At 34.4% G+C, this 57,671-nt stretch carries 47 protein-coding genes and 1 other RNA gene (1 of these 48 only partly in view); 21 read left to right on the forward strand and 27 right to left on the reverse strand.

The window, feature by feature from the left end; genetic code table 11:
* Window positions 1–3,015: choice-of-anchor L domain-containing protein (locus AC1RRQ_RS21285; protein WP_493024976.1), on the reverse strand; the 3,015-nt coding region annotated here is incomplete at its 3' end.
* A 500-nt stretch (window positions 3,016–3,515) separates the two neighbouring features.
* Between AC1RRQ_RS21285 and AC1RRQ_RS21290 the strand changes: the two genes are divergently transcribed.
* The 6 genes from AC1RRQ_RS21290 (at window position 3,516) to AC1RRQ_RS21315 (ending at window position 9,019) form a co-directional block, all read left to right on the forward strand.
* On the forward strand, window positions 3,516–4,001 hold the full coding sequence (locus tag AC1RRQ_RS21290; protein WP_493024977.1) for a SixA phosphatase family protein: 486 nt from the start codon (window positions 3,516–3,518) through the stop codon (window positions 3,999–4,001).
* 5 nt (window positions 4,002–4,006) lie between these two features.
* On the forward strand, window positions 4,007–6,085 hold the full coding sequence (gene ppk1 / locus AC1RRQ_RS21295; RefSeq protein ID WP_493024978.1) for a polyphosphate kinase 1: 2,079 nt from the start codon (window positions 4,007–4,009) through the stop codon (window positions 6,083–6,085).
* A 35-nt stretch (window positions 6,086–6,120) separates the two neighbouring features.
* Window positions 6,121–7,011, forward strand: a complete 891-nt coding sequence (locus tag AC1RRQ_RS21300; RefSeq protein WP_071638707.1) for a Ppx/GppA phosphatase family protein — start codon at window positions 6,121–6,123, stop codon at window positions 7,009–7,011.
* A gap of 110 nt (window positions 7,012–7,121) precedes the next feature.
* Entirely contained in the window at window positions 7,122–7,703 is a 582-nt protein-coding gene (locus AC1RRQ_RS21305; RefSeq protein ID WP_493024979.1) for a TMEM175 family protein, read from the forward strand.
* A gap of 12 nt (window positions 7,704–7,715) precedes the next feature.
* Entirely contained in the window at window positions 7,716–8,282 is a 567-nt protein-coding gene (locus AC1RRQ_RS21310) for a Crp/Fnr family transcriptional regulator (protein ID WP_493024980.1), read from the forward strand.
* A 158-nt stretch (window positions 8,283–8,440) separates the two neighbouring features.
* The gene (locus AC1RRQ_RS21315) at window positions 8,441–9,019 is read left to right on the forward strand and encodes an NAD(P)H-dependent oxidoreductase (protein WP_493024981.1); all 579 of its coding nucleotides are present in this window, start codon (window positions 8,441–8,443) and stop codon (window positions 9,017–9,019) included.
* 94 nt (window positions 9,020–9,113) lie between these two features.
* Here the strand turns inward: AC1RRQ_RS21315 and AC1RRQ_RS21320 are convergent, their stop codons facing one another.
* Window positions 9,114–9,536, reverse strand: a complete 423-nt coding sequence (locus AC1RRQ_RS21320) for a DUF8439 domain-containing protein (RefSeq protein ID WP_493024982.1) — start codon at window positions 9,534–9,536, stop codon at window positions 9,114–9,116.
* A gap of 10 nt (window positions 9,537–9,546) precedes the next feature.
* Here AC1RRQ_RS21320 and AC1RRQ_RS21325 point away from each other — a divergent pair, with 10 nt between their 5' ends.
* A complete protein-coding gene (locus tag AC1RRQ_RS21325) occupies window positions 9,547–9,696 on the forward strand; it encodes a hypothetical protein (protein WP_493024983.1) in 150 nt (49 codons plus the stop codon).
* 115 nt (window positions 9,697–9,811) lie between these two features.
* Here the strand turns inward: AC1RRQ_RS21325 and dnaX are convergent, their stop codons facing one another.
* Window positions 9,812–10,897, reverse strand: a complete 1,086-nt coding sequence (gene dnaX, locus AC1RRQ_RS21330) for a DNA polymerase III subunit gamma/tau (RefSeq protein WP_493024984.1) — start codon at window positions 10,895–10,897, stop codon at window positions 9,812–9,814.
* A gap of 359 nt (window positions 10,898–11,256) precedes the next feature.
* Between dnaX and AC1RRQ_RS21335 the strand changes: the two genes are divergently transcribed.
* From AC1RRQ_RS21335 to AC1RRQ_RS21345, 3 genes are all read left to right on the forward strand, one after another.
* Window positions 11,257–11,757 carry a hypothetical protein gene (locus AC1RRQ_RS21335; RefSeq protein WP_493024985.1) on the forward strand — a complete coding sequence of 167 codons (501 nt, stop codon included), beginning with the start codon at window positions 11,257–11,259 and terminating at the stop codon, window positions 11,755–11,757.
* A gap of 249 nt (window positions 11,758–12,006) precedes the next feature.
* Window positions 12,007–12,483, forward strand: coding sequence for a BON domain-containing protein (locus AC1RRQ_RS21340; RefSeq protein WP_493024986.1), 477 nt, complete (start codon window positions 12,007–12,009; stop codon window positions 12,481–12,483).
* Between the two features lie 8 nt (window positions 12,484–12,491).
* The gene (locus AC1RRQ_RS21345; RefSeq protein ID WP_493024987.1) at window positions 12,492–12,863 is read left to right on the forward strand and encodes a LysM peptidoglycan-binding domain-containing protein; all 372 of its coding nucleotides are present in this window, start codon (window positions 12,492–12,494) and stop codon (window positions 12,861–12,863) included.
* 387 nt (window positions 12,864–13,250) lie between these two features.
* On the opposite strand, the gene AC1RRQ_RS21350 is transcribed toward AC1RRQ_RS21345, so the two are convergent.
* Window positions 13,251–13,544: an SH3 domain-containing protein gene (locus AC1RRQ_RS21350; protein ID WP_071638698.1), complete on the reverse strand. Its 294-nt coding sequence runs from the start codon at window positions 13,542–13,544 to the stop codon at window positions 13,251–13,253.
* A gap of 124 nt (window positions 13,545–13,668) precedes the next feature.
* Between AC1RRQ_RS21350 and rnpB the strand changes: the two genes are divergently transcribed.
* The 3 genes from rnpB (at window position 13,669) to AC1RRQ_RS21365 (ending at window position 16,341) form a co-directional block, all read left to right on the forward strand.
* Window positions 13,669–13,998: RNase P RNA component class A (gene rnpB, locus AC1RRQ_RS21355), an RNA gene on the forward strand.
* Window positions 13,999–14,030: 32 nt separating this feature from the next.
* Window positions 14,031–15,281: a cation:dicarboxylate symporter family transporter gene (locus AC1RRQ_RS21360; protein WP_493024988.1), complete on the forward strand. Its 1,251-nt coding sequence runs from the start codon at window positions 14,031–14,033 to the stop codon at window positions 15,279–15,281.
* A gap of 142 nt (window positions 15,282–15,423) precedes the next feature.
* The gene (locus AC1RRQ_RS21365) at window positions 15,424–16,341 is read left to right on the forward strand and encodes a ketopantoate reductase family protein (RefSeq protein ID WP_493024989.1); all 918 of its coding nucleotides are present in this window, start codon (window positions 15,424–15,426) and stop codon (window positions 16,339–16,341) included.
* A 61-nt stretch (window positions 16,342–16,402) separates the two neighbouring features.
* On the opposite strand, the gene AC1RRQ_RS21370 is transcribed toward AC1RRQ_RS21365, so the two are convergent.
* The 3 genes from AC1RRQ_RS21370 to AC1RRQ_RS21380 form a co-directional block, all read right to left on the reverse strand.
* The gene (locus AC1RRQ_RS21370; protein ID WP_493024990.1) at window positions 16,403–16,597 is read right to left on the reverse strand and encodes a hypothetical protein; all 195 of its coding nucleotides are present in this window, start codon (window positions 16,595–16,597) and stop codon (window positions 16,403–16,405) included.
* Between the two features lie 91 nt (window positions 16,598–16,688).
* Window positions 16,689–17,375, reverse strand: a complete 687-nt coding sequence (locus AC1RRQ_RS21375) for a response regulator transcription factor (RefSeq protein WP_493024991.1) — start codon at window positions 17,373–17,375, stop codon at window positions 16,689–16,691.
* A gap of 10 nt (window positions 17,376–17,385) precedes the next feature.
* On the reverse strand, window positions 17,386–18,744 hold the full coding sequence (locus tag AC1RRQ_RS21380) for a sensor histidine kinase (protein WP_493024992.1): 1,359 nt from the start codon (window positions 18,742–18,744) through the stop codon (window positions 17,386–17,388).
* A gap of 352 nt (window positions 18,745–19,096) precedes the next feature.
* Between AC1RRQ_RS21380 and AC1RRQ_RS21385 the strand changes: the two genes are divergently transcribed.
* The gene (locus tag AC1RRQ_RS21385) at window positions 19,097–21,214 is read left to right on the forward strand and encodes a TonB-dependent receptor domain-containing protein (protein WP_493024994.1); all 2,118 of its coding nucleotides are present in this window, start codon (window positions 19,097–19,099) and stop codon (window positions 21,212–21,214) included.
* 82 nt (window positions 21,215–21,296) lie between these two features.
* Here the strand turns inward: AC1RRQ_RS21385 and AC1RRQ_RS21390 are convergent, their stop codons facing one another.
* Window positions 21,297–21,902 (reverse strand): RsmD family RNA methyltransferase, encoded by a 606-nt coding sequence (locus AC1RRQ_RS21390; protein ID WP_493024995.1) that lies wholly within the window; start codon window positions 21,900–21,902, stop codon window positions 21,297–21,299.
* Window positions 21,899–22,720 carry a DUF3822 family protein gene (locus tag AC1RRQ_RS21395; RefSeq protein ID WP_493024996.1) on the reverse strand — a complete coding sequence of 274 codons (822 nt, stop codon included), beginning with the start codon at window positions 22,718–22,720 and terminating at the stop codon, window positions 21,899–21,901. The genes AC1RRQ_RS21390 and AC1RRQ_RS21395 overlap by 4 nt, the downstream gene beginning before the upstream one ends.
* 297 nt (window positions 22,721–23,017) lie before the next feature.
* On the opposite strand from AC1RRQ_RS21395, the gene AC1RRQ_RS21400 reads away from it, so the two are divergent.
* Window positions 23,018–24,427, forward strand: a complete 1,410-nt coding sequence (locus AC1RRQ_RS21400; RefSeq protein WP_493024998.1) for an ATP-dependent DNA helicase — start codon at window positions 23,018–23,020, stop codon at window positions 24,425–24,427.
* A 97-nt stretch (window positions 24,428–24,524) separates the two neighbouring features.
* Window positions 24,525–25,355 carry a 4,5-DOPA-extradiol-dioxygenase gene (gene ygiD, locus AC1RRQ_RS21405; protein ID WP_493025000.1) on the forward strand — a complete coding sequence of 277 codons (831 nt, stop codon included), beginning with the start codon at window positions 24,525–24,527 and terminating at the stop codon, window positions 25,353–25,355.
* Window positions 25,356–25,525: 170 nt separating this feature from the next.
* On the opposite strand, the gene AC1RRQ_RS21410 is transcribed toward ygiD, so the two are convergent.
* Window positions 25,526–26,857, reverse strand: a complete 1,332-nt coding sequence (locus tag AC1RRQ_RS21410; RefSeq protein ID WP_493025001.1) for an outer membrane protein assembly factor BamB family protein — start codon at window positions 26,855–26,857, stop codon at window positions 25,526–25,528.
* Between the two features lie 133 nt (window positions 26,858–26,990).
* The gene (locus AC1RRQ_RS21415) at window positions 26,991–30,071 is read right to left on the reverse strand and encodes an amino acid adenylation domain-containing protein (RefSeq protein WP_493025002.1); all 3,081 of its coding nucleotides are present in this window, start codon (window positions 30,069–30,071) and stop codon (window positions 26,991–26,993) included.
* Window positions 30,072–30,369: 298 nt separating this feature from the next.
* On the opposite strand from AC1RRQ_RS21415, the gene kdsB reads away from it, so the two are divergent.
* Window positions 30,370–31,104, forward strand: a complete 735-nt coding sequence (kdsB, locus tag AC1RRQ_RS21420; protein ID WP_493025003.1) for a 3-deoxy-manno-octulosonate cytidylyltransferase — start codon at window positions 30,370–30,372, stop codon at window positions 31,102–31,104.
* A gap of 213 nt (window positions 31,105–31,317) precedes the next feature.
* Here the strand turns inward: kdsB and AC1RRQ_RS21425 are convergent, their stop codons facing one another.
* The 10 genes from AC1RRQ_RS21425 to AC1RRQ_RS21470 form a co-directional block, all read right to left on the reverse strand.
* On the reverse strand, window positions 31,318–33,732 hold the full coding sequence (locus AC1RRQ_RS21425; RefSeq protein WP_493025004.1) for an alpha-ketoacid dehydrogenase subunit alpha/beta: 2,415 nt from the start codon (window positions 33,730–33,732) through the stop codon (window positions 31,318–31,320).
* A gap of 189 nt (window positions 33,733–33,921) precedes the next feature.
* A complete protein-coding gene (locus AC1RRQ_RS21430; RefSeq protein ID WP_493025061.1) occupies window positions 33,922–36,669 on the reverse strand; it encodes a gluzincin family metallopeptidase in 2,748 nt (915 codons plus the stop codon).
* Between the two features lie 302 nt (window positions 36,670–36,971).
* Window positions 36,972–37,700: an LOG family protein gene (locus AC1RRQ_RS21435; RefSeq protein WP_068845660.1), complete on the reverse strand. Its 729-nt coding sequence runs from the start codon at window positions 37,698–37,700 to the stop codon at window positions 36,972–36,974.
* A gap of 414 nt (window positions 37,701–38,114) precedes the next feature.
* Window positions 38,115–38,420: a type II toxin-antitoxin system RelE/ParE family toxin gene (locus tag AC1RRQ_RS21440; RefSeq protein ID WP_493025005.1), complete on the reverse strand. Its 306-nt coding sequence runs from the start codon at window positions 38,418–38,420 to the stop codon at window positions 38,115–38,117.
* A 9-nt stretch (window positions 38,421–38,429) separates the two neighbouring features.
* The gene (locus tag AC1RRQ_RS21445) at window positions 38,430–38,657 is read right to left on the reverse strand and encodes an addiction module protein (RefSeq protein ID WP_493025006.1); all 228 of its coding nucleotides are present in this window, start codon (window positions 38,655–38,657) and stop codon (window positions 38,430–38,432) included.
* Between the two features lie 45 nt (window positions 38,658–38,702).
* Complete coding sequence (gene uvrA / locus AC1RRQ_RS21450; protein WP_493025007.1) at window positions 38,703–41,534, reverse strand: excinuclease ABC subunit UvrA; 2,832 nt, start codon at window positions 41,532–41,534, stop codon at window positions 38,703–38,705.
* A gap of 100 nt (window positions 41,535–41,634) precedes the next feature.
* On the reverse strand, window positions 41,635–42,588 hold the full coding sequence (locus AC1RRQ_RS21455) for a Fic family protein (protein ID WP_493025008.1): 954 nt from the start codon (window positions 42,586–42,588) through the stop codon (window positions 41,635–41,637).
* Between the two features lie 63 nt (window positions 42,589–42,651).
* A complete protein-coding gene (locus tag AC1RRQ_RS21460) occupies window positions 42,652–44,436 on the reverse strand; it encodes a chloride channel protein (protein ID WP_493025009.1) in 1,785 nt (594 codons plus the stop codon).
* Between the two features lie 84 nt (window positions 44,437–44,520).
* Complete coding sequence (ggt, locus tag AC1RRQ_RS21465) at window positions 44,521–46,203, reverse strand: gamma-glutamyltransferase (protein ID WP_493025010.1); 1,683 nt, start codon at window positions 46,201–46,203, stop codon at window positions 44,521–44,523.
* Window positions 46,204–46,238: 35 nt separating this feature from the next.
* Window positions 46,239–46,823, reverse strand: a complete 585-nt coding sequence (locus tag AC1RRQ_RS21470; protein WP_493025012.1) for an acyl carrier protein phosphodiesterase — start codon at window positions 46,821–46,823, stop codon at window positions 46,239–46,241.
* Between the two features lie 291 nt (window positions 46,824–47,114).
* On the opposite strand from AC1RRQ_RS21470, the gene glmM reads away from it, so the two are divergent.
* Window positions 47,115–48,503 carry a phosphoglucosamine mutase gene (gene glmM / locus AC1RRQ_RS21475; RefSeq protein ID WP_493025013.1) on the forward strand — a complete coding sequence of 463 codons (1,389 nt, stop codon included), beginning with the start codon at window positions 47,115–47,117 and terminating at the stop codon, window positions 48,501–48,503.
* Between the two features lie 202 nt (window positions 48,504–48,705).
* Here the strand turns inward: glmM and AC1RRQ_RS21480 are convergent, their stop codons facing one another.
* Together AC1RRQ_RS21480 and AC1RRQ_RS21485 are read right to left on the reverse strand one after the other, a co-directional pair.
* Window positions 48,706–50,190, reverse strand: coding sequence for a glycosyl hydrolase (locus AC1RRQ_RS21480; protein ID WP_493025015.1), 1,485 nt, complete (start codon window positions 50,188–50,190; stop codon window positions 48,706–48,708).
* 203 nt (window positions 50,191–50,393) lie between these two features.
* Window positions 50,394–51,266, reverse strand: a complete 873-nt coding sequence (locus AC1RRQ_RS21485) for a lysophospholipid acyltransferase family protein (protein ID WP_493025016.1) — start codon at window positions 51,264–51,266, stop codon at window positions 50,394–50,396.
* 113 nt (window positions 51,267–51,379) lie between these two features.
* Between AC1RRQ_RS21485 and AC1RRQ_RS21490 the strand changes: the two genes are divergently transcribed.
* From AC1RRQ_RS21490 to AC1RRQ_RS21500, 3 genes are all read left to right on the forward strand, one after another.
* Entirely contained in the window at window positions 51,380–52,018 is a 639-nt protein-coding gene (locus AC1RRQ_RS21490; RefSeq protein WP_493025017.1) for a rhomboid family intramembrane serine protease, read from the forward strand.
* 52 nt (window positions 52,019–52,070) lie between these two features.
* Window positions 52,071–52,760 carry an SIMPL domain-containing protein gene (locus tag AC1RRQ_RS21495; protein WP_493025018.1) on the forward strand — a complete coding sequence of 230 codons (690 nt, stop codon included), beginning with the start codon at window positions 52,071–52,073 and terminating at the stop codon, window positions 52,758–52,760.
* Window positions 52,761–53,031: 271 nt separating this feature from the next.
* Entirely contained in the window at window positions 53,032–54,078 is a 1,047-nt protein-coding gene (locus AC1RRQ_RS21500) for a hypothetical protein (protein ID WP_493025019.1), read from the forward strand.
* 50 nt (window positions 54,079–54,128) lie between these two features.
* Here the strand turns inward: AC1RRQ_RS21500 and AC1RRQ_RS21505 are convergent, their stop codons facing one another.
* The 4 genes in view from AC1RRQ_RS21505 to AC1RRQ_RS21520 are tightly spaced (at most 37 nt apart) and all read right to left on the reverse strand, a layout consistent with a single transcriptional unit that may run on beyond the window.
* Window positions 54,129–55,895 carry an STN and carboxypeptidase regulatory-like domain-containing protein gene (locus AC1RRQ_RS21505; protein WP_493025020.1) on the reverse strand — a complete coding sequence of 589 codons (1,767 nt, stop codon included), beginning with the start codon at window positions 55,893–55,895 and terminating at the stop codon, window positions 54,129–54,131.
* Between the two features lie 11 nt (window positions 55,896–55,906).
* Window positions 55,907–56,890: a FecR family protein gene (locus tag AC1RRQ_RS21510; RefSeq protein ID WP_493025021.1), complete on the reverse strand. Its 984-nt coding sequence runs from the start codon at window positions 56,888–56,890 to the stop codon at window positions 55,907–55,909.
* A complete protein-coding gene (locus AC1RRQ_RS21515; protein ID WP_493025022.1) occupies window positions 56,887–57,492 on the reverse strand; it encodes an RNA polymerase sigma-70 factor in 606 nt (201 codons plus the stop codon). Before AC1RRQ_RS21515 ends, AC1RRQ_RS21510 begins: the two co-directional genes overlap by 4 nt.
* Before the next feature lie 37 nt (window positions 57,493–57,529).
* A protein-coding gene (locus AC1RRQ_RS21520; protein WP_493025024.1) for a hypothetical protein crosses the window boundary here: on the reverse strand, window positions 57,530–57,671 show its end. 143 nt of this gene lie beyond the right edge of the window; only the last 142 of its 285 coding nucleotides appear in the window; the start codon falls outside the window, past its right edge — the gene reads right to left on this strand; its stop codon occupies window positions 57,530–57,532.

Here is a 57,671-nt window from a genome sequence, read left to right on the forward strand (position 1 = left end):
AATTGTAACCGAGTTGGACTGGCTTGAACAGCTATCAGTAACCGTTAGTGTATAAGTTCCCGCAGGCAGATTCGAAACCGAAGCTGTAGTTCCCACTGAAACATTCGATGCGTTTTTCCAGGAATACGTTACTGTTCCTACTGTATTTGTTACAGCTCCCGCAGTTACTGTTCCGGTGCTTGCGCCAAAACAAGTTACATTAGTTTTAGACGAAGCAGCTAGGGCCAGAGCCGCACTCGGCTGCGCAATTGTAACCGAGTTGGACTGGCTTGAACAGCTATCAGTAACCGTTAGTGTATAAGTTCCCGCAGGCAGATTCGAAACTGAAGCTGTATTTCCAACAGAAACATTCGATGCGTTTTTCCAGGAATACGTTACTGTCCCTACCGCATTTGTTACGGTTCCGGCAGATACCGTTCCAGTGCTTGTCCCAAAGCAGGTAATATCTGTTTTAGAAGAAGATGCCAAAGCTAAAGCGGCACTCGGTTGTGCAATTGTAACGGAATTAGTTTGTGAAGAACAATTATCAGTAACTGTCAAAGTATAAGTTCCCGCAGGCAGATTCGAAACTGAAGCTGTATTTCCCACTGAAACATTAGATGCGTTTTTCCAGGAATACGTTACTGTTCCCACGGCATTTGTTACGGCTCCAGCTGTTACCGTTCCAGTGCTTGCACCAAAACAAGTAATGTCTGTTTTAGAAGATGCTGCTAAAGCTAAAGCGGCACTTGGTTGCGTAATTGTAACCGAATTAGTTTGTGAAGAACAATTATCAGTAACCGTTAGAGTATAAGTTCCCGCAGGCAGATTCGAAACCGAAGCTGTAGTTCCCACTGAAACATTCGATGCGTTTTTCCAGGAATACGTTACTGTTCCCACTGAATTTGTTACGGCTCCAGCTGTTACTGTTCCTGTGCTTGCGCCAAAACAAATTACATTAGTTTTAGATGAAGCAGCTAGCGCCAGAGCCGCACTCGGCTGCGTAATCGTAACCGAGTTGGACTGGCTTGAACAGCTATCAGTAACCGTTAGTGTATAAGTTCCCGCAGGCAGATTCGAAACCGAAGCTGTAGTTCCCACAGAAACATTTGAAGCGTTTTTCCAGGAATAGGTTACTGTTCCCACAGCATTTGTTACAGCTCCCGCAGTTACTGTTCCAGTACTTGCACCAAAACAAGTAATGTCTGTTTTAGACGAAGCGGCTAAAGCTAAAGCTGCCGCTGGCTGTGTGATAGTAAAAGTCTTAGTAAGTGTACAAAGATTAGCATCTTTAATAGTAACAATATAAGTTCCAACAGTCAGGTTTGTGGCAGTTGGCGTTGTTTGTACCGGTGTAGTATTCCAAGAATACGTATATGCGCCCGTACCACCAGATGCTGTTACTGTGGCTGAACCTGTTGCACCTCCAAAACAATTAATATTGGTTTGTGAAGTCGTGGCAGATAAAACAGTCGTTGGTTCTGTTATTACAACTTGTTTCGTATTGCTGCAGCCTTTTGAATCCGTAACGGTTACGGTATAAGTTCCGGCAGCTAAATTACTTGCCGTTGCAGTAGTTTGAACCGGAGTTGTATTCCACGAATAGGTATACGGAGCAGTTCCGCCAGAAGCTGTTACCGCAGCAGATCCTGTTGCAGTACCTTTGCATTTTACATCTAAGTGCGATGCCGTTGTTTCTGTAATTACAATATTAGTCTGGCTTACTACAACTGGTTTTATATCATAACATCCAGATTGAGTATTAAGCCCTTTTATGTAATATGTTCCAACAGTTGCGGCAGTTGGCGTGTTGTACGGAATTGTTGCCGCAGCATCTTGCCAATAGCTAAACGTTAATCCAGAAGTACTTCCGGCAGTAATGGCAGGTAAAGTAATATTGGTTGTTCCGTTAGCACATATTGGGGCCGGATTTGTAATGACCAGCGTATTTGTTGCAAAACTTTTTGCTTTTAAAAATACACCCGCATCCCATTTCTGGTCATACGCATCGGCAATTGCCATTTTAATTTTATAGTTTTTTCCCGGAGTAACAGCATAAGTTGCAGTTAAAACAACAGTAGCTCCGTCAAATTCCATTGTTGCAGAACCCAAAGGATTATTAGAGTAATACGCCACATTATGATCTGGAAAAGAAACATTATCCACATTTGTTCCTGCTGAGTGAATATTGTTGATCGTTACCGCATCACCATTTGGCAGCTGGGCAAGATTTATGGCGTTGTTGGTGTAAGGTCCGGTTATTCCAAATCCGCTTAAAAAGAATCCAAAAGCGTCATTGTAGTTGGTATGAACATATTCCAGATATTCTTCAGACGCAAAAACAAATTTAAATTCAACCAGATTTCCATCCGGAATAAAATCAAATTCCAATATCGAAGCGTCATGCATCGTTTTTCCTGAAATTGTGGTTAAATCCGGATCACTTGCCTCTTCTACCATTTCGTCTGTTTTATTCGTGTAGGTGTTAGGACCCATGGCAGAGCTGATTCTTCCAGTAGATAAAAGCAAACCTTCATCAATAGGAAAATTAGATGTTGCTTTGCTGTAATAACCCAATTGTCGGTTTCCAGCAGTCGAAGACCAAGTGTGGTTATTCCACGTCCAGGTATTGTTCGTATTTTTTTTGTAATATCCAAAACGGACATTGTTAATAGTTAAACAGCCCGATGTTAAAACATTTCGAACCAATTGATCGGCTGTGTAGCCGTTGTAACCTGCAGATGGATTAGCAACATCAATCGAACCAGCCGCTGCTGCAAGAGCACTTGCTGTTTCAGTCTTTGATGTTGTTTTCGATGTTACTTTGCCAGCTGGTAAAGTATTTCCAACTCGCACAGGAACTTCCTGTGCCGATACTGTAGAACAATAGAACGAAAAATTTAAAGCTAGAATCAAAATAAATTTTAATCTAATTTTAAGAAACACTTCATTCGGATTGTTTTTGTGAAATAGGAAAATATACTTACAACCTTTAATCAATTTCCCTACTTCTTTTAGAGTAGATTTAGTTCTCATATATTAGGATTTTGTTTTTGAAGTATTTGTTATATTTTAACAGAATCAAAATTATATTAGAGTTTTTCTATTTAAATTTTTTTATCTGTAACTAACCTAAAAACTCGTTTAAGTGCTCTTTTTTTGTCAAAAATTGACTCAAAAAAAAATTTTTTTGACTGATTTGGACAAAATTTAATATCGAATTTTCTTTCTTTTTTAATGAAAATGAGCTAGTTTTTATTTATTTAAATAACTAATAATCAATTATTTAGTTAATTTATTGCTGATATAGAAAATATCGACCAAGTGTATGTTTTAATGGATGAAGTACATTTTTTGCTAAAAATCAAAAAACGATTTTGATGGATTGTTAAAACTTTAAGGATAATTTATACTTGTTAAATTTTGCTTATACTGTTAACAGAATTAAAAAAAGAAGAAGTATTAAAATAACTTTTGTAAATTAGAACTTAAATAAAATCGCGGTCCGTTTTTGCGGTTTTTTAAACCTTCTGCTTATGAAAAATTTAATTTTAATACGTCATGCAAAATCAAGTTGGGAAGCTCCTTTAAAAGATTTCGACAGGCCTTTACAAAAGAGAGGGATTTTAGACGCGCATGAAGTTTCGACACATATTTCAAAATATCTGCCAAAGACTTATATAGTATGGAGCAGTACTGCGGCACGAGCTTCAGAAACGGCTTTAATATTTGCACAAAACATTTCGTATCCTATAGAAAGTATTGTTTATAGAGATGACCTGTATACTTTTGATGAAAGACAACTCGAAAAGGTTATTAAATCATGTGATAATAGTTTCGAAAGCGTTATTCTTTTTGGACATAACGAGGCTATTACAAATTTTGTTAATAAATTTGGGGATGTTTTTATCGATAATGTTCCAACTTCTGGCTTTGTATCACTGCAATTTGATTCAGAAAGCTGGGACTCAATTAATAAAGGCAAAACACATAAAACCATATTCCCCAAAGACTTAAAATAATTACAGTGTACGAACAGAAATATATCGATAGAGAAAAAAGCTGGTTAGCGTTTAATGCAAGAGTACTTCAGGAAGCAGGCGACAATACGGTGCCTCTTTTAGACAGACTGCGTTTTGTTGGAATTTTTTCAAACAATTTAGATGAGTTTTTTAGAGTTCGATATGCCGCGATTCGAAGATTGAGCCTTTCCGGAATTTCCGGCGAAAAATATTTAGGCGGTGTTTCTGCTCATCAATTAATTAAAGATATTACCGAAATCGTAATTCAGCAGCAATCTGAAAGTTTACGTATTTTAGGCAATATCGAAACAGAACTCGAAGCCGAAAATATTTTTATTATTAATGAAGACCAGGTTACAGAAAAGCAGGAATGCTTTTTAAAGGACTTTTTTATGCAAAAATTAAGTCCGGAATTGGTAACCATTATCTTAAATGATCTTGCAGAATTCCCAGTATTAAAAGATACTTTAGGTTATTTGGCAGTACGTTTAGAACTGAATAATGATAAAGTTCGTTATGCTGTTATTGAAATCCCTAAAACAATCAACAGATTTGTGGTACTTCCATCAGAAGACGACAAACAATATGTAATATTAATCGATGATGTAATTCGACTTAAACTGAAAAACATCTTCAATATATTCGATTATAAAACGGTTTCGGCGCACATGATTAAAATCACGCGTGATGCACAGTTAGATATCGACAGTGATTTGAGTAAAAGTATGCTCGAAAAAATTGCTACTTCGGTAAAAGACCGCCGAATAGGAGAACCGGTTCGTTTTATTTACGATAGTTTAATCGAAGATGATACGTTGCGCTTCTTCTTAGATAAAATGAAAATTGTTGAAACAGATAGTATAATTCCGGGAGGAAGATATCATAATCGTCGTGATTATATGAGTTTTCCAAACTTAGGACGTTACGATTTATTATACAAACCAAATGAACCTTTACCGGTTCCGGGTTTGAGTCTTGACGGAAGTATCCTGGAAAAAATCAATAAAAAAGATTATTTACTGCACGCGCCTTATCAGTCATTTTCGTATTTGACTAAATTTTTGCGTGAAGCCGCTTTAGACCCGAAAGTAACCAGTATCAAGATTACGTTGTATCGTTTGGCTAAGAACTCTCAGATTATCAGTTCGCTGATTAATGCAGCAAAAAATGGTAAAAAAGTAGTGGTTCAAATTGAGCTTCAGGCACGTTTTGATGAGGCTTCGAATATTTCCTACGCAGAGCAAATGCAGACCGAAGGAATCGAACTTATTTTTGGAATAAAAGGTCTTAAAGTACACAGTAAAATTTGCGTGATCGAAAGAACCGAAGAAGGAAAATCACGTCGTTACGGATTTATTTCGACAGGAAACTTCAACGAATCTACGGCTAAAATTTATACAGATGTTACGCTGTTTACCTGTCATCAGGGAATTTTGAAAGACATTTCTAAAATATTCGAATTTTTCGATATTAATTATAGAGTACACAGATACAAACATTTAATTGTATCGCCGCATTATACAAGAACAAAATTCGTAAAATTAATTGATCGTGAAATTCTTCATGCATTAGCCGGACGAAAAACATTCATTAAATTAAAAATGAACAGTTTGTCTGATTTTAAAATGATCGATAAATTGTATGAAGCAAGTAATGCAGGAGTAAAAATTCAGCTTCAGGTAAGAGGAATCTGCTCTCTAATTCCTGGAATTCCGGGAATGAGCGAAAACATCGAAGCCATCAGTATAGTCGATAACTATTTAGAACATTCCAGAATTTATATTTTTGGAAACGCAGGTTTAAACGAAGTATACATTTCCTCAGCTGATTTTATGACCAGAAACCTTGACGGAAGAGTAGAAGTAACCTGTCCTGTGTATGACCTTGAAATTAAAAAAGAACTAATCGATAATTTCAATATTGCCTGGAAAGGAAACGTAAAAGTAAGATACCACTCTTATAAATTAGATAATAAATATAAGCCTAGAAATCATCATGCCCCATTTAGAGCCCAGTTTGAAACCTATAAATATTATCAAAATAAAATTTCGGTACTAGAAGAGGTTCCTCAAAAAGTAGACTAAATACATTAACTAAATTACAAAATCATAAAGTGAGCATGATTAATATAAGGAAATTTGCAGCAATAGATATCGGTTCGAATGCCATGAGGCTTCTGATATCCAATGTTGTAGAACAGGATGGAAAAGAACCCCAGTTTAATAAAAGTTCACTTGTTCGTGTGCCAATCCGTTTGGGACAAGACGCCTTTACAGTAGGCGAAATTTCAGAAGAAAATATAGATCGAATGGTCGATGCCATGAAAGCATTTAACCTTTTGATGAAAGTACATAAAGTAGAACGTTATATGGCATTTGCAACATCGGCAATGCGCGAAGCCTATAATGCGAAAGAAGTCGTAGCTTTAATTAAGAAAAAAGCCGACATCAAAATCGAAATTATCGATGGTAAAAAAGAAGCGGCAATTATCGCTTCTACAGATTTACACCATTTATTAAAAACAGATGAAACCTATCTTTTTGTAGATGTGGGCGGTGGAAGTACCGAATTTACTTTATTCTCTGATGGAAAAATGATTAATTCAAGATCCTTTAAAGCCGGAACCGTTCGTTTATTGAATAATATGGTTCACGATGTGGTTTGGGATGAAATCGAAAAATGGATTAAAACCAACACAGCAGATTATGATGAGGTAACCCTTATTGGTTCTGGAGGAAACATCAATAAATTATTTAAAATGTCCGGAAAACAGCAGGAAAAACCGCTTTCGTACATTTACATTAATTCTCAATACGCTTTTTTAAATTCACTGACGTACGAACAAAGAATCGCCGAATTAGGATTGAATTCTGACCGTGCCGACGTTATTATTCACGCCACACGCATTTACCTCAATGCGATGAAATGGAGTGGAGCCCGCCAGATTTTTGTACCAAAAATTGGACTTTCTGACGGAATCGTAAAAGCAATGTATTACGGTAAAATTTAAAAAAAAAGAGTGCCACAGATTAAAGGATTTTCACAGATTAAAATAAAAAATAATCTATTGAAATCTTTTAATCTGTGGCAAAAAAAATATAATCAGCATAATTTTAATAAATGAATAAAACTAGACTTGAAGCCTTTAGTGATGGTGTTTTGGCAATTATCATAACCATTATGATTCTGGAAATTAAAGTGCCGGAAGGAAACGAATTTGCCGATTTAAAACCGCTTATTCCTAAATTTTTAAGTTATGTACTAAGTTTTATTTACGTTGGAATTTACTGGAACAATCATCATTATTTAATTCACAGCCTTACCAAAATCAACGGTAAAATCCTGTGGGCAAATCTGCATTTGCTTTTCTGGCTGTCTTTAATTCCGGTTGCAACCGGATGGATGGGAGAGCACAATTTTGCAAAAGCATCTATGGCTTTGTATGGAACCGTATTGCTGTTATCTTCAATAGCTTACTTTATATTACAGCGCATTATAATTGTCAGCGAAGGCAGCGATTCGATAATTGCAAAAGCGATAGGAAAAGATGTAAAAGGCAATGCTTCTTCTGTTTTGTATTTAATTGGAATCGTTTTCTCGTTTTATAACGAATGGATTTCTGGCGCGGCTTATATAACTGTGGCTTTATTGTGGTTAATCCCCGATAAAAGAATAGAAAAAGCCTTTGCTTCAAAGAATTAATTGGAATTGACAATGAAAACCATTTTTCAGTCTATTCAGGATTTTTCTAAAGAAGAATTAGATCTTTTAGATGATTTAATAACGTTTCGTACGCTTAAAAAAGGAGAATTGTTATTGACCGAAAATCAGGTTTGTAATGAAGTTGTATTTATCGAAAGCGGTATTCTGCGTTCCTTTTTTTTTAATCATAAAGGTGACGAAATCACCAATTGTTTTGCTTTCGAAAATGAATTTATGGCCTCGTTTGCCAGTTTTATAACCCAGGAAAAGGCCGAAGAAAATGTTCAGGCTTTGGTCGATACCAAATTGCAGGTTTTAAATCGAAAAGCTCTCGAAAAACTCTATCAGTCAGGTTTTAACTGGCAGGAAACAGGGAGAAAACTAACCGAAATAGAATTTGTAAACCTGCAGAAAAGAATGATTTCTTTTCAAAAACTCTCCGGTGCGCAGCGTTATGAAGAGTTGTTTAAAAACCATCAAAAGTATTTAAAGTTAATTCCGCTTCAATATCTGGCTTCCTATTTGGGCGTTACACCAAGACACTTAAGCCGAATTAGAAAAGCAGTTACAAGTTTCTAAAATAAAAATTACGCATAGTTTTTACTTTTAAAACAAAGGATTAGATTTAAAAAATAATCATTAAAATCTTTTTGATCTGTGGCAAAAAAAATAAGTTTTTCAGGACATTTGTCCAGTAAAATAAATAAGCCGAATAGTATTTTTGAAAAAAGATTGATATGAAAAAAATACTGATTATAAACGGACACCCAAATCCCGACAGCTTTAATTTTGGCATTGCTGCCGAATATCAAAAAGGAGCAATCGAGTCAGGAGCAGTTGTAGAAACCATTACAATTGCCTCTCTAAACTTCAACCCTAATTTACAGTTTGGTTATCAAAAACGCACAGAACTAGAACCAGATTTATTAGAATCCTGGGAAAAAATAAAAAGAGCCGATCATCTAGTTTGGGTACATCCGGTTTGGTGGGGCGGACTTCCGGCCATTACAAAAGGGTTTATAGATCGATTATTCCTTCCCGGAATGGCATTTCAATATCGCGAAAATTCAGTTTGGTGGGATAAGCTCTTAAAAGGAAAAACAGCCCATATTATTACAACTTTAGATCAGCCAGGCTGGTATTATTGGTTTTCTTTTGGAAGGCCGAGTGTAAATCAATTAAAGAAATCTACTTTGGAATTCTGTGGTGTAAAACCCGTAAAAGTAACTTACATCGGAATCATAAAAGGTTCTCATGATCTCCAAAGAGCAAAATGGCTCGAAAAAGTTTATAATTTGGGATTGAAAAACAAATAGATTTTTTGCCACTAATTACACGAATTTCACTAATTTCTTTATGCTGAAACTTTAAATTAATTCGCGAAAATTCGTGTAATTCGCGGCAAAAAAACTACGTAGATATATCCAATCCAAATGTTGAACGTAAAAGATCGATGTTTGGATTGATTTCATGTAAACGATTGTATCTGTCCTGATCGTTTAAACTTCTTTTAGTTTCAAGTGTTTCGTTTACAACTACTTCAATTGTGATGTCATGATTGTGTAAATGACCTCTTAAATGTCCTAAAAGAGCATTAATCTGGCTTTCAAATTCCAGCTTAGATCCTTCATTTGGAAGTTCGTAAATAATGTTGGTTCCCTTTAAAACAGGATCGTTGATTAATAAGATCGATTCCATGATCTTTAAACCTTTTTGACCTAAACGCTCTGCATATTTATTCCACTGAACAAGCATTTCGGTTTCGGTAAATTCCTCAGTAGGTAAAACAGAAGTGGTAGTAGGCTTAACGTAATTTTTACTGTTTGCCTCCATTTCTTTTTTCTTGCGAATACTCGCCAAAGAAAATGCCGAAACTTTTGTTTCACCGCCTATTTCAGCTCGAGGAGCAACAGGAGTTTCAACTTTAGGAGTTTCTGCAGCAGGAGCTTCGTTTGTGGTATTTATAGGATTAGCACTGCCATTGTCGTTTTGATTGACATTGACATTTTGATTGCCATTGCTGTTTTCTTCCTTATTTGGAATTTGGGACTTTAAATTTGGAACTTCAACAATTGAGAAACTTCCATTTTTATAATAGGTAGGAGGAATTATGTATTGCTCAACTTTTTTTTTTCTCCATCAAAGTTGATAGAGGCCAATTGCATCAAGCATAATTCAACTAAAAGGCGCTGATTTTGACTTAATTTATATTTTAAATCGCAGTCGTTTGCAATGTCAATTCCCTTTAATAAAAATTCTTGAGAACATTTTTGAGATTGAACGCCATACATTTGCTGTGCTTGCTCTCCAACTTCAAGTAAAGCAATAGTGGCAGGAGTTTTACTGACTAGTAAATCTCTAAAATGAGAAGCTAATCCGGCAATAAAATGATGTCCGTCAAAACCTTTTGCAAGAATGTCGTTGTATGCAATTAATAGATCCGGAATTTTATTTTCCAGAATCAAATCGGTAATACTAATGTAGGTTTCGTAATCTAAAACGTTTAGGTTTTCGGTTACGGCCTGACGCGTTAAATTGGTACCGCAATACGAAACCACACGGTCAAAAATAGATAAAGCGTCACGCATTGCACCATCTGCCTTTTGAGCAATAATGTGCAAAGCATCGTCTTCAAAATTTATTCCCTGACTTTGGGCAACATCAGCCAAATGTTCTTTAGCATCTTTTACCGTAATTCTTTTGAAATCAAATATCTGACAGCGAGATAAAATCGTTGGAATGATTTTGTGTTTTTCGGTTGTCGCTAAAATAAAAATAGCATGTTTTGGCGGTTCTTCTAATGTTTTAAGAAAAGCATTAAAAGCAGCCGAAGACAACATGTGAACCTCGTCAATAATATATACTTTATATTGTCCGGTTTGCGGCGGGATTCGAACCTGATCAATAAGGTTTCGAATATCATCAACCGAGTTGTTTGAAGCAGCATCTAACTCAAAAACGTTAAAAGCAAAATCTTCATTTGGATCATCATATCCAGGCTGATTTATTTTTCGAGCCAAAATACGTGCACAAGTAGTTTTTCCAACTCCACGCGGTCCTGTAAATAAAAGAGCAGAAGCAAGGTGATTGCTGTCAATAGCATTCAACAAAGTGTTGGTAATGGCTTTTTGTCCCACAACATCCTTAAAGGTCTGCGGGCGATATTTACGAGCCGATACTACAAATTGTTCCATATTCTTTTTTATTCGATAGCAAATATAGGCCGAAAATTACCAAATCACAAATCTGAAAATCATAAATATTGGACTGTTTTTTTGATGGGTTTGAATGTGAGGAAGTAAGATATTTAAATTACACATTTTAGATATAAGTGCGAAAAAAATTGAACACTGATAAAACAGATCCGCTAAAGCGAAAACGCGGATTTGCGCGGATTTTTTTAATTGTAGATTTGTCTTCCTGAGCGAAGTCGAAGGATCGCAATCATCATCGACAATCAAAGTCTTTGCGAGGAACGAAGCAATCTCACTAAAAAATGTTATTTTTAATTATAAAAATCCAGAAGTAGTAAGAATTTACTAAAAAGAAAGCAATGAAAGTTATTTCGATTATTTTAAAATCAATGATTCCTTTACTGATACTATTTGGAATTTCTAAAATTACATCACAAACCATGAATGCAACTCAAGCCGATTATTTGAAAATTTCAGATCAGTTTTCTAAGAAAGATTTTGAGAGGGTAAAAAGTTTTATTTTAGAAAAAGGGAATAGAAAAACCTATCGAAACTACGACAATAACAATCCTTATTATGATTTCGGGAAATTTCAGGTTTATTTAGGAGCCGATACTGGTCAGGCCAATATTAACAATGATTCTAAAGTATCAGATTTTAATGAAATGACTTTAAAAGATGATAATCAATATTATAAAATTTTGATTGTTAGAAAAGGTGATATTGACGCTTCAAAAAAAGGAATTCTAAACGGAATGGATGAAGATGAAGTTTATTTTGTCGATGTTTATCAAGCAGGATTAGATAAAAATTTAGATGTTTTATCCAGTTATTTAAAATTGATGAAGGATTTAAAATAACAGCTTTATTTTAAGAATAGATAAAGTTTTTTAAATTGAAATAAAAAGAATGTGTTGAATTTAATTTATTGATAGATAATCATTTGCATTCTGTGCTATTATAAAAGTTTTGAATTTAAAAATTCAGGACTTTTTTTATGCTCTAATTTTAAGAAATCAATAATAATTAAAAATGTAAGATTATTTTGTAATATTTAATTAAATTATTCGTTAACTTAGAAGATTAATTAATTTAAAAAAGATATCATTATGAAAATTAGATCGATTTTATTGGGGATGAGTTTTGCTTTTTTATTAGTGGCTTGTGGACCTAAAGATGCAGATATTCAAAAAGAAATTACTGCAAAATTAACCGAATTGCCTGGCGTTTCAGTGACTGTAGAGAAAGGTGTTGCGACTATTTCGGGTACTTGTAAAGATGATGCTTTCAAACAAAATGCAGAAAGCATAATAAAAGGAATAAAAGGTGTTAAATCGGTAGTGAATAATTGTGAGATCCCGGCTCCGGAACCTGTAGTTGCAGCTCCTGTAGAAATTAATCCTGATGCTGTTTTAACGACTTCAGTAAATGAGGTTGTAAAAACGTACAGCGGTGTAACGGCTGCAGTTAAAGACGGTGTGGTTACACTTACCGGAGATATCAAAAGAAGCCAATTGCAGAATTTGATAAAAAGCGTTCAGGAATTGAAACCTAAAAAAGTAGAAAACAAATTAACTATTAAATAATTGATGTTATGAGTTTAAAAGATAAATACAAAGAGTTAACAGATTTAGCTTCTAATTTAGGAGTAGCTGATTTACAGGTAAGAGAACAAGATAACGTGCTGTACGTTGACGGAACAGCAAAATCTGCAGATGATAAAGAAAAACTTTGGGCTGCTTACGGAAAAATAGATCCGGATTTTAGATCGGCAGATGTAGTGATGAATATTGAAGTTTCAGAAGGTGTTTCGACAGAATATACAGTTGTTGGCGGTGATTCTTTATCAAAAATTGGAAAAGCACACGGCGTTTCATGGCAGGCTATTTATGAAGCCAATAAAGATATTATTAAAAACCCTGACGTTATTCAGCCAGGCTGGAAATTGAAAATACCAACAGCATAATTTATTTAAGTTGTGTGTTTTAAAAGTCCGTCGTAATGATGGGCTTTTTTTGGTTTTAACCGCAAAGTTTATTTTCATTTTATGTCATTGCGAGGAACGAAGCAATCACACTTTTGAGAAAGTTTTTTTAACCGCAAAGAGCCCAAAGACTTTCCTTATTTTATGTCATCCCGAGGGACGAGGGATTTCCTCTGAAAATTCCGAAAAGACAAGAAATTCTCCTCTCTCGGCATGACAAAATTGTAGTTTTTTTGAAAATGGAAAAAGATAATTTTTCTTTTGAAACAGAATGCCTAGCCCTGATAGCAGCGAAAATCCTTTTGTGTCTCGTTTCTTTAACGAGACACAAAAGATTGAAGCGAATAGCAGGAAATAGCTCCTTAAAAACTATCTTCCCCTAATACTTAAATCAAATAAAAACTTTGCAGTTTCCTGATCTGAATCGGCGGAAAAACCTGCTACATAAACTCCTTTTTTGCCCGTAGTGGACTTAATTCCGTAAACAACTGCCTCATCGCCTGGGTCCGAATCCCCTTCGTATCGATACACATGAACAATTTCAAATTTCTCAGGATTTTTTTTAATCATATCAGCATTTCGATTAAAATCGCATGTAAATCCTTTTTCATTTAATTGATCTAAAGCCTTTGAAACAGTTGCGTAATGATACATTCTTTTCATGATAACTGAATTTAAAATTATAGATTTTTAAAGATAACTATTTTAAAATTAAAAAGTTATGATAAATCTCATAAAATCCGAAATTTAAAATCAATATTGTTAGTCTTTAAATCGTTACTTTTGCAGCGCAGACCGCCTTATCGCTGTTCCTGTTAATAGGAAGAGAGGAAAGTCCGGACACCACAGAGAAGCATAGCGGGTAACGCCCGTCGGTTTCTCCCGATAGCTATCGGGAGGGATTAGGACAAGTGCAGCAGAAAGTATGTACAGGTAATGCTGTAGTGAAACCAGGTAAACTCTATGCGGTGAAATACCAAGTATATCAGCATTTAAGGGCTTCTCGTCCGTTGTTGAAGGGTAGGTAGCTTGAGTTCCGAAGTAATTCGGAATCTAGATAAATGATAAGGCCTTGATTTATCGAGGACAGAATCCGGCTTATAGGTCTGCATTTTTTATATATTTGTGAAACTATCTTAACCTGTTTTCATGAATATAACCACTCCAAAGCCTTCTCCAAAAGCGAACAAAAGCATTTTTCATGCTGTAATTACCAATCTTACTTTTTGGGTTTTGATAGCTATTATTGCCGGGATTTTACTCGGACATTTTTCGCCCGAAAATGGCGTAAAAATGAAAATTGTTGGGGAAAGATTCGTTGATCTGATCAAGCTTTTTATTGGACCCATTATTTTCCTAACTATTGTTTTGGGAATTTCCGGAATGGGAAACTTAAAGAAAGTGGGCCGAATTGGCGTAAAAGCTTTGGCTTATTTTGAGGTAGTTTCTACCGTAGCATTGGCGATAGGCGTTGCGATTGCTTATTTCTTTCAACCCGGAAAAATTGACAAATCGGGATTAACTTTGGGCGATGCCAGCCAGTATACAAATGGCAGTGCAAAGGATTTTTCGTGGCTTCAGTTTTTCTTTTCTAATTTTACTTTACAGGTTTTGCTGGCAGCCATTATCTGTGGTATTGCGCTGAATTTTTATAAAAAAAGAGAACAGACTATTTTGGTTTTGGAACGAATTTCAAACGTAGTTTTCCTCGGATTAAAATATGTAATGTATCTCGCGCCAATTGGTGCTTTTGGAGGAATGGCCTACACAATTGGAAAGTTCGGATTAGCCACTTTGATTCCGCTGGGAAAATTGATGCTTTGCGTTTATCTTACCATGGCACTTTTTGTCTTTTTTATTTTAGGAACCATTCTGAGATATTATAAAATAAGTATTCTTTCGATTTTAAAATACATTAAAGAAGAGCTTTTACTGGTTTTAGGAACTTCGTCTTCCGAAGCCGCTCTGCCGAGTATTATGGTAAAACTCGAAAGAATGGGCTGCAGTAAATCGGTAGTTGGGTTGGTGATTCCTACGGGTTATTCATTTAATCTCGACGGAACTTCGATTTATTTATCGATGTCAGTAATATTTCTGGCTCAGTTATATGATGTTCATTTGAGTTTTTTCGAAATATTAACGGTTATCGGAATTTTGATGATTACGTCAAAAGGCGCGGCAGGCGTAACCGGAAGCGGTTTTATAGTGTTAGCTTCGACTTTAACGGCACTGCATAAAATTCCGGTTGAAGGTTTGGCGTTTTTATTGGGAGTTGATAAATTTATGAGCGAAGCCAGAGCGATTACAAATCTGATAGGAAATACAGTGGCAACGATTATAATTTCGAAAACAGAACACGATTTTACGGAACTTGATTTGAATCCTGTTTTAGAAGAGTAATCGATATTGGCACACGAATTTAACGGATTTTGTCATTGCGAGGAACGAAGCAATCTTATTTGCTTAGTTACTTACTTTTGTTAGTGCGGTTGCTTCGTTCCTCGCAATGACATGGAATTTAAAAATTGTAATTTAAAATCTTATGAAAAGAATTGGAATTTTAGGACTTGGCGGAGTAGGAGGCTACTTTGGCGGTTTATTAGCTAAAGAATATCACAATTCAAATGATGTTGAAGTCATTTTTATTGCGCGTGGTGAAACTCAAAAAGCGATTACCGAAAACGGATTAAAGATCGTAACAGACGATTCTGAAACAATTGTTCATCCTAAATTGGTTTCCAATAATCCGTTGGAAATTGGTGAATTGGACTATTTAATCTGTGCGACTAAAACCTATGATATTGAAGAAAGTTTGACTTCTTTGAAAAGTTGTATAAAGAAAGAAACCATAATTCTTCCTTTATACAACGGTGTTGACGCGCCCGAAAGAATTCAAAAATTGTTTCCTGAAAATGAAGTGCTGCAAGGTTGTGTGTATATTATTTCGATGATTTTTTCACCAGGAACGATTCGTAAAATTGGTTTTTATGAAAAGTTATTTTTTGGTTCTAAAACCGCATCATATTCCAAATTAGAAGAATTACAAAATATACTGCAAAAGGCAAAAATTGAAAGCAGTTTAGTTGAAAATATAGAAGAAACCGTTTGGGAGAAATTTATCTTTATTTCGGCATTGGCTTCGGCGACTTCTTATTTAGACCAAAATATTGGTGACATTTTAAACAATTCTGATTCGAAAGTAACGTATATTGAATTGCTTCATGAAATTGAAGATGTCGCTCAGGCAAAAGGATTGAAGTTACCTCATGACATTGTAGCACAAACCATTCAGAAATTAGAAAAATCGCCTAAAGAAGCTACTTCGTCTATGCATAGAGATTTTCTGGCCGGCAAAAATACCGAAGCCGTTTCGCTTACTCAATTTGTTGTAAACGAAGGAAAGAAATACGGTGTAAAAACACCACTTTATGAAAAGATTGCCAGCGTTTTAGTCAAGTAATTTTTTCTTTTAAACACATAGAATTCTTATAAATGCAATTCTATGTGTTTAGAAAAATGTGCTAAGATTCGTCTTTTGTTGTGCGTACCAAACTGATTCCGGACGTAAAAAAAACGATTCCTAAAATACCATAAATAAGCAGCGATTTTACATCTCTGGTTTCTCCAGAAGTTCCGGCAAAAATTACAGCCGTATATATAAGTCCTACTATTCCGAGAATTGTCAGTAATCCTCCGAAAAATCTTTTTAGGTTCATGATTTTAGAATTTAAGTTCCTAACAAATGTATAATGGTAATCGTTATCGATTGTTATACAATTGTTTAGTAAACTTATATGATTTGCAGGGTCACTTTTGAATTTTAAATTCCAAACCAATATTTCGAACACTTTCAATGCTGATTTTAGGATCTGAATTAAAATATTTTCTAAGCCTGCTGATGAAAACATCCATGCTTCGGCCTGAGAAATAATCATCTTTTTTCCAAACCGACATTAAAATTTCGTCTCTTTTTAATAACTGATTGTGGTTTAGATATAAGTATTCAATAAGAGCAGCTTCTTTCTCTGTAAGCTGCTGCACGTGGTTTTTATTATTGAGCGTTAAACGTTCGTTATCAAAAATATATGAACCAATTTCAATTGCATTATTTCCGTCCAGACTTTTCTTTTGCTCGATTCTTTTTAGGATATTCTGTAAACGTAGAACAAGTTCGTCGACTTCAAAAGGTTTTGCTATATAGTCGTCCGCGCCTAGTTTTAAACCAATAATTTTGTCTTCTTTTAACTTTCTGGCTGTTAGAAAAATAAAAGGAGTTTCGGGATTGATTGTAATTATTTTTTCGGCCAATGAAAATCCGTCTAATTTGGGCATCATAACATCCAACACACAAATGTCAAAAGTCTGGGTTTTAAAATAGTTTAAAGCTATTTCGCCATTTTCTGCCCATGTTACTTCAAATTGATGCAGTTCTAAGTATTGTTTTAAAATAGCTGCAAAATCAAAATCGTCTTCGGCTAAAAGTAATTTTTTCAAAATAAGGGAATTAAACTTTTAATAAAATAGTAAACTGAGTTCCTTTTCCTAAATCGCTGATAACGTTAACAGATCCCTGATGCGCTTTTACGATTTGAGCAACATAATACAATCCTAAACCTAAACCTTTTGTATTGTGGAGATTTCCTTGTTCTACACGATAAAATTTCTCAAAAAGAAGGGATTGTTTGTTTTTTGCAATTCCAATTCCGTTGTCTTCAATACTTATAGAGAACTGGTTATCAGTTTGTTTTGTTTTTATTGAAATCGTGTTGGAGCCGTATTTTACAGCATTTTCCAAAACATTTAAAAGAGCCGTTGTTAAATGAAATTTATCCAGAACTAAAATGGTTTTTTGAGTCTGAAAATCAGTTTTAATAGCAACTTTCGGAAACGTAATTTTAAAATCATCTATAATAGTCTGCAGAAAATCTTCGGTTTCGATTTTTTCTTTTTGCAGTTCGATTTCGTTTTCGGCCAATGAATTTGCCATAACCTGATCGATTAAACTTTGCAGACGATTGTTTTGACGCGAAATCGTATTGACAATGGTATTGAAATTTTCGTCGTTGTCGCGAATGTTTTTCTGCTCCAGAATTTTAGTCGAAATCCCTAAAGTAGCCAAAGGCGTTTTGAGTTCGTGCGTAATATTATTGATAAAATCTGTTTTTACGTCGCTTACTTTTTTCTGTTTAATTAAAGCTTTTAAAGCAATTATAAACAATGTTATAAGCGTTATAATCGAGAATAGAGATAAAGCGAGGACAAAGGCCATACGTCTTAAAATAATCATTTCCCAATCGATAACCGAAACGTACATAGAATCTTCGGTTAATAATTTATAATCCTGATTTTCAAAAGTTCCGTTTGTGGTTCCAACATAGCTGCGAACTAAAAAAGCGTGATTTAAGGAAGCCAGATTTCCGTATAATTTATTATGGATAAAAGGTTTTTCAGAAAAAATAGTATCGGCTTTTTTTGGGTTTTTGTATAAAATAAATTTGTTGAGAACAATGGCGAAATCAATTTTGAAATTGGGTAAATCTCGTTCAAATTTTCTTTGAATTTCCTGCGTTAACGAACTTTGAGACTGATTTTCTAAAATTTCATTTTTAATATCCACTTTAGAATTTTTCCCCTTAATATATTGCTCTGATAATTGTTTGTAAAGTGCCTCTTTTTTAGAAACCAATGCCGAATCAATATCGCTGTAATTATTGGTAATCTGAGCAATTTCATTTTTAATCTGTGTATGAAACTGCGCCACTTTGTAATCGTAAGCGGTTTTTACCAAATAACATTGCACGGTCGATAAAACGATCAACGCGACAACCGAAAATGCTATCAATAAATTGATTCTTTGTTTCATTTCTTTTTTTTTTGGCCCGCGGATGACACAGATTTGACGGATTTACACAAATTTATTTTTTATGCAGATTTTAAATTATCTGCCTAATCTGCTCAATCTGCGAGAGATTATGGCTCGCGGATAACGCGGATTGAACGGGTTTGCACAGTTGCTTTTTAATCAAATTTTCAAAAAAAAGTAAACCAGCGTAAACCAGTTCAATCTGTAAAACCCGTGGTCCATTTTCTCGATTCAAAAATAAAGCTTTTATCAAACAAAAATGACATTAACCGCGCATTAACCTTCAATTAACCTTCACAACCCTTTTTTAGAAGCATTTTTGCATCACTTCAAAACCAAAAAACTTTTAAAAATGAATATCTACCTGCCGCTAAAAATTTTTATAGCAATCCTGCTTTTTTGCTTTTCATTTGCCGCAAAGGCTCAAAATGAAACGCCAAAAGATTCTATTTCAAATCATCAATTAAATGAAGTTGTCATTACTCAAAACAAAAAAACGTTTACGAATACAAACGGAAATATAAAGGTTGATGTTGCCAATTCTGTTTATAACGCAATTCCTAATACAGTCGATTTGCTGGCCAAACTGCCAACAGTGCAGGTTAGCTCGGATAAAGAGAATATTACGGTTGTTGGCAGAGGAAATCCGCTGATTTATATTGACAATCAAAAAGCTGGAATAAACGATTTGAATGCTTTGGTTCCTGCCGATATTAAAACAATCGAAATTATTCAGAATCCATCTTCAAAGTATGAAGCCGAGGGACGTTCGGTTATTTTAATTACCCGAAAGTTCAGTAAAAAAGACAGTTTTAGAACCGAAATTTCTGAAGTTGCTTCGTTTAAGAAAAACTACAATAATTATCTGGGTTTTAATTCTAGTTTCAAGAAAAACAAACTCGAACTAAAGGCTAATTTCAATTACAATAGATTGAATCCGTGGGAAAGCCACAGCATTGATTACCAGATTCAAAATGCCGATATCGCCTCGAAATACGATGTCATGGCCGAAACAAAAAGAAAGCAGTATGTTTTTGGTGCGGGTTTGTTTTATAAAATAAACGAGGATGATTATTTTTCGTTTAATGTTAGTTCCAGACTTCGTGATGACACTTTTCCCATTAATACATTCACTTATAATAAGAATCAGAGTATAGAAAACAATGTTTTAACCTGGAGTGATAATTCGAGTAAAAAGAATTTTGTAAACGGATTTCTGAATTATTCAAAGAAGATAAAAGCAATTAATACACAGCTTTTTGCAGGTTTTCAATATTCAAATTTTCAGCAGACTCTCCTAACGATGGTTGAAAATAATTATAACGAAACAGAATTTAACTTAGCCCAAAACCGAAATCAAGATTTTAATGTTGATGTTTTTTCGGGAAGAATTGATTTGGAGAAAAAGTTTAAAAATGAAATGAATTGGGAATATGGCGGACTTTATTCTGCTGCAAAATCCAAATCAGATACAGATATTTTTGATTTCGAAAAAAATGAAGATACAGCTTCAAATTATGATTTTAAAGAAGAGAATTTGGCGGCTTATACACAACTTTCGGGAAAAATTAAAAAGATTAGTTTTTCCGCCGGACTTAGAGTTGAGAATACCAACGTAAGCGGAAAATACAAAACCGATTCTTCTCCTTTAATTGATAAAAATTACACGAATCTTTTTCCAAAGGCACAGCTTTCTATGGCAATAGACAGCACAAAAAATATTAGTCTGAACTATGCCAAAAGTATTTCGAGGCCTAATTATTCAACATTGAGTAATATTGCAACTTACATAAATCCGTATTTTATATATGCCAGTAATATCAATTTAGGCCCTTCCTTTATTAATGAAATTTCGTCGACTTTTCAATACAATGACAAATCAGTAAAATTGAGTTATTATCAGGTTAAAAATCCGGTTTATAATAGTTTTTTCTATGATAAAGCGAAAAACATTATGACTTTTAAAGACACAAATTTTGATAAGGAAACGGGTTTCAATCTTGATTTTGAATTGCCTTTTACTTATAAATTCTGGACCACAACTAATTCGATACTTTTTTTTCTGGAAAGAGTCGAAGATCCTTCTGCCGAGTTTTTAGACTCAAAACCTTATTTGTATTATTACTCGAATAACGAATTTAAGCTTCCAAAAGGTTACACTTTTGTTTTAGGTTTCTGGGGATTAACGAAACAGAAAAAAGGCGTTTTTGAAAGAAATCCCAGATTTGTTGTAGACATGGCACTTTCTAAAACATTCTTAAAAAAATGGAACTGTACTTTGAGCTGTAATAACGTATTTAAAAATGTAATTGAAACAGAAGAATTTACAATTAATGATACCAGCTCAAAAGCGAGATATGTAGTAGATGCTCATGAGATTTCAATCTCGGTTAAATATTCTTTTGGGAAAATTAAAAATACTGAATTCAAAGAAAAAAGTGTTGATGAGAATTCAGATAGAATTCGATAAATGAAAAATTCCAAAATTAAAATCCCAAATTCCAATTGAAGTTTGGAATTTGGGATTTTAAAAATTTGAAAATTGATATAAATTATCCTTCGTCTTCCTCAACAATTTTTAGAGGAGAATCGCCCGGAAGTTCTTCATCGTCATCTGTAGAATGCAATTCGAAGAAACTGAAAAACGAACCGCCGTAACTTTTCTGAAATGAAAAATTACTTAAATGATCCATTTTGGTGTATTTAGAATGTTCGATAATCATCATACCGTCTTCAGAAAGTAATTCTTTTTCAAAAACCGTAAGTACAATTTTCTCAAAAGCATTCTGATCCAGTCCATAAGGCGGATCGGCAAAAATAATATCGTACGATGTTTTACAGTTTTCCAAAAACTTATAGACATCACTTTTTGTTGCTGCAATATCAAAATCGTATTCTGATGATACTTGTTTGATGAATTTTACGCATCCAAAATCACCATCGATTGAAGTAATTGGTGCACTTCCGCGTGAAGCGAATTCATAACTGATATTGCCGGTTCCCGAAAATAGATCTAAAACCTTTAAGCCGTCAAAACTAAAATGATTATTCAAAACATTAAATAATGCTTCTTTACTCATATCAGTCGTAGGTCTTACAGGAAGGTTTTTTGGTGGGAATATTCTACGCCCTTTGTATTTTCCTGAAATGATTCTCATGATTGAAATAAGATATAATGTTTTTGATTCTGAGCAGTTGTATAATTGTTTCTTTCTTTTAAAGTGCTGACATCCAAGAACGATACATTACGAATGTATTTGTATGCTATGGCATAAAATGGATCGTTTTGATTGATGGTGCCTAACAGTTCTAAATGAAAAATTTCTGGATTTAGATTTAATTGTTCTGCAGTAAAAAGCAGGTAATAAATAAAATCTTCCGGAGTTTGATATTCGAAAGAATTGAATAACAATAGTTTTTGATTTTGTACCACGATCACTTCAAAATGTTCCGGGCTAAAATTAACCACCATTTTTTTCTCGTCGTTGTTTTTTGAACCTTCCAGGATTTTTTCGACCAAAATACTGTTTACGTGTTTGTAATCGAAAGAACCTACAGTATCAATTAAAAAATTATTGATGTTGATGTACGGAATGTAAACCGAATGCATTTCGTAATTTGAAATCTGATCGAAAGTAAAAAAGTCGGTTTCAAAAACCTTTGTTGTGTATTGTAAATAACTTCCCAAATAATCCTCATCAAATAATGGAGTAGGGACAAAAGTCGAAAGGTTATTGTTGTGAATGACTAAAATATCGTCATAGGTTTCCTTTAACTCAGGATAATTCTTAAAAGCCGAAGTGTATAAATCTTCAATTTTATTTTGCTTTTGAGAAGTATCAAACTGAACTTCATCAAACGCTGTAATCGTATTATTTAAGGTATCAAAACAACAAAATGAAAATCCGTTCAGAGAAACCTGAATAGAAAGTTTTTTGTAATTTTTTGATGTAATATTTGTATTGTGTAATGACATAGTTGATTTACAATTCGTTACCTGTTTTGTTTCAAGAATGAATTTAAGGCGAGCACAAACTTACAAATTAAAAAGGAACTAATATAATTGCAATTTTAAAAAACAATATTACAAGAAGGTTAGCGAAGCATTATCGTTGCGTTATTTTTTTTATCTTTTTTTTGAACCCTATAAGTTGTGCATTTTAAGCTGGAGATAAAAATAGAATAAAACTAAAATTACTTATATCACTTATATGGTTTTAAATTATTGACATTGCCATTTAAAAAACCGACCTTTGTATTTCAAATTTACCTTATGAATTCAGCATTGTTTTACGGCATTTTGCAAAAAAGATTTCCTTTTGCACCGACTTACAAACAGGATATTTTTTTTCAGAAAATTGCCATTTTTTTGACCGAACCCGCAAACGATACCATTTTTGTATTAAAAGGATATGCCGGAACCGGAAAAACAACGGTGATTTCGACTATTGTAAATAATCTGGGAGATATTAATAAAAAGTTTGTTCTGCTGGCTCCAACCGGACGCGCGGCAAAGGTAATTGCGAATTATTCGAATACGCCGGCTTTTACGATTCATAAAAAAATATATTTCCCTAAAAAATCATCGGGCGGAGGAGTGGCTTTTACCAAACAGGTCAACAAACATAAAAACACCATTTTTATAGTCGATGAGGCGTCGATGATCTCAGACAGTACTTTAGACAGCGGTTCGCTTCTGGATGATTTGATTAATTATGTTTACTCCGGAAACAATTGCAAGATGATTCTTCTTGGAGATACAGCGCAGTTACCGCCGGTAAATTTAGATATCAGCCCAGCACTTGATATTCAGACTTTAGGAATTCATTACGATAAAGAAATTGAACATATCGAACTCGACGAAGTAATGCGTCAGGAAGAAAGTTCCGGGATTTTATACAACGCAACCGAATTACGCGAATTATTGAAAGAAAGCTTCATTACAGAGTTTAAATTCAATGTAAAAAAGTTTAAAGATATTGTTCGTTTAACAGATGGTTACGATATTCAGGATGCTATAAATACGGCTTACAGCAATTATAGTATTGAAGATACGGCGTTTATTGTACGCTCGAATAAAAGGGCCAATCAATACAACGAACAAATCAGAACCCGAATTTTGTTTAAAGAAAGCGAACTTTCTGTAGGCGATTTTTTAATGGTGGTCAAGAATAATTATTTCTGGCTTAAAGAAACAGACGAAGCCGGATTTATTGCCAATGGTGATATTATTGAGGTTCTGGAAATGTTTGGAATCAAAGAATTATACGGATTTACTTTTGCCCGAGTAAAAATAAGAATGGTCGATTATCCGGATCAGAAACCTTTTGAAACGGTTTTGATTTTAGATACTATAAAAAGCGAATCTCCCTCTTTGACTTATGAAGAATCGAATCGTTTGTATGAGGAAGTGATGAAGGATTATGAAGACGAATCGACTAAATATAAAAAATTCCAGAAGGTAAAAGAGAACGAATATTTTAACGGTCTTCAGGTTAAATTTTCGTACGCTATTACGTGTCATAAATCGCAGGGAGGGCAGTGGAATACGGTTTTTATAGAACAGCCGTATTTACCAAACGGAATTGACTCTGATTACATTAGATGGCTTTATACCGCTATGACACGTGCTAAAAATAAGTTATATTTGATAGGATTTAAAGACGAGAGTTTTGAGGAATAAAGGTTTGCCACAAATTACACGAATTAGCACGAATTATTTTTAAGTTTTTAAAATTAGTGTAATTAGTGTAATTCGTGGCAGAAGAAAACTTTAGCAAATGACAACACTAAACGATTTACATTCGATTTCATCGACGTTTTCGAATACAGATAAAATGCCGGTTCTTTTTCTGGGACATGGAAGTCCTATGAATGCCATTGAAGAAAATCAGTTTGTAGCGGGTTTTCGTAATCTGGCCAAAACATTACCACAACCGAATGCCATTTTGTGTGTTTCGGCGCACTGGTTTACAAAAGGAACAAAAGTCACTTCTATGGAAATGCCCAGAACCATTCATGATTTTGGAGGATTTCCGCAGGCACTTTTTGATGTGCAGTATCCGGCAAAAGGAAGTCCGGAACTGGCTTTAGAAACTCAAAAAATCTTAGATCCGGTTCAGGTTGATTTAGACGAACACTGGGGATTAGATCATGGAGCCTGGAGTGTTATCAAACATTTATATCCAGAAGCCAATGTTCCCGTAATTCAGTTAAGCATTGATTATACAAAATCAGGACAATATCATTTTGAACTGGCTCAGAAATTACAATCACTGCGTCATAAAGGCGTTTTAATTATCGGAAGCGGTAATATTGTTCATAATCTTCGTTTGGTTGATTTCAGAAATTTTGACAAAGATAATTATGGGTACGATTGGGCAATTGAAGCCAGAGAAACCGTAAATAATTATCTGCTTGATGGAAATTTCCAACCTTTAATTGATTTCGAAAAAATGAATAAAGCAGTGCAGCTGGCAGTTCCTACACCGGAACATTATCTGCCTTTGTTGTACACTTTAGGTTTAAAAGAAAAATCAGAAGAAGTGAGCTTGTTTAATGATAAGCTTTTGGCTGGTTCTTTAAGCATGACTTCAGTCAAAATTATGTAGAAATTGTGTAGGAGTTTAACCGCAAAGCACGCAAAGGTTTTTATTATGGATTACGCTTATTAAACGCAAAGTTCGCAAAGCTTTATCAATATAGCTTTGCGAACTTTGCGTTTTTATAAAACTCTTTAATTTCAAATCTTTGCGTGCTTTGCGGTTAAACACAGAAAAAGTTATTTTTCTAAATTATAAGCATATAAATAGCCATCAGAACTTCCAAAATAAATGGTATTGTTACTTATAAAAGGCGAAGAAACAATGGCGCCTAATCTGTAAAATTGATCCATTACTTTTTTGTTGTTATCGTAAATTGATAAATCTTCGTTTTGAGCCGTATATCCAAAATCCAAAAGATCATTTTTTAAAGTCGAAGCAGCAAATTGTTTGCGATTTTCGGTGCTTACAGAGTTAAATTCTTTTCCGTTAGAAAGTAAGTTCAAAGCAAAGAAATTCCCTGTAAAATCTCCAAAATAAACCGTATTTCCTGCAATTGCAGGTGATGAATAAACATAGCCATTTGTTTTTAGTCTATATTTTTCTTTTCCGGTTTTTAGGTCCAAAGCCAATAAAGCATAAGTGTCAGAAGTTCCAACATAAATGGTATTGTCTTTAATTACAGCCGAACTCAGAATCCAGGAATTCTCGGCATCATATTTCCAGTTTAGTTTTCCGGTTTCGGCATCAAGCGCAAAAAAATACGGATCTCTTGCTCCAAAAAACACCTTTCCGTCTGCAACAGCAACAGAAGACTGAATCCCTTTAAAACCAGTTTTTGTTTCCAAGGCATAATGCCATATTTCTTTTCCGTTTTCGGCATTCAAAGCATATAAAACCGCATCCCATCCACCAATATAAATTTTATTTTTATCAATAACTGCAGTTCCATGAACAGGACCATTGGTTTTAAATTTCCAAGTTTCTTTTCCTGTTTTAGCATCAACGGCATAAACATTTCCGTCGCTGCTTCCAAATATAACCAAAGCTGTTTTTCCGTTTTGATAGACAACGGGAGATGATAAATAAAAATCCCATAAATCGTCCATATACTGTGTTTCAGGTTTCATTCCCCATATTCCAATTTCGCCCAGCCAATGTTCGCCTCCGGTTTTAAATTTCCAGATTTCTTTTCCGGTTTGAGTATTCACGGCATAATAATAACCATCAAAACTGCCAAAATAAATTGTTTTTTCGGCAAAACTCAGCGAACTGTGAATTGCCCCATTAGTTTTAAATTTCCAGTTTTCTTTTCCGGTTTTTTCATCAATTGCATAAAGAAAACCATCTTCACTGCCAATATAAACAATACCATTTTGAGATAGAGGAGAAGAGAAAATTCGGCCTTCGGTTTTAAATTTCCATTTTAATTCTCCCAGCGGTTGATATCCTTTTCCACTAAAAATCCGATCTGAAAATGCATTGATGGCTCTTGGTTTGTTTTGGCTTAAAGCCGAATTAGTAAAAACGAAAAGTGTTAAAAATAAGAATAGAATCAGTGGTTTTTTCATAGTCTTTTTTGTCATAAATATAATATATTTTGTACAGAAGCAGCTTAGAAAATCAGTTTCTAATAAATGAGGCTCAATGTGTTACATTCTTAAAAAAATGGGATAATATTTTTTGACTATTATCCCATTGGTTTTATGATTTTACTTCTTCAAACACACCCATAAATTCTAAGTAAGGCGTCATAAGATTTTTATCGAATACCGGAGGGTTCAAATTAGAATCGGCTAAAAATTGTTTGGTATTGCTTCGGTCGTAATAATACGTATTTTCATAAGCTTCTACTAATGATTTTCCTTCGTGTACATCTTCTGTAAACAGGCTTAGTAAAGGATAAATAGGCAGGTTATTGTCATATTTCCATTGATTGAGCCATTGATGATATTCCATTCCTTCGAGGTTTATATTGTAATACTCGTTCATTTTTGAGCAGAAATCAGTTAAAGAAACATCATTTTCGGCCATCGGAGAAAGATGAAAATTAAGACCAACGGCTTCTTTCTTTTTACTGATATGCGTAATAGCTTTGCACATATAATCTACTGTTGTTAATTCGTCTTTTAAACCCATAACCAGCGGAAATGATTTAAGCTTGACACAACTTCTAATTAATGCTCCCCACCATTGATTCATAACGGTAGCGCCCGAAGTACTGTGGCAGACGGCAAATCCTAACCTGAAATTAATGATAGGCAGACCTTTCATTTTGGCTTTTTCGGCAATACTTTCCATTACCCATTTGGTTTTGATATAGCCTAAATCACGCGATACGGCGGCTATATTTTGGTCGATTGTATCATCTTCATACATCCACGTTTTTTTTGTAAAAGGTCTTCCCCAGCTAAAAACGCCCATTGACGACAATAAAACCAAATATTTTATTTTTTTGGTAACAGCAAGATCAATCACATTATGCAGACCGTCAATATTCGATTTTTTAATTAATGGATAAGGCTGAACGTAGCTTACAGAACTTCCGGAGTGGTAAATAACTTCTATGTTTTCGGTTATAAAATTGTAATTCTCTTTATTCATACCAAAAAGAGGCAGCGACAAATCGCCAATCATAGCGATAACACGATCCTCATATTTAGCGGACCAGGACAGTTTAAATTTTGCAAAAGTTTGCTTCATTCGTTCTAATCCCTCTTTTTGAGATTCGGCTCGAACTAAACAGTAAATTTTGGCAGTAGTATGAAGCAGCAGTTCTTCTAATAAATGCGATCCCACAAAACCCGTTACACCGGTTAGAAAAATTGAATTCGGATTTTTTAAAACTATAGGATCAGGTACATCTTTTATTGTAAAATCGATATGCAGTTCAGCATCTTTAATTAATTCATGGACCATTTCTTCTGCTTTTCGTTTTTGAGAAACTTCTGTTTCCGCCATTCGCTTTTCAACTTCTTTTACAAACGACGAAATAGTGGTGAAGATGTAAAGTTCCGGAAGACTGATTCGGTTTCGAATAGGTTCCGGAAGTTTGGTATGAAGCTGGGCAAGAAGTAGTGAATGACCACCTAATTCAAAAAAATCATCCTCATCTTCTATAGCCGTAAGCGATAATAAATGTTTCCAGATGTGTTTTACAATTTCGGTAAGATTGTCGTCTTTCCATTTTGGGGTTGTACTGCTTTTTATCTGATTCTCCGGAATTTCTAATATCGATTTGTCAATTTTTCCGGCATGTGTCAAGGGCATTTTGTCGATTACGATGTATTTATCCGGAAGCATATAGGCTGGCATAATTTGCTGCAGTTTTGCCCGTATGTTTTGCAGCGATTTTGTTTCATCCTCTTTTTGTGTATGCAGCTGGATAAAAGCAATTAAAGCAGGAAGTCCGTTTTCTTTTTTATGAACTTTTAGTGCAGCCTGCGAAATTTGAGGCAGTTTTGAAATGTTGTGCTCAATTTCGGCCAATTCAATTCGGTAACCTCTTATTTTTACCTGATCGTCTTTTCGGCCGTAAAATTCTAAATTCCCATCTTCCCTCAATAAAACCATATCTCCTGTTTTATAAAGCGTTTCTTTGTAATTTGTGAATTTCAAAAGCCATTTAGGAGTAGTGATAAAAACTTTTTTGGTATCAGCCGGACGATTTAAGTAACCAAGTGCCAATTGATCACCGCCAATGTAAAGTTCTCCAATAGTGCCTTTGTCTGAGATGCTTAAGTTTTCGTCTAAAACCAATAAAGCAGCAAAAGGCATTGCACTTCCTATAATCCTCGGATTTACTTCTGTTCTAAATTCGTAATTGCTCACAGCTACCGTGGCTTCAGTTGGTCCGTAACTATTAATCAGCCGAACTTTTTTATACCAGTTTTTTACCGTGTTTTCACTGCAGGCTTCACCGCCAATTGCTATTGTTTTAAGATTTCCAATTGGTCTGTTGTGAGGTAGTGAAGCTAAAACCATAGGCGGCAGTAACGGAATGGTATCGATATTGTGTTGTACAATAAAGTCTAAAAGCGGTTCGCCAACAATTTTATTATTTGGATATAAATAAATCGAAGCACCTTTGATAAGAGGTGTCCAAATGTCTATTATGGCCGCATCAAAACTAGGAGAAGCAAATTGAAGGGTAGTATTTTTGTTTGATAAACTCAAAAGATCAGACTGAAATTGTACAAAATTAGCGAACGAATGATGACCAATTATAACTCCTTTTGGTGTTCCTGTGCTTCCGGAAGTATAAATTATGTACGCCGGATCATTTGGTAGAATAGGAGTTAATAAATTTTCTATTGATAATTGTTTGAAAGAGTCGTTTTCAATGAGTAAGTCTAAAATTGTAAAGGTCGTTTTGGTACTCTTTATTTTATCTGTTAAAGAAGTTGTGGTGAGCATTATATCAATTTCGGAATCGGCAGTCATCATCTGTATTCGGGCCAGTGGTAAATCGCCGTCGATTGGTAAATAAGCAGCTCCAGTTTTTAAAATGGCTAAAAAGGCAATAATACGATTAATGGATTGTGGAAGGCAAACTCCTATTTTACTGCCTGATTTAATACCGTTTTGCTTTAAATAATGGGCTAATTGATTGGCTCTTTCGTTAAGATTTTGATAAGTAATCTTTTTTGAACTGTCGATTACAGCAATATTTTTAGGATAAACTGAAGCGGTTTCTTCAATGAGTTTTACAACATTTACGTTTTGATTTTGAGATTTTTCCTTTACAGAATCGTTTTTGTCTGGTATTCTAATTTCCTTTTTCATGGTTTCTTAATTTAAGTTAGAATTGGGTTTTTGTAAAAATCTTAGCAACAATAGGTTATGGGGTTATTGTATTAAAAATCACATAAAATTAGTTGAAAAAAATCTTACAATTTGTAATTAAACTGCTAAATTTTTAATACTAAATTGTTATTTATCAGATATTTACAAAATACTCGTTAAAAAAGAGAAAAAATAAAGCAGACCTGTTTAAAAGCGTTAAAACCTATTGGTATTGTAATTTCTTTTAAACTTAGTTTTGAATACTTACATTTGTTTTGGTTAAAAAAGAGATATAAAAATGAAAATAATAGCGGTAATTCCGGCACGATATGCTTCAACACGTTTTCCTGCAAAGCTTATGCAGGATCTGGGAGGTAAAACAGTAATTCTAAGAACGTATGAAGCAGCGGTTTCGACAAACTTATTCGACGATGTTTTTGTAGTAACCGATTCTGATTTGATTTTTGATGAAATCATTTCTAACGGAGGAAAAGCCATAATGAGTATCAAAGAGCACGAATCAGGAAGCGACCGAATTGCTGAGGCCGTTGCCAATCTTGATGTTGATATTGTGGTGAATGTGCAAGGTGATGAACCTTTTACAGAAGCCGGACCTTTAGAGCAGGTTATATCTGTTTTTAAAAACGATCAGGAAAAGAAAATTGATTTGGCGTCGTTAATGCGTGAAATCACAAATGAAGACGAAATCAACAATCCAAATAATGTAAAAGTTGTGGTCGATCAATCGCAGTTTGCGTTGTATTTTTCGAGATCTGTAATTCCTTATCCAAGAGAGAAAAATGTTGGGGTAAGATATTTTCAGCATATAGGAATTTATGCTTTTAGAAAGCAGGCTTTATTAGATTTTTACAGCCTTCCTATGAAGTCTTTAGAAGCTTCTGAGAAGTTGGAACAGCTGAGATATTTAGAGTTTGGAAAACGCATTAAAATGGTCGAAACAACGCATGTTGGAATTGGAATTGATACGGCTGAAGATTTAGAAAGGGCTCGTGCAATGCTGAAAGATATTTAATTACTCGTAATTTCAAAGCAGATTAAACGGATTCGCTATTGTGAAAGCGCGGATTATTAAGGTCATTTAGAGGAACGAAGCAATCTCACTTGCTTTATCACGTCATACTTTGAAAGTGAGTTTGCTTCGTTCCTCGCAATGACCTTACTTGTCTATAAAACAAAAAAAGCTCCAAAATTTTTTGGAGCTTTTTATTATCTAAAACATTCTAAATTACTGATATAAATTTGGAAATTTAGAAGGATTAACTTCATTCATCATGTTGTATACTTTCTCAAAAATATCTTCGGCAGAAGGTTTAGAGAAATAATCGCCGTCAGTTCCGTAAGCTGGTCTGTGAGCTTTTGCAGCAAGAGTTTGTGGTTTGCTGTCAAGATATTTGTAAGCGTCCTGTTCTTCCAGAATTTGTTGTAAAATGAAAGCCGAAGCACCGCCTGGTACATCCTCGTCAATTACTAAAAGACGATTTGTTTTAGCGATACTTTTTACAATATCTTTATTTATATCAAAAGGAAGTAAAGATTGAATATCAATAACTTCACAGTCAATTCCTAAAACTAATAATTCCTCTGCAGCTTGCTGAACCAGTCTTAAAGTCGAACCGTAAGAAACTAAAGTAATATCTGCACCTTCTTTTAAGGTTTCAACAACTCCAATTGGGGTTTTGAACTCACCAAAATTCAAAGGTGTTTTTTCTTTTAAACGGTAACCATTTAAACATTCGATTACTAATGCCGGTTCGTCGCACTCTAAAAGAGTGTTGTAGAATCCTGCAGCTTGTGTCATATCTCTAGGCACCAAAACATGGATACCACGAATAGCGTTTATAATCATTCCCATTGGAGAACCAGAATGCCAGATACCTTCTAAACGGTGTCCGCGGGTTCTGATAATTAATGGCGCTTTTTGTTTTCCAACAGTTCTGTATTGTAAAGTAGCCAAATCATCACTCATGATTTGAATTGCATACAATAAATAATCAAGATATTGAATTTCAGCAATTGGGCGTAAACCTCTCAATGCCATTCCAATTCCCTGACCAATAATAGTGGCTTCACGAATACCTACATCGGCAACACGAAGTTCACCGTATTTTTCCTGCATGCCTTCTAAACCTTGGTTTACATCACCAATGTTTCCAACATCTTCACCAAAAATCAAAGTTTCCGGATATTTGCTGAACAAAGCATCGAAATTGTCACGCAAAATCATTCTTCCGTCTAAATCCGGTTTAGCATTTTCTGCGTATTCAGGAAGTACTTTTTTAACAGAAAACACATTTTGATCTGATTCAGAATGTAAATTACTGCTGAATTTTTCTTGGGTAACACCAATATAATTTGTAATCCAGTTTGATAAAATAACTTTACTGTTTGGAACTTCAATAAAGCGTAAAATCTTTCTTGCGATTGCAAGCATTTCCTTTTTTAAAGGCGATTTAATAGCTTTTAATTCGGTAATATATTTTCTAATTCTTTCTTTATGATTGATACTTGCTTCTTCAATCTGCTCTAACAAAGCCAGCAGATTTTGCTGCTCTTCGATAATTGGATTGATGAAAGAATTCCAAGCCTCTTTTTTAGCTTCAAGAACTTCTTTTTTCAATTCAAAATCAAGTTCTGCTAATTCTTCAGGAGATGCAATGTTAATAGCAATCATCCATAAACGCATCTGGCGGATACAGTCAAAATCTCTTTCCCAAGCCAGTCTTTCTGCGCTTTTATAACGTTCGTGAGAACCAGAAGTAGAGTGGCCTTGCGGCTGTGTTAATTCGTTTACGTGAATTAAAACCGGAATATGCTCTTCGCGGGCAACAGCGCCGGCTCTTTCGTAAGTTGAAACCAATTCAGCATAATCCCATCCTTTTACTCTAAAGATTTCATATCCTTTTGAGTCTTCATCGCGTTGGTACCCTTTTAAGATTTCAGAGATATTTTCTTTTGTAGTCTGGTGTTTTGCGTGTACAGAAATACCGTATTCATCATCCCAAACGCTCATTACCATAGGAACTTGTAAAACTCCTGCAGCGTTGATGGTTTCAAAAAATAAACCTTCAGAAGTACTTGCGTTTCCAATTGTTCCCCAAGCTACTTCATTTCCGTTTACAGAGAATTTGTCTTTGATGGTGATTCCGTCAACGTTTCTGTAAATTTTAGAAGCCTGAGCTAATCCCAATAATCTTGGCATTTGGCCTGCTGTAGGTGATATATCCGAGCTTGAATTTTTTTGTTTTGTTAAGTCTTTCCAAGATCCATCTTCGTTTAAACTGTGCGTTACAAAGTGTCCGCCCATTTGTCTTCCGGCTGACATTGGATCAAAAGCTAAATCAGTATGACCATATAAACCTGCAAAAAACTGCTTTGGTGTTAATTCGCCAATCGCCATCATAAAGGTTTGATCGCGATAATAACCAGAACGGAAATCCCCATTTTTAAAGGCCTTTGCCATTGCAAGCTGTGGTACTTCTTTTCCGTCGCCAAAAATTCCAAATTTGGCTTTTCCAGTCAATACTTCTTTACGACCTAAAAGGCTGCATTCACGGCTGGTAACTGCAATTCTGTAGTCGTTTAATACTTCAGTCCTGAAATCTTCAAATGTTAAGGTAGTATTGCTTTTTTCTGTTATCATAATCTTGTAGTGGTCATGTTGAGTCTGCGAAATTACTTAAAAACAATCAATAATCATAATTCTTTAAAATAAATATAATTTAATTATTTGTATTTAAAACCAATAAACTACGTAGTTTATTTATGTTATTTTTATTGTTTTTATTCTTTTTGTGATAATAATTTATGTTTTTGATTAAAATTTATTCAATTAAAACCATTTTCTAGTGAAAAGAGTGACTAATGTTTTTGGAGAAAAAGTGACCACAAATCTGATTTTTTCACTGTATTTAGTTTGAGAAATTTCCCATCCGTTATTAGAATAGACCGGAAAGTAAAGTTCAAAGTAGTCAGGAACAAGGTTTAAACGTACACCGCTGTCATAAGCAAAGTACTCTTTTTGATGTTTATTTTTTACAAGGCCAATATCGCCGTATAGTTCAATCCAGTTCCATACTGCATAACTCGCATTTAAAGTCGTTATCCAATGGTTCGCAAATGCGGGATCAAGTTTAGACTTAAATCCGCCTTCGGCAATTACATATTGCTGGCTGAAAATCCCCGTAGTTTCAGACCTTCCAAAAATATTGTAATCAAACAAATAATCCGTTGGTTTGTCTAAACCAAAACTAAAATAATCTGAATTTGTTGTGTTATACAAGAAACTTCCGGCGAATAACCTCAAATTTATTTTGCGGTTGTTTTCAAATAATCTTCGGTATTCAATTTCTCCTGAAACTTTTCCGAAACCACTCGCAAACTGAACATCGGTCATAAAATTAAAATGATTAACAAGTTCGGTTTTTGTATTTACATAACGCGCGTTAAAAATGGAGTAATTGGGTTTCGAATTATCGGTAATAAATTTGCTTGCTTCTCTATTTACAATTACCTGACGAAATAAAATAAGCTGTTTTCTATTGTCTCTAAAATTCTCTTCGCGTATTCTAAACTGCACCATAGGGTTCAGCCTTAAATAAGTAGCATCCGGAGCATAATGAAAATAATTTTGGCTTAGCGAATATCTTACATTGAATAAAGTACTGTTTCGATAATACTGACTCCATGAAAAAGCAGATGAACCGGATATTGTGGCCGCTTTTATAGAATATGCAGGATTGATATCGAACGTAAAAGGTTTATCTAATATGGTTTTATTGTGAAAACGAATTCCGGGAGTAAATCCATCATAATAGTTATAAGTAAGCGTTGGGATGTACAAAATCTGATTGTAATACGGATCTTCTAAATCTTTGGCAAAATTAAATTTGATGGGTCTATTCGTAATCGCAAGACTTTTTAATGATTTCCAGTTGTTTCGTTGGTTAAATTCCGGAACTTCATTATCATAATTGATTACTAACTTATCAGCATGTTTTCGATCAAATTGATAAACAGAATCGGCTCTTTTTGGTTCAATCCATTCTTTAAAAACAATTTCATTTTTCTTTAAACCATATACCGGAATTGGCGCGTAGATATTCGTTTTGCTTTTTATCGAAAACTTCACACTATCTGCAGTTCGGGATACGTTGGTAAATTTATAATCGATAATTTCTCGCGAATCGATTATGGTATTAAAGAACCAGTCTAAATTTTTTTGGCTTTTCTCAATCAGGATTTTTTCAAAATCGTAACGATTGGTTTGTTGTACTTTGTTAAGATTGTAAAATTCCCTGACACTTTCAGGTACAATATCATGATTTAAATAATCGTCTAAATAACTCAAACTTAAACCTGCGCGATATTTGCTCGCAATTTGTTCGTTGAATTTTATCAGCGTATTCTTTGGATCTCCAAGAGGCTGATCCAGGTTTTTACGCGCCATCAGCATATAATAATAGCTGTACTGCTCGTTAAAAGTCAGATTGGTAATATTATAGCTTTTAAAAAGTTTCATTCTGGAAAGTCTTCCCAGCATTTTTTCGTCCAGATGGTTTTCTTCCATGTATTTCATCATGGCATAAATCTGGATTCCGTCATAAACCCAATTGTCTTTTCGCGGATCAAGACGAAGCGAATTTTTTAAATAATTGTTGAGATAGGTTTTAAAAAAGGTAACCTCAAACATAAATTCATCTGAAAACGGACTAATGAAAGACGGAAGCTGGTTTAAGCCATAAAACGGATTTCTTTCATAATCTGCCTGCGAAACCGTAATTTTTTGATGCGGATATTTACCCAAAAACTCATCTGCAAAAGCAGCAACCCTGTTAATTACGATTGCTTTTTGAATTTCGGTAATCTTCTTGTTTTTTAAATCCGAAAGTACTTCAATCGTTCCGTTATTATAGCTTTTGAAATTATTTTGTTTTTCAATAAACATATTGAAATCGGTTCTATTGTTTCCCGAAAACAAATGAGTGCTGTAAGCCGCATTAGAAACGTCTGTTGAAACCGAATTTAAATCGGTTGTAATCGTGTAATTATTAGGAACTTTTATTTCGACTTCATAGTTGGCAGCAGCATTTGCAATATCATCAAGATTGAAATTGTTGTATCTTATAAAACGATGATTTTCAAATCGCGCCGGACTTAAAAACCAGTTTTTTAAGTTCATTCCGTTTTGGTCAAATCCATAATGCGTGAATTTACTGCTCGGAATTTTTGAGATATAGGTAATATGCAGATCAATTTGCTCTCCAGGATGAAGTTTTTTATTTAATCTTACAACAATAAAATCAGGATTTTTGTCTGTTCTTTCCCATTCAAGCGCCATCGAGTTTGAATCGGTTAGATTTAAAATCGTAGTATTTCCTCTTTCTATCGCCTTTGCCAAATGAAAGCCTCTGTAAAATTCATCCGAAAAACGTTTTGCCAGCGGCGTATTTTTATCCGCAAAAGCATTGTTCCAATCATTCAAAACAATCGAAACCAAAGTATCATTTGAAGTATTAAAATAGGTAATATCCTGTTTTACATTCAGCGTTTTAAGTTCAACATTAACCGCCACTTCCATCTTAGATTGATGTTGTGCATATTGTTTTAATGAAGTAAGTAAAACAAAAACTAAAAATATAATTTTATAATATGATTTCAAGGATGGCTTAAAAGTTTAAGGTGTATACTTAAATTACGAGCATAAAGTTGTTTTGGTTTTCTGTAAAAATAGTACAAAAAAAAGCTGTTTTTTAAAAACAGCTTTCATTTTTTGTAAGATTTAATGTAATTAATCATATAAGGCTTATAAGTTCATATTATTTTAAGTGTTACAAAACGTTAACTTAAATTAACCTAAATCACTTATATGTTTCAATAACATTAGAAATTTGGACTTAAATCGTATTTCTTGTAGAATTTATCCAGAACATCAACTACTTCATCTTCAGTGTCTACGATCTTAAATAGGTTTAAATCTTCCGGGCTCACCGTATGCATTTTTTCTACTAAAACGGTTTTTACCCATTCGATCAAACCAGACCAGAATTCAACACCAACTAAGATGATTGGGAATTTTCCAATTTTTTTGGTCTGAATTAAGGTAATGGCTTCAAACATTTCGTCAAGAGTTCCAAAACCTCCCGGCATAACCACAAAACCTTGCGAATATTTTACGAACATTACTTTTCTCACAAAGAAATAATCGAAATTCAGGTTTTTATCGTGGTCGATATAAGGATTAAAGTGCTGTTCAAAAGGTAATTCGATGTTTAAACCAACCGAAGTTCCGCCTCCTAAATGCGCTCCTTTATTACCAGCTTCCATGATTCCGGGACCACCTCCTGTGATCACACCGTAACCAGCTTTACTGATTTTGTATGCAATTTTTTCCGCCAATAAATAATATTTATCATCTGGTTTTGTTCTCGCCGATCCAAAAATAGATACACACGGACCAATACGTCCCATGCTTTCATAACCATTTACAAACTCGGCCATGATTTTAAAAATCGCCCAGCTGTCGTTTGTTCTAATTTCATTCCACGTTTTTTGTTTCAAACGGTCCTGAATTACTTTGTCCTCATCATTATCAAAATCTTCTAATCTCATTTTAGGTATTTTAATTATTTATATTTTTATTTTTAGCTGTGTCGTTTTAAATTGTCATCTTGAGCATAGTCGAAGGAGAAGGAGCTATTTCCTGCTGTCCGCTATATTCCCGATAAACAAAAACTACGGCTAAAAGCCTTGTTTTTCTAAATCGGGAGATGCCGCTCCCATCAGGGCTAGGGCACTAGTTTTCAATTGAAACATTGTTTTTACCCCATAAAAAAATGCCAAAATCAAAAACTTTGACAAAAAGGGCGTACTAAATTACTGCTTTTTTCGAGAATTGTCATAAGAATGTCTATTTATTAATTTAAATGTAACATTCTTTAATGTGTAGGTCTTTATTTTTGATTCATTATCAAATGATTACATGAAATGAATTAAGATAAAGAATTCGTATGTAGTCTTTGACTATTATTTTTTTGATCTTGAGTTCCATATTTCAGGATTTCTACTCGTATGAAATATAGAATAAATTTCTACGAGTTTGAAATTTTCATTAATTGAATGATGAATCATAAATGGAAATTTTTTAATAAGCATGCAACGAATATCGCTGTAACGAATTGCGCAAATGTAAGGCTGGTTTTTTAAAGAGTTAATTTGAGATTTTACCTGTTTATGAAAACGTAACCCTAAGTTTTGCAATTGATTGTTATACCAAATTACAATTTCACGAAGATCATTTAAAGCATCTTCATCAATTTTGATATTATACATTATTAGAAATTATTGAATTGGCAAATCCGAAACTTTATCCCAATCTAACATTCTCTCTGGCGAATCTTTACTCTTTTTAATTCTGCTTAAAACTATTTTTTGGTGCTCAATAGGAATTTCGATATTATCTTTCCAAATGGCATCATTAAGTTCAAGTTTTTCAGAGGGAGAAAGTTGTTTTACTACCTTTAATAACTCTTTAAAATCTAAATCTACTTTTAAATTTAAACTGTTCATAATATTATATTTAAAATAGTTTTAAAACTATTTAGTAATCAATTACTAAGTTAACTCTTTTTTCAAAAACTTCGCCGTATAGCTTTTTTTATTTTTTGCGACTTCTTCCGGAGTTCCTTTTGCGATTAATTGTCCGCCGCCTTTTCCGCCTTCCGGGCCAATATCAATAATATAATCGGCTAGTTTAATAACATCCATATTGTGTTCGATAACCAGGATTGTATTTCCTTTATCTACCAATTTATTGATCACATCCATTAAAACACGGATATCTTCGAAATGCAATCCGGTTGTAGGTTCATCCAAAATATAAAACGTATTTCCGGTGTCTTTTTTAGACAATTCTCCAGCTAGTTTTATACGTTGTGCTTCACCACCCGAAAGCGTTGTACTTTGCTGCCCAAGCGTAATATATCCTAAACCAACATCTTGAATGGTTTTTACTTTACGGTAAATCTTCGGGATATTTTCAAAGAACGGAACGGCTTCATCAACCGTCATATCTAAAACATCCGAAATTGATTTTCCTTTGTATCGAATTTCCAGCGTTTCTCTGTTGAAACGTTTTCCCTGACACGTTTCGCATTCTACATAAACATCCGGCAAAAAGTTCATTTCGATAGTTCTAACACCAGAACCTTCGCAGGTTTCGCAGCGTCCGCCTTTTACATTAAAACTGAAACGTCCGGCTTTATAACCACGGATCATACTTTCAGAAGTCATTGTAAACAGATTTCGGATTTCTGTAAAAACTTCCGTATAGGTCGCTGGATTGGAACGAGGTGTTCTCCCAATCGGACTTTGGTCGATATCAATTACTTTGTCGATATGTTCTAAACCTTCAATTTTTTTATAAGGCTGTGGTTTTTTTACGCCGTTAAAATAATAAGCGTTCAAAATAGGGTAGAGCGTTTCGTTAATCAAAGTCGATTTACCGCTTCCTGAAACTCCTGTAACACATATTAATTGACCTAAAGGTATTTCAATTGAAACATTTTTCAGGTTATTTCCTGTTGCTCCGGTTAGTTTTAAAAATTTACCGTTCCCTTTTCTTCGCTCTTTCGGAATCTCTAATTTCATTGTACCGTTCAAATATTGAGCAGTAATCGTGTTTGATTTTAAAGTTTCTGCAGGAGTTCCAATACTGATGATTTCTCCTCCATATTTTCCGGCTTTTGGTCCTATATCAATTACATAATCTGCGGTTTCGATCATGTCTTTATCGTGTTCTACCACAATAACCGAGTTCCCGATATCGCGCAATTGCTCCAATGAATGAATCAGTTTTTCGTTGTCTCTTTGGTGTAAACCAATACTTGGCTCATCTAGAATATATAAAACACCAACCAGTTGTGAACCAATTTGTGTTGCAAGACGAATACGCTGTGCTTCACCACCCGAAAGTGATTTTGAACTTCGGCTTAAAGCCAGATAATTCAAACCAACATTCATCAAAAAGTTCAATCGGTCTTTGATTTCTTTAACCACTTCTGATGCAATCAAAAGTTGTTTGTCTGTTAAGTGTGTATTTAAATCATGAAACCAAGCTGTTAGATCAGAGATATCCATATCACACAATTCAGTGATATTTTTTCCATTTACTCTAAAAAATAAGGCTTCTTTTTTAAGGCGAGAACCATCGCAAACCGGACAATTAACTTCGTCCATGAAATCTTTTGCCCAGCGTTTTATGCTTGTAGTTGCGCTTTCATCGTATTGATTTTTAATGAAATTAGAAATTCCTTCAAAATCAATTTTGTAATCGCGTGTTACACCAAGATCTTTTGAGCTTACGGTAAATTTATCTTTTCCGCCATGCAAAATCATCGTCATGGCTTCTTCCGGAATTTTTTCAATTGGATCTGTAATTTTAAATCCAAATTTTTCTCCAATGGTTTCTAATTGTTTAAAAATCCAAGATGATTTATATTCGCCAAGCGGAGCAAACCCGCCTGCTTTAATTGATAATTTCGGATTTGGAATTATCTTTTTAATGTTGATTTCGTGTACCGTTCCTAATCCGTTGCAATGCGGACAAGCGCCTTTTGGCGAATTGAACGAAAATAAATTTGGTTCTGGATTCTGATACGAAATTCCGGTTGTCGGGCACATTAAATTTCGGCTGAAATAGCGTACTTCATTCGTATCCTGATCTAAAATCATCAATACATTTTCGCCATGATGCATTGCTGTGTTAATACTTTCTGATAATCGTTTTAGATTGTCTTCTGTATTTTCAATCAGCATTCTGTCGACTACAATTTCAATATCATGGGTTTTGTAACGGTCTAATTTCATTCCTGCAACCAAATCCTGAACTTCTCCATTTACGCGGACTTTTAAAAATCCTTGTTTGGTAATCTGCTGGAATAATTCGGCATAATGACCTTTTCTGGCTCTAATAATCGGCGCCAGAATATTGATTCTTTTTCCATTAAAATCCTGGATAATCAAATCTTTAATTTGTTCATCAGAATAAGAAACCATTTTCTCACCGGTGTTGTAACTGTAAGCGTCAGCACCACGAGCGTATAAAAGTCTCAGGAAATCGTATATCTCTGTAATTGTTCCTACGGTCGAACGCGGACTTTTACTGGTTGTTTTTTGTTCAATCGCAATAACGGGAGAAAGTCCGTCGATTTTATCAACATCAGGTCGTTCTAATCCGCCAAGGAATTGTCTGGCATACGCCGAGAAAGTTTCGACATAACGACGCTGGCCTTCGGCATAAATCGTATCAAACGCTAAAGAGGATTTTCCCGAACCTGATAAACCAGTAATAACCACCAGTTTTTCACGCGGAATAGAAATGTCGATATTTTTTAGATTATGAACTCTTGCACCAAGAACTTCAATAGTATTGTCTTTTTCTAACATAATTTTGAGCAAAACGCAAAGTTACCACTTTGATTTGTTCTTTTTGTGCTCGATAGCAAAACTTTATGTTACAAATAATAACAAAAAACGCTAACCTAAGTTAGCGTTTTCTTTTTCGTGTTGCCATATATTCTTCAATGGCTTCTTTGGTTGTATACCAGTTTCGACCTTCTTTATAAGCGTCTATTTTCCCTGTTCTGGCCAATAAGCTTACGTATTCCTGACCGTATGGAGTGTCTGGCTCGCTTACAATATTTTGTATGGGCTGATAATCGTAAGTGCTTCCGGGCATAGAACTTAAATAAATATTGAGTGTACGTTCTAATGCCTGACACATCAAAAGGGTTAGTTTTTGATAATTGCCATTATTGGCCTGATTTAGTGCTTCGTAATACTTCTTTCTATCATTTTTAAGAATAATGGCAGGCGGAAAACCACAACGCATCAACAATAAATTCATGCTCAAACGAACTGTGCGACCGTTTCCATCAAAAAATGGATGAATCCAGACTAGCTTATGATGATAAATCGTAGCAAGTTCAATATCGTTTAAACCTAACGGATTTGTATTGATAAAGTCAATTAATTCGTCTAGGTAATCTGAAACTTTATTGGCATTTGGAGGCATGAAATTAGCTCCTGAAATTCGAACTCCTCCGTTGCGGATACGTCCTGCAAAGTCATCTTCGATAGAACGTAAAACTAAACCGTGAAGAGAAAGAATATCAATGCTCCTAAGTTTGTAATTATCATCAACGATAGAATATAAATAATCAATTGCTTTATCGTGATTATGGGTTTCAAAATGTTCCCGAAGCGATTTTCCTTTTATGGTAATTCCTTCCTGAATAACCATTTGGGTTTCGCGCAAACTCATTGTGTTTCCTTCTATACTATTAGAATTGTAGGTCCATTCGAGCGATAAGCTTTCGCGGATTTTATGCAAAGCGATATTGGGCAATGGCCTGCTGTTTTGCAAATCAAGGCGTTTTTGGTACAATCGATCAAATGTCGATTGAAATTCTTCTCTGTATGTTAAGTCAATATTCCACATAATCCTACAAAGCTACTTCTTAATATCGGATAGAGCAAATTTTTAACTTATCCGATATTAAGGTTATTCAATTGTCATAGAACGTAGTTTTGTTCTGTAGGCTTCGAGTGCGATAGATTTTGAAATGATTCCGAAATACTTTTCATTTCGTAAAACAGGTAAGAAAGCTGATTTAGATCGTTCAAACTTACTCATTACAATTTCCATGCTGTCATTGGAAGAAATTGTGGCAGCTGGCGTTTTCATTACATCTTTTATCAAAGTATATTTTACACGGTAAGCATTGAATATAATTTCGCGGATATCATTAAAATGTACGATACCAACCAAATCTCTTTCATTATCTACAACTGCAAAAACAACCTGATTAGAATGGGAGATAAGATCTACCAATTTTGTTAAATGATCTTCTGGAGAAACCGTTAAATAATCTGTTTGAATTATGGTATCGATATCTAAAGTCGACAAAATATTCGAATCTTTATTACTGGTAAAAGCGTGTCCTTTTTTGGCCAGATTTTTTACGTCAAGCGAATATTTTTCAAAACGTTTTGAAATAGCAAAACTTATGGAAGAAACAATCATAAGCGGAATCATCAAGCCGTAACCTCCGGTAATTTCGGCAATAAGGAAAATCGCGGTAAGAGGCGCATGAAATAATCCGCTCAAAATTCCGGCCATTCCAACCATTGTAAAGTTGCTGATAGGCAATTTTGATAAACCAGTTAAACTTATAAATTTAGAAAAGAAATAACCTAAATAAGATCCTAAAAACAGAGAAGGAGCGAAGTTACCTCCGTTTCCGCCGCTTCCAAGAGTAAGCCCTGATGCGAAGACTTTTACCATCATGGTACATCCAACAAAAAGAAGCAGAACCCATTGATTATTTCTCCAGGTGGCAAACAAAGTATTGTCTAATAATTGTCCGGGATCACTTTCAGATAAGGTTTTGATGCTTTCGTAACCTTCACCAAAAAGAGTCGGAAAAATAAAAATAAGCAATGCTAAAAGCGAAGAACCAATAAGTGCTTTTTTATACGGTCCCATTTTTAATTCTGAGAAATAATGCTCGACTTTTTGGAAATTTCGGGCGTAATAAACGGCAATAAATCCGGTTAGTAATCCTAAAATTACATAAAAGGGAATATTATGATAATCGAAAGTTTCTTGTTTTTTGAAAGATAAAAGAATGCTTTCGTCTAATACAATTGCAGAAACCAAAGCACCTGTTGCCGCCGAAATCATAATAGGCGTAAAAGCCGAAATGCTGACATCGACCAGTAAAACTTCGATAGCAAAAAGAACTCCGGCAATTGGAGCGTTAAATGCTGCTGAGATTCCAGCCGCTACACCACAGCCAATAAGTAAAGTCCGGTCTTTATAAGCTAATTTATAATTCTGCGCATAATTTGAACCAAAAGCGGCTCCGGTAATTACAATGGGGCTTTCTAAACCTGCAGATCCTCCTAAACCTACAGTTAATGAGCTTGTTACGATTTGAGCGTACATTTGCTTTCTCGGAATTATACTTGCTTTTTTTGCAACGGCATACAAAATTTGAGAAGTTCCTTTTTGAATGGATCCGTTTAAAACTTTATGAACTACCAAAACAGTCAGTAAAATACCTATTATAGGCAGGATACTATTAATGAAACTTAGTTTTAAAATACCACTGATGTAAGTTGCAAATGAAAATACACTGTGTGCAAAAGTCTTTAAAATAATTACTGCAAAGGCACAGGAAATTCCAACCAAAACACTTGATAAAAAAATGAATTGCTTTGGTGTCAAAATAGATTGAGACAAAGCAATAATGCTTTCTAATTTTCGAAACAGTTTTTTTATCATTATTCTTTTTAAAATTTACAGAGAATGCAAATTTAGCTTTAAACATTCTATTTTGTCAAATTTTTCTATTTAAATCTTTTGTGCCTAAAATCCGGCTGCTTTGTCATCGCCTCGAAAATCAGCGCCGCCTTCCAGTTTATTGTCCGGTAAAACCAAAATAGCATCGACTTTACCAATTACGGGAGTTGTTTTTTCGTTGATTAAATATCCTTTTGCTTTTAAGCCCTCTAAGGTTTTATAACTAAATGTATCTGGTTCAAAAGTGATTAAATCCGGAAGCCATTGATGATGAAAACGAGGTGCATTTACAGCATCCTGCATACTTAAATTGTACTCATAAACATTTAAAATAGTCTGAAGTACAGAAGTAATGATAGTTGAACCTCCCGGTGAACCTACAACCATAAACAGTTTTCCGTTTTTCTCCACAATCGTTGGTGTCATAGAACTCAGCATTCTTTTTTGAGGTGCAATACTATTGGCTTCATTTCCTACTAGTCCAAACATATTTGGTGATCCTGGTTTTGCGCTGAAATCGTCCATTTCGTTATTTAAGAAAAAACCCAATTCGTCGCAGTAATATTTTGATCCAAAACCATCATTAATTGTTGTGGTTGCTGCTACGGCATTTCCAAATTGATCTACTATAGAATAATGCGTCGTTTCGGTACTTTCGTTATAGGTTACTTTTCCTTCTTTTATTTCTGAGGATAAAGTAGCTTTTTCGGAGTCAAAACTCGACATTCTTTCTTTTAAATAAGAATCAGATAAAAGTCCGTTGATTGGAATTTTCACAAAATCAGGATCTCCTAAAAACTGACTTCTGTCGGCATAAGCGCGTCTTTCAGCTTCCACAATAACCTGAATAGATTGTTCTGAGTTATGTCCCATTTTAGATAAATAAAATGGCGAAATCATTTTCATAATCTGAGCCAGACAAATACCGCCGCTGCTTGGAGGCGCCATCGAAGTAATTTTTAGATCTTTGTAATCAAACTGCAATGGTTTTCTCCATTTTGCTTCGTATGCCGCTAAATCTTTAAGCGTTATAATACCGCCTTTTTTCTTTAAATAATCAACTAAAATTTGGGCTGTTTTACCTTTGTAAAATTCATCTTTTCCGTTTTTTGAAATACGTTTTAAAGTACTGGCAAGTGCAGGATATTTGATGGTATCGTTTTCTTTGAATTTTCCTGCCATCAAAGTATTCGGTCCATTGGCTTTTACAATGGCATCATGATAATTTTCAAGTTGTTTTTGTTGTTTTTGCGTTACAATAACCCCTTTTTCTGCAAGTGCGATTACGGGTTTCAAAATTTCGGACATTGGGAGCGAACCTAGTTTTTTATGAACTGCAAAAACGCCGGCAATAGTTCCGGGAATTCCAACTGCCAGAGCAGATTCTGTACTTTTTCCTTTTATCACATTTCCGTCTTTGTCCAGAAACATATCTTTTGTTGCGGCAAGAGGTGCTTTTTCGCGATAATCAAGACTTCCAACCTCGCCATTTGGTTTTCGGTAAACCATAAATCCGCCTCCGCCAAGATTTCCTGCATACGGATAAGCAACGGCAAGAGCCAGTTCGGTTGCGACCATGGCATCAAAAGCATTACCGCCTTTTTTCATGATTTCTACACCAATTTTTGATGCTTCTTCACGCGCCGAAACAACCATCGCTTTTGAGGCTACCAAACCTGTTGGTGCAGCAGTTTGCTGGGCAAAACTATAAAGGGAAATAAAATAAAGTAGGATTGTAATTTTTTTCATAACGATAAATATTTTTTTTATAAATCGGTTTGATATTATAATGCGAGTAATTTTTGTTTGGCGTGTTGTTGAAGATCTTCAAAAAAGACGGTGAATTCCTGTTCAAATTCATCATAAAATTCTTTGAGTTCTTCGCTTGCAAATTGCATTTTCGAAATATTTTTTGACCTTCTGTCCATCTGCGTTAAAATCTGGTGGATTCCTTCGACCGTTTTATAACTCAAAAGCCAGTTTCTTTCGATCATATACGGCATTAAATCTTGTGTCTTTTCGGTTAAAATTGCATAATTATCATGTAATGAATTGTAAAATCGATTAATGAAATTTTCCAGTTTTTCATCGGAATATTTTGTCCAGTTTTTGGCTAAAAAATGATCGTAAACAATATCGACAATAACGCCTGAATAATGATGGTATTTTTCGTGCAGGCGTTTGGTACTTTGCCTGAAAATATCATGATTGTCTGTATAAGTATCAATAGATCGATGCAAAAGAATTCCTTTTTGAACATCATCAGGAAAATGTTCAAATTGTTTTCCGCGAATACCATCGGCCATAAAATTGCCAATTTTAATTAAATCATTATCGCCGGAAAGATATATGTGGGCTAGGAAATTCATTCTTTTTAAGATGCTAAGGTTCTAAGGAACTAAGTTGTTTTAGTAAATGTATAAAAACTTTTTCAAATCATTTTGTTATATTATTGAGCTTTTGGTAAACCATAATTAACGATTGTTTTAAAATTGTAGTGTTTCAGGCGCTTAGTAATTTTTTTAATGTTACTTAAAAAAAAACTCAGCAGCTTAGAATCTTAGACACTTAGCCGCTTTTCTAAAAAATCTTAGCTGCTTAGTATCTTAGAACCTTGGTAACTTTTCTATATTTGTAGTTGGTAACCATAACTCACAAAAATGACATTAATAAAATCGATTTCAGGAATACGAGGAACAATCGGTGGAAAAGTAGGAGATAACCTGACTCCTGTTGATGCTGTAAAATTTGCATCGGCATACGGAACTTTTCTTAAAAACAATACTTCAAAAGAAAAACTAACCGTTGTAATTGGCCGCGATGCAAGAATTTCGGGACCAATGATTCATAATCTTGTTGTAAATACTTTAATAGGTTTAGGAATAAATGTAATTGATCTTGGTCTTTCGACAACGCCTACGGTAGAAATTGCTGTTCCGTTAGAAAAAGCCGATGGAGGAATTATTTTAACAGCATCGCATAATCCAAAACAATGGAATGCTTTAAAATTACTGAATGCAAAAGGGGAGTTTTTAAGCGGAGCCGAAGGGGCTAAAATTCTTGAAATTGCTGAAGCAGAAGCTTTCGATTTCTCGGATGTTGATAATTTAGGCGAAATCACGGTAAATGATGCTTATATGGATATTCATATCGACGAGGTTTTAAATTTGCCTTTAGTGGATGTTGAAGCGGTAAAAGCGGCAAAATTTAAAGTGGTAGTGGATGGCGTAAATTCTTCTGGCGGTATCATTATTCCGAAGTTGTTGGAACAAATGGGCGTTGAAGTGGTAAAATTATACTGCGAACCAAACGGACATTTTCCACACAATCCAGAACCTTTAAAAGAACATTTAACGGATATTTCGGAGTTAGTGGTAAAAGAAAAAGCGCATTTAGGGGTTGTTGTAGATCCAGATGTAGATCGTTTGGCTTTTATCAGCGACGACGGAGAAATGTTTGGTGAAGAATATACTTTAGTGGCGTGCGCTGATTATGTTTTAAGTAAAACTCCGGGAAATACAGTTTCAAATATGTCATCTTCTCGTGCTTTGCGCGATGTAACAAATGCGCATAACGGAAGCTACGAAGCAAGTGCTGTAGGTGAGGTGAATGTGGTAGAGTTGATGAAGAAAAACAATGCTATTATTGGTGGTGAGGGTAACGGTGGTATTATTTATCCGGAATCTCATTACGGACGTGACAGCTTGGTTGGTGTTGCTTTATTCCTGACGCATTTGGCTAACAAAAAAATGACGGTGGCAGCATTGAGAGCTTCTTATCCGGAATATTATATGAGCAAAAACAAAATCGAATTAACACCTCAGATTGATGTTGATGCGATTTTAACTGCTATGACAGAGAAATATAAAAATGAAGATATTTCTACCATTGATGGTGTAAAAATTGATTTTGCGACAGAATGGGTTCATTTAAGAAAATCGAACACAGAACCAATTATTCGTATTTATACTGAAGCGCCTTCGCAAAAAGAAGCCGACGCTTTGGCATTAAGAATTATTGATGAAATAAAAGGAATTGCAGGAATATAATTTTCGGCATTAGGATAAAAATCTAAATAGAAAAAATTAACCGCAATCCCGATAGCTATCGGGAGCAAGGTTTTTTAATGTTGGTTTTTATAAAAACAAAGTTCGCAAAGCTAAATCAATACAAAGCTTTGCGAACTTTTTGTTTTTTCTATTAAATAATAAATCTAGCTCCCGATAGCTATCGGGATTGCGGTAAAATAATTTAGTTTTTTATGATCTTTAATGATTTTGTTACCGAACCGTAAGAGACATTTAAAATGTAAATTCCAGCAGCTAATTTATCGCCAATTTTAATATCCTCATTGGTAGAATAATCATTAGAAGAAAAACAAATATTTCCTTGCATGTCAATTATTTTTAGAGATAAAGGTTCTGTAAATCCAGTTTTTACATGAAGTGTAGACTGACCTTTAATAGGATTTGGATAAACGGTAATAAATTGATTTTCGGAGTTTGGATTGTTTATGCCTAAATTCGGTGCAGGAACATCGATATAATTAAAATTCATATCGTTTGATTTGAATTTGATTTTCAAATATACTTCGCCTTTTGGCAGCGTAACGCCGTTTATTACTTTATCAGCATAAGTTTGAAGCGAACCCGTTGCCGGGAAAGTTTCATCCGTTTTTACCACAACATTGTTTACAAGAATGTCAAATTTTCCAATAGCGATCGATGCAGCTCTAAAAGTTAAATTATAACTTCCGGCATTAGCCACATTGAGTATAAACTCGTTCCAGTCACCTTCGTTTATGGCGCTTACCGCTTGTCCGGTTCCGGAATCTGTAGTGTTTTGCAGGCTGGTTCCTTTTCTTCGGTAATGTTTATTGGCGGTAATTCTACCAGGAACATTCATTCTTTTTGTGGTGTAAGAAGTATTGATGTATTCTTGTCCAATAGGCCTTAAAACGCCGCTTTCTGGAGCTAATAAAGGACCTTCTGCCATATCCAGCCATTGCGGATCGACTCTTCCGGTAAACCAGGAATAACGGTAAATGTCGGGATCATTTTCAAAATTGGTAATGATCTCTTTCATGAAGGTCGTTTTTTGCGCCACAGTTTGAACTACCCTGTTCGCAAATTCAGTTACCCAAATAGGTTTATTATACTTTTTTAAAAGGCTTGTTACGCCAATTACAGAACCAGAGGAGCTGTCATAAGTATGAAAAGCAATATAATCGACTTTGCAATTTGGACATAAAAGAAAAAATTGATCGTGCCATGCAATAGGACTGCTGATGTTGCCGTAACTTTTATTAGGATCGTTAAAAGCTGGCGACGCACTAACGATTTCCAGATTTTTAGCGGCCGCAATTTTTTCAACATTCTTCCATGCATTTACAGCGTCTTGCGGTGTTAATCTCGAGCCGTCGTTAAAGTTAGGTTCGTTAAAGGCCAGCAGGTATTTTGCTCCGGGTTTTATTCTGTTTATAAAAGCCTGCACATCATTATCGCTTACTTGCGTCCAGGCCATTGGCACATATTCAACTCCAATAGATTCGTAGTTGGCATTTGTGTCATTTTCGGGAGTAGATCCCCAATTGTACCACCAAGAAATTCCAGGTTTAAGAGCCAGCAAATCGGCGGTTGAATTGTTTCCATAAGCAATACCTCGTTTCGGGCTTTGGGCAAAAGCAGCTGCGGAAACGACCGTAAGTAAAAATGTAAAAAGGAACTTTTTAATCATTGTTAGAAAATTTGAAGTTTTTAATAGATTTTGGGAACTTCAAATTTATGCGGTTTACCTCACTCTTTGCTCAAAAAAAATATTACAAAAACACATCAAAAAGTATTTTTAAGGTTATAAAACTCCTTTTAGGAATGTATCAATCCAGTTCATAAAAAAAGCCCAAAAACAATACAATTGCTTTTAGGCTTTTTTGAGATTTGTTATTCAACTCGATGTTTCCATCTTTTGTGTGTCCATAAATAATATTCAGGAGCTTCGTAAATTTGTTTTTCTACTTCTCGAAGGTATTTTTCTGTAATGTCAAAATTTTCGTAATCATTCGGGTTATCTGCAATAGGTAAAAATGTTGCTTCATAATAACCTCTGGCTACTTTTTTTACTTTTACCATTATAACGCTTAAATGGTATTTTTTGGCCAGCATTTCGGCGCCTGTATGTACAGGAACTTCAACGCCCATAAATTTCATCGAATGGAAAATCCTGTCCAGTTTTGGTGATTGATCACTTGCTAAACCGTACATGCTTAAAATGCCTTTACGCTGATTTTGCGCCATGGTTGGAATTGCTTTTCTGGTTTCGACCATTTCTGTTTTGTATTTTGAACGTATTTTTCGAATTAATTTATCAAAATACGGATTGGCCACTTTTTTATAAACCGCAATTCCCTGAAAACCCAGTTTCGGATTAGTAGTTAAAAGCCATTCGTAACTGGCATAATGTGATGCAACCAGAATTACGCTTTTGCCTTTTTTGGCATATTCCTGTACGAGTTCAATATTCGTTACATGAAATCTTTTTTCCATTTCTTCTGGCGAAATGGTCATCGTTTTTATCATTTCTAAAAACATATCACACATATGCTTGTAGAATTTTTTTTCAATTACTTTTCTTTCTGCTTTGCTTAAATGCGGTAAAGTAAGAGCAAGGTTATCACGCACTACTTTTCTGCGGTATCCTATAATTCTGTAAACCAGTAAGTATACAAAATCTGAAAATAAATAAAACAAGCGAAATGGAAGTATAGAGATTAGCCAGAGTAAAGGATAGGCTAGAATATAAACAATAAATTGCATCTAAAATTTTTTCTACAAATATAAGGTAAAAATGGAATATGACGGATATTTTGGATTCTCATCAAGATGTATTTGATATTGACTATATTTACATTTCACAATAAATAATATTTATGAATACCATTTTAATTGGAATTATAGTTGCCAATGTATTAATAAGCTATAAAGGTTTTAATGATCTTTCTTTTTTTAGAAAATATGAATTTCACGTAGGAAGTATTCGCGCCGGAGAACAGATAAGAATGCTTTCGTCTGGTTTTTTGCATGCCGATATGATGCATTTATTGTTTAATATGCTAACGCTTTGGTTTTTTGCTCCTGTAGTTTTGCAGTGGCTGGGAGATTTTTCGTTCCTGCTGGTTTATTTTGGGAGTTTGATTTTCGGGAGTTTATTAACGATGCTTTTTCATAAAAACGATTACAGTTATCGTGCCGTTGGAGCTTCCGGAGCTGTAACGGGTGTTTTATATTCTGCCATATTATTACAGCCGGATATGATGCTGGGTATATTTTTTGTCATTCCTATTCCGGCTTATTTATTCGGAATTTTATATTTATTGTATTCTATTTATGGAATGAAAGCCAAGAATGATAATATTGGTCATACAGCACATTTTGGAGGCGCAATTGGCGGGTATTTAATAACTTTGATAAAAGAACCTTCATTATTTGTAGATCATAGTTTGATGGTTATTTTGCTGGCGATTCCAATTTTGATACTTTTTGTAATGGCAAAAGCAGGAAAATTATAATGCTGGCATAACTTTTGAAATGTCTTTATCGAATAACTTTAATATAACAAAAATGAAAAAATTAGTATTATTTTTAACAATCATGTTTATGACTATGTCTTACGGCCAAGAAATCAAACAAGTTCCTCAAATCAATGTTAATGGTGAAGGAAAAGTAAAAGTAGCCCCTGATCAGGTTTGTATTTCAGCTACGGTTGAAACTAAAGGGAATAATGCTAAAGACGTCAAAAAGCAAAATGACGAAAAGATGGATGCGGTTTTAAAATTCATCAAAAAATCGAATGTTCCAACAGCAGATTTTAAAACGAAACAAGTTTCTCTTAATCCTCAGTACGATTATGACAAAAAGAAAACCAGCTACAATGCAACACAAACTGTAGAAATTGTGTTGAGAGATTTATCAAAATATGATGAATTGATGGAAGGTTTAGTTCAACAAGGAATTAATCGTATTGATAATGTTTCTTTTGAATCGTCTAAATTATTACAGCACCAGTCTGAAGCTAGAAAATTAGCGATTAAAGATGCTAAAGCAAAAGCAGAGGATTATGTATCTGTTTTAGGTCAAAAAGTAGGTAAAGCGATTACAATTTCAGACAATTCACAAGTTTATCACCCAAGACCAGTTTATGCTGCTATGAAAACTGAAATGATGGATTCTGCAGGAGCTTCAAACGAAACTTTAGCAATTGGCGAAATCGAAATTATAGCAAATGTAAGCGTAAGTTTTATTTTAGACTAAGCTTTTATAATAATCCCGAAGTCTCGGGAAATTTTAAAATCCAAATTCCAATTTTACTATTGGAATTTGGATTTTTTTTGTTTCTATTTTTAATCAAGAGATTCTTTATCAGATATTAAATAGTTTTAGAATTGATTTTTCTATGTAACAAATTCAAGGAAAAGAGTACTTATAATCAATACAAAATGAATAACCACTAGAAAATTCCCGAATTCTTTTCTACCCATTTTGTAATGATATACGCTTATTAATTTTAACTAAAAACCACAAAATGATTTTCTTTAAACCTATTAAAACTTTATTACTACCAGCCTTACTTTCAATTTTCCTGAGCTGTTCTGTTTCTCATCAAAACAAAAACGATAAATATTCAGATCTTATAAACAAAGTAAAAAATATCGATGATAGTATTGCTGTGGGGCAAATGACAATTCACAACGCGTTTAAAAATCAGATTTTAGCACATCGAAATGGTTCATACGATAGTTTGTTAATAGTAAACAAAGTTTATCTTCCTAATAAATATGTATTTGATAATTGCCTTTCGCAGATATTTGGAGAAGAAAATGGCAAGAAATTTAAACCTAGCGGAATTGCTGCCTGGAACAGAACTTTATTAGCGGATAATGAAGCTTTAATTAGGCAAAAAATGGCTGTTTTAGATTCGGTTAATGTCAATCAGTTATTTACTAAACATTTAAAAGCGCTGCAAAATATAACCGGACAGAAAGGAATAGGGAAGTGGATTGTGTATTTTGGGCCAAAAGATTTTCAGATTTTTGGAGGCTGTGATAATAATGCCATGATATTAGACATGTTTGGTTCGGCATGGAATACCAAATCGATTGATAAAGTTTTTGCTCATGAACTGGAACATTTATTATTTAATCCGGCTTTAGAAAAAGATGCAAACGGAAAAATGGGATTGGGTATTACTTTAGATGAAGGATTGGCGGTTTATTTTACTTATTTATACTTAAATCAGTCATTTGAAGAAGCTTTATACGGAGACGATACCAAAATACTATTGGCACGTGAAAAAGAAATTTTCGAAAAGCTGGAGCCTTATTTTTATAAAACCAATGAGGAAGGATGTCCTATTTTTAGGCATTGCGGACGAAATAGTGACTGCAAGCCTGTAATCGAAAATCTGCCTAAAGATGTAGAGAATGAATTATGCTATTTCTTAGGCTTTAGAATCATACAAAAATATGCTGAGAATAATGGAAAAGATGCCTGGAAGGATATTTACAAAATGCCTTTAAAAGATTTCTATGAAAAAAGCGGTTATAAAGAATTCATTACAAGCCAGAAATAATTCTGGCTTGTAATGTTTAACTCCTGCAATGGTATTTCTTTTAAATAAAATTAAAATAAAGAAAGACCAAAACTCCAGCCCATCCATCCGTAAAGGCCTTTTTTAGTATCATTTATTACGTCGTAACGTTTTGTTCGATCCTGAACAAAAGTGGAGGGATTACCTGGAGTAGTTTTATTTCTTTTATCTGATGAATATAAATTGAAAGAAGGTCCGCCGGATATTGCAACGCCTTTGAATAAACGAAAAGTAAAAGGACAATCGAATTTGTATAAAAAGTTGTAGTAATCCCAATTGCCTAAATAAAGATATTGGGTGCTGATTTCGGGATTATAAGTTAAACGTTTTCCTAAAAGAATATTTTTTCCTAAACCTATCCCAAAAGAAGTTAGTTTTTCTTCGTTAGTTCGTTCGCTTTTTCCAGCCATTAAAATGGTATAAAGTTTATTATCTCCCGTTTTAACAGCAACATTAATATCGGATATTTCATTACGGGTAATATTTATTTTTTGATAGCCATCTTTTTTGAAATTCAATAAACCAAAACTATAACCTGAAGGAGAACCGGTTATGTTAACTAAACCAAACTGAACTCCGTCCAGCTCTTTGGCATAATTAAAAAGCCCGGCGATTTGAACACCGCGTACGGTTTGGCAGCCCGTATTATAAATGCCTGAAATCTGCAGTCCGTTTTGAGAACCTTTTACCGTATTATGAATTCCGGCCATTTGAACTCCTTTAGCATCTTCATATACATTGTTGTAAATGCCTGTTACTTGTAAACCAGCTTGAGAACCTTTTACGCTGTTATGAATACCGCTCATTTGCAGCCCTTTTAAATCGCCAAAAACATTATTGTAAATTCCGGCCAATTGCACTCCGTTTACAGAACCTCCCACGGTATTGAATATTCCAGCCATTTGCAGCGCATTTACGTTCATTCGGTTAATGTTGTAAAGACCAGCCATTTCAAAACCTTTAACCCCGCCGGTATATCCTCCTAATAAGTTTAAAGAAAAACTGCTGTTAATTTGGGAGTTCATCATACCGCGTGTGCTCAGACTCGGTATTAAAGAAGCTTGTACAGGAACTTCTGAAATAAATCCTCCCAGATTAAGCGATTGTATTTTTTGTTTGGAAGAAATAAAGAAACGCCCAATTCCGCTTCGTTCAACGGCAGAAAAATCACCATCGACATAATCTGATGATGAAGATGATTTTCTAGACCCCATTTGTATTTTAATTTCCGAGAGGAAAAGTGTCGTAATAGTTTTGTAGTTTTCTTTTACCACTGTCAGTTCAATGGTTTCGGGTACATTTTTTAGCTTAAGTTCAAAAAAACCTTCTTTATCTGTTAAGGTAGACTGCAAGGCATTTTTTTCGTAAACACTGGCGTTTTCAATGCGTTTGTTGGTTTGTACATCCATAATGTAACCATTTACAACCTGATGTTCGCCCACAACGCTGTTTTTTTCTAAAACAAGAGCGAGTTCTAAAGGGGCATAACGCAGAATAATAAAGCCTTTTGATTCTTTATATTCGTATTTACTGCCCAATAACTGGTCTAAAACATCTTTTATAGTAGACTGCTTAGTATGAATGGTAACGGCGCTGTCTTTTACGACTAATTTGCTGTAATAAGCAAATCTGAAGTTTCCTTTTTGTTCCATTAAATCCAGAATACGGCCTAATGGTTTTTTGTCTGCATCTATAGACATTTCGGTATCTAAAATAGATTGGGCATGAGCGTTGAAAAAAGCACTTGAAATAAGTAATAATAAAACTTTTGCAAAAGTAAGTTTTGAATTGAGAGGCATATAAAAAGGAATTATTCTAATACAATTTGATTGTCTTTATGTTCAATTTCGATTCGAAATGTTTCTTGAATTACTTCTAAAACCTGATCTAATGATTGATCTTTAAATACGGTTGTTAAAGGTTTTTCTTTTAAAGAAGCATTTTTAATCACGATATTGACATTGTATATTTCGCTGAGCGCTTCAACTAATTCCTGTAAAGGTGTTTCATCACAGACTAATTCCTTATTGCGATAATAATTGTATAATCTGCCTTTGCTGGTACTTTTTAATAATTCCGAGTTTTTATCGGCAATGACTACTTTTTCGCCGTGTCTTAATTCTACCTGATCTTTGTTTTTGCTCACTTTTACAATTCCGGTTTCGACATCAACGGTTGTTTTTCCGTTTTTGTTTTTCACATTAAAAGAAGTTCCTACAACTTGTACCGTAACATCATTAATTTTTATAATAAACGGTTTTGTTTTATCTGGAGCAACATTAAAAAAAGCTTCGCCTTTTAAAGTAACAGGTCGGGTTTTGCCTTTAAATTTACTGGCATAAGACAAAGAAGAATTTTTGTTTAAAGTAACCGTTGTACCATCTGGTAAAGTATCGTTTAGAATAGTGTTTGATGCATATATTTCAATTAATTTGTCAGCAGATTTATTTTCGAAATAAGAATATCCAAGCCATCCTAAAGTACTGACTAAAAGAATAGAAGCCGCAATGCGCAGCCCATGTCCTGAAGATTTTTTAGGCGTTAATACCCGAACGTCTTTTTCATGAATGCGGTTTTGCAGCCGTTTCCAGGCCGCATCTTCATCTATGGTTTTATTTTCGGATGCAATTAAAAGGCTGTCTTCCCATATTTTCTTAAAACCATTGTAATAGTTTAAGTTTTTTTCATCGGTCTTAAGCCAGCTTTCGACTGCTGCATTTTCGTCTGCATCAGTTTCGCCAACTAGATATTTCACTAGTAAATCATCGTTCATATTCATATTGTTTTGGCTCATGATCTTCGGATTAAATGTAATAAGGATAGGAGGAAAGGAAGATACTCAACCAGTTTTAAGCGTAATACTTTAAGAGCTTTGCCCATTTGGTTTTCGACTGTTTTTATCGAAATATTCAATTGATCGGCAATTTGCTGATATTTGAGCTGTTCGAAACGACTCATCTGAAAAATGGTACGGCATTGCGGCGGTAATTCGCTGATTGCTTTTTGAATGTCGTTTTCGAGTTCTGAGGCAATCATTTGGTTTGATGCATCTTGATTTGAGGATTCCATATCGCCTAAATACTGAAGTTGAAAAGAGTTTTTTATTTTTAAATGTTTGAGGTGATTGAGGCTTTCATTATGAACCGATCTGTAGAGATAGGCTTTTAATGAATCATCAATCTGAAGCTGTTCTTTTTTCTCCCAAATCCTAAAAAATACATTTTGTACAATTTCTTCGGCAATGACATCATCTTTCATAAAAGTGTAGGCAAAAGCATGAAGGTTTCTAAAATACATTTTAAAAACCTTTTCAAAAGCAGCTTCGTTTCCGTTCTTTATAGAACTAATATGGTTTATATTACTATACTCCACTAATACGTTTTGACATTCAATCAAAGATATATACTTTTTATATTTAATATTATTTTTTTGATTAATTGTAAGAAGGATTGGGCTGATCGTATATGATATTATGACTGGTTAACAGCCTGATAAAAGCATCAATCGTAGTATCGATATCGAGATCAGTGTTCAAACTAAATTCATAGCAGTGCACAATACAGCTGTGATCTGAG

Source organism: Flavobacterium sp. GW821-FHT12A05 (genome assembly GCF_058807735.1).

Coding starts and splice junctions, on each gene's coding strand:
- AC1RRQ_RS21290 (WP_493024977.1), top strand. CDS start 3,516: ATGAAAAATTTAATTTTAATACGTCATGCAAAATCAAGTTGGGAAGCT.
- AC1RRQ_RS21300 (WP_071638707.1), top strand. CDS start 6,121: ATGATTAATATAAGGAAATTTGCAGCAATAGATATCGGTTCGAATGCC.
- AC1RRQ_RS21305 (WP_493024979.1), top strand. CDS start 7,122: ATGAATAAAACTAGACTTGAAGCCTTTAGTGATGGTGTTTTGGCAATT.
- AC1RRQ_RS21310 (WP_493024980.1), top strand. CDS start 7,716: ATGAAAACCATTTTTCAGTCTATTCAGGATTTTTCTAAAGAAGAATTA.
- AC1RRQ_RS21315 (WP_493024981.1), top strand. CDS start 8,441: ATGAAAAAAATACTGATTATAAACGGACACCCAAATCCCGACAGCTTT.
- AC1RRQ_RS21320 (WP_493024982.1), bottom strand. CDS start 9,536: ATGGAGGCAAACAGTAAAAATTACGTTAAGCCTACTACCACTTCTGTT.
- dnaX (WP_493024984.1), bottom strand. CDS start 10,897: ATGGAACAATTTGTAGTATCGGCTCGTAAATATCGCCCGCAGACCTTT.
- AC1RRQ_RS21335 (WP_493024985.1), top strand. CDS start 11,257: ATGAAAGTTATTTCGATTATTTTAAAATCAATGATTCCTTTACTGATA.
- AC1RRQ_RS21340 (WP_493024986.1), top strand. CDS start 12,007: ATGAAAATTAGATCGATTTTATTGGGGATGAGTTTTGCTTTTTTATTA.
- AC1RRQ_RS21345 (WP_493024987.1), top strand. CDS start 12,492: ATGAGTTTAAAAGATAAATACAAAGAGTTAACAGATTTAGCTTCTAAT.
- AC1RRQ_RS21350 (WP_071638698.1), bottom strand. CDS start 13,544: ATGAAAAGAATGTATCATTACGCAACTGTTTCAAAGGCTTTAGATCAA.
- AC1RRQ_RS21360 (WP_493024988.1), top strand. CDS start 14,031: ATGAATATAACCACTCCAAAGCCTTCTCCAAAAGCGAACAAAAGCATT.
- AC1RRQ_RS21365 (WP_493024989.1), top strand. CDS start 15,424: ATGAAAAGAATTGGAATTTTAGGACTTGGCGGAGTAGGAGGCTACTTT.
- AC1RRQ_RS21370 (WP_493024990.1), bottom strand. CDS start 16,597: ATGAACCTAAAAAGATTTTTCGGAGGATTACTGACAATTCTCGGAATA.
- AC1RRQ_RS21380 (WP_493024992.1), bottom strand. CDS start 18,744: ATGAAACAAAGAATCAATTTATTGATAGCATTTTCGGTTGTCGCGTTG.
- AC1RRQ_RS21385 (WP_493024994.1), top strand. CDS start 19,097: ATGAATATCTACCTGCCGCTAAAAATTTTTATAGCAATCCTGCTTTTT.
- AC1RRQ_RS21390 (WP_493024995.1), bottom strand. CDS start 21,902: ATGAGAATCATTTCAGGAAAATACAAAGGGCGTAGAATATTCCCACCA.
- AC1RRQ_RS21395 (WP_493024996.1), bottom strand. CDS start 22,720: ATGTCATTACACAATACAAATATTACATCAAAAAATTACAAAAAACTT.
- AC1RRQ_RS21400 (WP_493024998.1), top strand. CDS start 23,018: ATGAATTCAGCATTGTTTTACGGCATTTTGCAAAAAAGATTTCCTTTT.
- ygiD (WP_493025000.1), top strand. CDS start 24,525: ATGACAACACTAAACGATTTACATTCGATTTCATCGACGTTTTCGAAT.
- AC1RRQ_RS21410 (WP_493025001.1), bottom strand. CDS start 26,857: ATGAAAAAACCACTGATTCTATTCTTATTTTTAACACTTTTCGTTTTT.
- AC1RRQ_RS21415 (WP_493025002.1), bottom strand. CDS start 30,071: ATGAAAAAGGAAATTAGAATACCAGACAAAAACGATTCTGTAAAGGAA.
- kdsB (WP_493025003.1), top strand. CDS start 30,370: ATGAAAATAATAGCGGTAATTCCGGCACGATATGCTTCAACACGTTTT.
- AC1RRQ_RS21425 (WP_493025004.1), bottom strand. CDS start 33,732: ATGATAACAGAAAAAAGCAATACTACCTTAACATTTGAAGATTTCAGG.
- AC1RRQ_RS21430 (WP_493025061.1), bottom strand. CDS start 36,669: ATGGAAGTGGCGGTTAATGTTGAACTTAAAACGCTGAATGTAAAACAG.
- AC1RRQ_RS21435 (WP_068845660.1), bottom strand. CDS start 37,700: ATGAGATTAGAAGATTTTGATAATGATGAGGACAAAGTAATTCAGGAC.
- AC1RRQ_RS21440 (WP_493025005.1), bottom strand. CDS start 38,420: ATGTATAATATCAAAATTGATGAAGATGCTTTAAATGATCTTCGTGAA.
- AC1RRQ_RS21445 (WP_493025006.1), bottom strand. CDS start 38,657: ATGAACAGTTTAAATTTAAAAGTAGATTTAGATTTTAAAGAGTTATTA.
- uvrA (WP_493025007.1), bottom strand. CDS start 41,534: ATGTTAGAAAAAGACAATACTATTGAAGTTCTTGGTGCAAGAGTTCAT.
- AC1RRQ_RS21455 (WP_493025008.1), bottom strand. CDS start 42,588: ATGTGGAATATTGACTTAACATACAGAGAAGAATTTCAATCGACATTT.
- AC1RRQ_RS21460 (WP_493025009.1), bottom strand. CDS start 44,436: ATGATAAAAAAACTGTTTCGAAAATTAGAAAGCATTATTGCTTTGTCT.
- ggt (WP_493025010.1), bottom strand. CDS start 46,203: ATGAAAAAAATTACAATCCTACTTTATTTTATTTCCCTTTATAGTTTT.
- AC1RRQ_RS21470 (WP_493025012.1), bottom strand. CDS start 46,823: ATGAATTTCCTAGCCCACATATATCTTTCCGGCGATAATGATTTAATT.
- glmM (WP_493025013.1), top strand. CDS start 47,115: ATGACATTAATAAAATCGATTTCAGGAATACGAGGAACAATCGGTGGA.
- AC1RRQ_RS21480 (WP_493025015.1), bottom strand. CDS start 50,190: ATGATTAAAAAGTTCCTTTTTACATTTTTACTTACGGTCGTTTCCGCA.
- AC1RRQ_RS21485 (WP_493025016.1), bottom strand. CDS start 51,266: ATGCAATTTATTGTTTATATTCTAGCCTATCCTTTACTCTGGCTAATC.
- AC1RRQ_RS21490 (WP_493025017.1), top strand. CDS start 51,380: ATGAATACCATTTTAATTGGAATTATAGTTGCCAATGTATTAATAAGC.
- AC1RRQ_RS21495 (WP_493025018.1), top strand. CDS start 52,071: ATGAAAAAATTAGTATTATTTTTAACAATCATGTTTATGACTATGTCT.
- AC1RRQ_RS21500 (WP_493025019.1), top strand. CDS start 53,032: ATGATTTTCTTTAAACCTATTAAAACTTTATTACTACCAGCCTTACTT.
- AC1RRQ_RS21505 (WP_493025020.1), bottom strand. CDS start 55,895: ATGCCTCTCAATTCAAAACTTACTTTTGCAAAAGTTTTATTATTACTT.
- AC1RRQ_RS21510 (WP_493025021.1), bottom strand. CDS start 56,890: ATGAGCCAAAACAATATGAATATGAACGATGATTTACTAGTGAAATAT.